The sequence below is a fragment of the Bifidobacterium platyrrhinorum genome (assembly GCF_010667645.1).
In the GTDB taxonomy this organism is placed as follows: domain Bacteria; phylum Actinomycetota; class Actinomycetes; order Actinomycetales; family Bifidobacteriaceae; genus Bifidobacterium; species Bifidobacterium platyrrhinorum.
Genome location: NZ_WHZV01000005.1, coordinates 53,271 through 109,939 on the forward strand (window position 1 = coordinate 53,271; position 56,669 = coordinate 109,939).

Consider the following 56,669-nt stretch of genomic DNA (forward strand, 5'->3'; position numbering starts at 1 on the left):
TAGTGCGAAATAATCGGAAATAACCGTAAATAATCGGAAATACTGGGTTGAATTTGCCCTGATTAGGACAGATGAAGCACGGTATGAAGCGCCGTGCGACGCTAAGAGAGACAGTCAGACAAGCGCGTCGAACGACGCGGGCCCCGTTGACCGGTCACGCCACCTCCGCATACTCGCCGGCATAGAGTGCCGCCGCCTCGTCGGGCGTGTTCGCGTAGAATCCGCCCATGGCGTCAACAGTCTCCCACGTGGTCATCGTGTCGCCTACGGCGTCCGCCCATTCATGGAGTTGCTCCAGTTCGCACAGGTACACGTCACCATCCCAGAACATGCGGAGTTCCTCGTTCACAAACGACTGCAACTCGTTTTCGGACCACTTGTCAGACGCGATGACGAACGTCGCCCAACACCCTTGATACGGGCCGTTGTACTCGGCGACAACGGACGCCATGCCCTTACGCGCGTAATGCTTGCGCACAGCGCACACCGCATCATCCACCGCATCCTCTTGACTGTAGGTCAAGGCCGCGTAACGCACATCACACACGCTCGAGTCGCATGTGTCCCAAGTGCTGGTGTCCAGGAAGCCGGCGTCGATCGTCACGCACTCGATATCCCCCGCGTACCGTTGTACAGGATTGTCGAACTGCAATGCGTCCAAGTCTTGATACACGTTCACACGCGTACGCTCGTTAAAATCGACAGTGCAAAGAATGTCACGCATGATACACCCTCCAGTGGTGTGAAAAGTTGAATGATTGAATGTGCCCGAATGGGCGGTGAAGCGCGGTATTAGTAGCGCCGCGCGACGCTAAGAGATTCAAACCAGTACGGTGTCGGCGTACTGTTCCGCTTCTGCCAAAGTCGTGCAGTATCTGCCGTACCCGGCTTCTACCCACATGCCGAACTCACGCCGGTAGAACGTGGCGTTGAATGGGTAGGCCGCGGGACCATCGTCATAGACGGTGACGCACTTTCGGCCGTCCGCGCTCAGTCGCGTGAAAACCTCGTTTTTGGACATGATTGACCTCACTTTCCTTGTGAGGCGTGCTATGATTAGCAACGCCTCAATAGCTGAACACTGTTTGTTGGCACGCGGTCGCAAGGGCCTAATCTTGCGGCCGCATTTCTTTTAGTCGGGGTATCCGTCCGTAAGGTCGGACGGGTGACACCCGAGGGCGCGGGATAACCGCAAAGCGTTGTCGAGCGTCATCTGATGGACGTCGTAGACGCCGCATTCATAGCCGCTCAATGTCGTGCGCGCTATCCCGGTCATTTTGGCTAGCTTGGCTTGCGTCAAGCCGGCGCGCTGCCGGAGTTGTTTCAATCCCAATGGCTTACCTCCCAGTGTGTTCGGCTATACCATTATGACAGATTAATCTATCAACGCCATGCGCAAAACACCACCGTGAGATGCACGTGGGAGATTGATTAACTCGTTGGTTGATAGAATAACCTATCAATTTCGGGTAAGCAAATCGGCGTGTCGCAATTAGGCCACGGCACGCCGATAGAAGACAGTCAGGCCGAAGCAAACTCACGGACCAGCGCATGACGCATAACCGTATCCACGGACACGCCACGCTGCTTCGCCACGGAATCCAACATAGCCGACATATCCGCACTAAGCGAAAACGTTCGACTCACGGGATCAGCCGGCGAAACATCGAACACAGGGCCGGAAAACACACGGCCCGGCGTCCCGCCGCAATCCCCGTTATCCGCAGCTTCGGCCCACTCGTCCAACATTGCATCAGTGACCACGCGGCCACCCTTAGCAACAAAAGACATAACAACCTCCAATCAAAACATGTGCAACTCGCGCAACACCTTCGGGGTCGCACGCATGGCATGAAACACATACCATCTGTCCGACTCGTCCAATACTGCGACCATTTCCAGCAAACGGCCGTTCTCGTCGTATCCCACCGCCACATATTTCAGCGGGTCGGTACCTTCGCGCGTCATGAACCGGACAACATTCCGCCACGCCACGCGTACCGAATAATCGGAAACATCGGGGTGCCTGTCATGAACGCGGGAATCTACCACGATATCGCCAATCGGCACAACCACCTCCTAAAACTCGATATTATCGAGCGTATCCCGTCTACCTTGGAACACGCCCCGAGTCCCTTACCCTCGCCATAAAGACGGTGAATAAGGGTAGCCACGATAATGGGGCGCATGGCCGCGCCACTCGGATAGGGCTCACACCTGACTATCGTCAGTGTTTTCTTTTGGGCCATTGCCCTCAATGAGAAGCCGCGCCACATTATTGGCGAGCCTTGCATGTCCGCCGGCACGGAGCATTTCTAATGCCGTGTCGAGCTTCATATTTCCAGCCGGACGTTTGCCTACCTCATACTCAGATAGCCGTTGCTGACTCACACCGGCCTTTTCCGCGAACTGAGGTTGTTTAAGTCCCTTATCTTCTCGCAATTCCCTGATTCCCATTGACCCACCTCACTTATACCGGTGGGTTCGATTCTATCAATCGCAGGCGGCGTTTCTGATGCCATCGCGCCGCGTTCTCTCAGCGGCCACCGCACTACTCGCGGGAAACTCATCCCGCTTCACTGTCCTCACGTCACGCTCTCACCGTGACAATGCCGGTACCTTTATCGACCATGTGTGACGCGCGTTCATCCCGCCCGGTCGCTTGGAGACCTTGGGATTACTAGCCGCGCTGGACGGACCGACGTTCGGCAACACTGTTTAGTTATCAAGCGTTCATGTCACGCGCCTACCTCGCTCGCACCATGCGAGTCCGGTCGGTGGGACTAGTGCGCGACTGGGAACTTGCACCCCAGCTGGGCCACTGTGGCCGCGCCGTCAGGCCGCGAGCTCGTGCCATATCTCGCACGCCATGTTCTCATACCAGTCGGGGTACTCGACGTCGCCGTACTCTCCGACGATGTGCATGGGTATGTCGAGCATGTCGGCCGCGAGGTTGAGCGTCGCATCTCGCGTCGGGATGAAGCCGAGGTAGTCAAGCCGGTTGATTGCCCTGACCATCGTCGTCCTGATTTGGTCTCTGTCTGCCGTGGTGGTCATCTGTCTGTCCTCTCTGTGGTTCGTTGTTTTGTTGATGGCTTCATCATATGCACATCAGAAGTGATGTGCAAGTCAAGACAATGAGACACCATTCAATCCCTTGCAATCACTAGCATTCATCGGCGTGTCGCACCTACGACAAACCGCGCACATACTGTATCTATATAAACACGAGACCGTTGTATATACAACAATCCCATCCCGCAACAATAGAACAAACGTACAGCCAGGAATGCACACCACACGAACAAACGTACGAACACACCAAACCTGAGCCACCACGACTCAACCTCACAAGGTTGAGCCACGACACGTCAAGATTGACAGACACGCGGCCATACACGTATCCTCGCGCGCCCGCACGCATACGCACGCCCATACGCACGCCTACGCGGCCGCACGCCGGCATAGACGCACGCGGCCGCGCTCACGACTGACCACCCCCGTGGGAGAGGGTCCCCCGGTAGAGCTGTGGGGGCCGCTGAGCCAATGGTTCTCGCCGTGAATGCGTTCCCGGTTGGTGAGTGGACGAAACGTTACATGGCTCTGCAACGTGACAGGCCACCCAAGGCGTGTTAGGATAACCTTTGGTTAATAATGCAAGTTGAGGGTCGGTTCGGATGCCGGCCCTTTTCTTGTATCTGAAGGCTTGCCGCGTCCTTGACAATCAAGAAAACCAATCAACTCGAATTCCTTGGATGCTTGTTTTCCTGGCTGACATTGAGAAAGCAAACCGATTGGGCGCGGCGTTTGGATGATTGGCCGAGTGGCTTATGGCACTCCCCTGCTAAGGGAGTAACGGCAGTGTCGTTCGCAGGTTCGAATCCTGCATCATCCGCGTAATGGTCAGGTAGGCCGGTCAAGGCTGTGACTGTCGAACGGGGTTTGACCGCCCGTGGTTCGGCGTCGTGCAGAATCTCCGCACGGCACAAGGTGCTGGCTCCCCGCTTTGGTGTGGGTAGACGCCGGTTGAGGAGTGCCCTATCGGGTCGGGGATGCTGGAATGCGTCCCCATGGCGGTATGCACGTGGAGTGCGCGCGGCCTGTAAAGCCGCTGCCTATGGCACTGGGGGTTCGATTCTCTCTGCCGCCACAATCGCAATGTAGTTCAAGTATCCGGCTGAGTACTGAGGCTGAACACCTAGGCGGCTGCGGTAGCGGAGAACGTCGGGTCGCTCCCGGAAATCGTCGTGTATAGATCGCGCGACGCATTGCGAGACTTTGGAGAGGCCAGCCGATGGGTGGCGGCGACTGTTTCGAAAACAGTTTGCGCGTATGCGCGTGCGGGTTCGACTCCCACTCTCTCCGCTACATGCCCGTAGTTCAGTCCAGTAGAACGCCGGTCTCCAAAACCGGGGGTCGCCGGAGCGAAGCCGGCCGGGTATGCGCATCATTAGCTCAATGGTTAGAGCAGGGGCCTTTTAAGCCTTGGGTTGCGGGTTCGAATCCCTCATGGTGCACGACCGCTGCAGCGCGGTGTTTGGCGGTGTGCTGCATTGCATCGCCGTATGCCGGATGGAGACTTCATACTCCGGGCCGGTGTGATAACTGAATAGGGCGTGGCCGGCCGGCGCGCCCGTCTGGCATTGTAGCTCAGTCGGTAAGAGCGGGCGCCTCGTAAGCGTCAGGTCGTGGGTTCGAGTCCCACCATTGCCTCTAGGCGTCGTCCTGATCGCAGGTTCTTCCTATCACTGCGACCCTTCTCCTGCTGCGCAACGGGCGACGCCGCCCCCTTATATATAAGGAGTCGATATGGCCTGGTCGAACTCGACTCGCAAGCAGCGGTTCAACCAGCATTGGGAGCGGACGCGCAAGCTGATCCTGGAACGGGACCATTACCAATGCCAACGGTGGATCACCGACTGGCGGACCGGTATCAAGCGTAAGTGTCTGTATCCGGCGAACGAGGTCGACCATATCCACCGTGCCAAAAACGGTATGCCGGATGACGACAGGCCGGAGAATCTTGAAGCGCTCTGTTCCTTCCATCACAAGCAGAAGACGGCGCGTGAGAGCGGCGAGGCTCGTGTCGAGAAGCGACGGCGCCGGGAGGTGGAGTCATGGTATTCCCACCCGGCTTATCGGACTCCTGTCTGATTCCCGGCTGTGGCGAGCCGGTGCATGCGAAGGGCTTGTGCCGGTCCCATTACGACAAGCAACGGTATTCGGGCCGTCCGGTCCGTGACCGTATGAGCCGGGCCTGTCTGGCGTGTGGCGTGTTCTTCGAAACGGAGCGCAAGGACAAGCTGTTCTGTTCGACGAAGTGCCGGGTGCGTTGGTGTCGGAAACGCAAGCATAGCGAGTTTCCGATGGAGAAGAAGCCGACGCCGTTGAAGCGCAGCAGGTATCGGATGGACAGGCCCCGCAAGCCGAGGTCGAATGTTCCGACGGAATGGTTCACGTTGGATGACGTGTGGGCGAAAAGCCCGAACTCGTGCATCCTGTGCGGCGAACCGTTGGACCGGTCGTTGAAGCCTTGGGATGCGATGGCCGGAGTGCCGGATTGGATAGTGCCGCCCAAGGATGGCGGCGAATTGACGTTAAGCAATCGAATCATCGTTCACCGCGCGTGCTGGAGCCGAAAAGCCTCGCACTCGTGATGATGCCCGAAACGGGCGGAAGGCGAGCGTGGATCATGGCCGGACAGGGGCGTAAGGCAAGCAAGTCCCAGATTCCCGTGCTTCGCGCGGATGGGAAGATTCGCGGGCGCGAGTTGGGTGATCCCGGTTTCCTTCTCGGCAAGGACCGGGACGGCGCCGACAAGCAGTGGAATCCTCGCGTGCTGCTCATGTGGGACAACCTGCGGCGCAGCCCGCAGGCCCAGCGTATGGGAACCGATCTCGACTGGGATTACGCCGAACTGATGATGGTCGCCCTGAACATCTTCTTCGAGACGCACCGGTGGGAGATGCTGTCGGAGGTTCGCCAGTGGATGGCGAAGATCGGCTACTCGCCCGCCGACCGTAACGCGTTGAAGTTCGACGCGCCCGCCCCCGACGATCTGGCCGTGGGCCAGCCGGGTTCCTCTTCCGGCAACGGCATGGACATGGAGGAGTATTGGGCGCAGGCTGACGCGGTGATGGGCGGTGCGTGATGCACGACATCATCCCACGTTTGAAGCCGGATGAACTGCGTCGCTCCCTTGGCTGGATTGCCTGCTGGTGGATACAGAACTTCTGCGTGGTCGGTTCCGAACCGGCGTATGACTTGCCGTATGAGTTCAGCCCGGAGTACATGGAATTCACGTTCTACTGTTATGCACTCGACAAGTATGGGCGCAGACGGTTCAACCATGTGTTCCTGAGTCGTCCGAAAAGCTCGAACAAGTCGGGTCTGGCGGGCCTGTATTCACTGTTCGAGTCGTTGGGCCCGTGCAGGTTCCTTGGTTGGGCGAAGGGCGGGGAGACATACACTTTCCTCGGCCGCACGTACACGTATCGTCCGGGGGAACCGATGGGCCGTCCCATCCGTGGCCCTAACATCCTGTGCTTGGCGAACGCCGAGGAGCAGACCGACAACATCTATTCGGTCATCAAGAACAATTGCGAGATGGGCCCCCTGTCGGCCTTGCGCGGCTACGGGCTGGACGTGGGCGAGACGCGTATCCTCCTTCCGGAGGGCGGCTCGATCAAACCGGGCACCGCCGGCGCGGCGTCCAAGGACGGCGGCAAGCAGACGTTCGTGCCGATGGATGAGTCCCATCTGACGGTGCTGCCCGCCGGCAAGGCCATGTATCACACGGTGAAGCGCAATCTCGCGAAGCGTATGGGCGATGCGGAGCCGTGGCTGTTCGAGACGACGACCATGTACCGGCCTGGTGAGAACAGCATCGCGGAGGAGACGTACCGCACCGCCCATGATATTCAGGAAGGCAGGTTGAAGCATGACCAGCATCTCCTGTTCGACCACCGGTATTCCGATCTCCCCATCGAGGACATAGCCAAGCCCGACAAGCTGAGGAAGGCGCTGTACGAATCGTATGGTTCCGCGGCGAAAAGCCCCGACGGGCGGGATTACATCTTCCTGCCCGATCATCGCATGGTGCCAGTCGATATACATGGGCGCAGCGAGGAGGGGTACACGCTCATGTCGCCCGGCGTGGAGCCGGGGCCGTCCCGTAAGGGGTGGGTGGATGTGCGTGGCCCGATTGCGGACATCCTCGACCCGTCGTCCGACGTGGGCGATTCTGTCCGCTACTATCTGAACTCGCTGACCAGCGTATCCGACGCATGGATAGCTGAGCCGTTGATCCAGAACCATCTCGCCGGCGTCAACCTGTTCGCGGGTCTGCCGGAAGGCACCGACTTGGACGAAGCGGCGGTATGGCGAGAGGTCATCAGCGAGGACGACGCGATCACCCTAGGTTTCGACGGTTCCCTATCCGACGACGCGACCGCCTTGGTGGGCTGTCGCGTCAGGGACGGCCTGTTGTTCCTCATCAGGTTGGAGCAGAAGCCGGAAGGCCCCGAAGCCGCCGGTTGGCGTGTGGACGTGGATGCGTTCGACCGTGCCGCGCGAAGCATGCTGGACGATTACAACGTGGTCGGGTTCTTCGCCGACCCGCCGTATTGGCGTGACGTCATCATCGGCTGGGAGCGTGACTACGCACACCTCGACCTCGTGGGCAATCCGATGGACCCGATGATGGTGAACACGAACCAGCGCAACCAGATGATGCCCGCCTATGTGGACGTGCATACCGCGTTCTCGAAGGAGTGGGAACCGACATCGGATGACGACGAGCCGGTCATCGGCGACATTGCCCTGTTGGCCGACCCGCGTTTCGTGGCCCATTGGCGGAACGCACGCCGTAAGAACTTCCGGCAGACGAACCCGGACGGTTCCCCGCAATACATGGTCTACAAGGAAACCAAGAACGGTCCGTTGAAGATCGATGCGTGCATCGCCGGCGTGCTCGCCTACATGGCGCGCATGCGCTACCTGTCCCAGCGTCCGCATGACATGCGATTGCGTACGCACGTTACCCGAGTCGAATACTAGAGAAGGTTGGTGAGACATGGCCGCTGAGCTTGAATCGCTTATCCCGGACGATACGGAGCCGGGCGGCGACGGCGTGGTATTGACCCGTCTCGCCAACCGTCTGGTGAACCGCATCCCCATGCTGTGCACGTTGAAAACGTTCTACGACGGCAAGGAGACGGTGCCGACGAAGGCCGTGCCCCGCAACATGGACGTGACCAGCAGCGCCATCTACCGCAGGTTCGTGGACATCTGCCCCATGAACCTCGCGAGCACGATCGCAAACGCGGTCATCACGTCGCAGAAGCCGACCGGTTTCCGACTGGTGTCGGACAAGACGATGCGCTCCACGGACGCGGACGACATGTGGCAGTCCAGCGGTATGAACCTCAAAAGCCTGAACATGCTTAGGGATGCTGCCATCTACGGCGCCGCCTACGCGCAGGTGTTCAAGGTGCCGAACCCGTCCTATGTGGTGCGGCTCAGCCCGTGGAATACCGTCGTGTCGGACGATAAGAGCGCTGCCATCGTCTACGGTTTCGACATGGACAACCTACAGGAACGTATCACCCTGTATCGCCTTGTCCGAAATGACAACGGGGACGTGACCGACGTGTATTCGAGGACGGCGGTACGCGAGGCCAAAACGCGAACCTTATACTCCGATTCAACCGATGACGAGGAATCCGTCTATGCGACAGCCAATGACGACACCCAGAAACGTCCGGCCTTGCAGCCGCAATTCCAATGGCTCAGCGCGGCTGACTCGGAGCCGTATGACTTCGCGGTCAAGTGCGGATGCCTGCCCATCGTCCAGTTGAAGACACCGACCGGACGGGGGTGGTTCGAACCGCACATCCGCACGCTGAGCGCCATCGACCAGCAACGGTTCCAGCGCTTCTGCATCCAGGAGATGCAGGCGTTCAAACAGCGTTGGGTGAGCGGCGACCTGCCCGAGTACTACACGAAGCAGGACCCGGCCGTGAAGGCGGGCCGTGCGCGCGCAGGCGACAAGATCGACTACTCGACCATGTTCGAATTGGGCCCCGCAGCCTTGTGGCTCATGCCGAAGGACGCGAAGATGGGCGAAAGCTCCGTCACCGATATCACCCCCATCGTGAGCGCTGCGAACACCGACATCAAGCAGTTGGCCGGCGCGTCCGGCACGCCGCTGTCGATTCTCAGCCCGGATGTGTCCGGCAGCGCCGAGGGTGCAAAACTTACCACCCGCATGCTGCGTCTGAAGGTGCAGGACATGAACGCACGCGCCAATGACGCGTTCGTATTGCTGCTCAGGATGGCGCTGACTGCGTCCGGTGAAAACGGCGACGCGTATCAGGAACGATTCGAGACGATGTGGGAGCCGGTCGAGACCCCGTCCGACTTGGAACAGGCTCAGGCAGCCAGTTACGTGAAGGGCCTGCTGCCGGTGAAGACCATCATGCGCCGGTTCCTGAACATGAGTGAAATGGACATCGCCGAAGCCATGCAGGATTTGCAGGACACGGCGTTCGCGACCGCGCTCAGCCAGGAGAACACGCTGGTCAACGGCAAGACGTCCCAACAGTCCGCACCCACGTTGGACACGGCTTTCGGCGCCACGCTCGACACCAGCCTCGCATCGGATGGCGGGACGTTCGACATGTCCGCCGATACCGGCGAAACGCTGGATTCCGATAACGGGGCCATGTGATGGCGACCGCAAGCCAGACGTTGAGCGTGCTGGAGCAACAGCGCGAAGCACTGGTGGACGCGTACATCCAACGCGCATGGAACATGTGGCGGTCGCTCGACCCCGCCGACTGGTGGAACGACGCGATCACACAGGGAGTCGGCGCGTGGATAACGCAGAACCAGATGGCGTTCGTCAAGGCCATGCGCCGGCTGGGCATCAGCTACGCGGACATCATGCTGCGCATGGTCGGCGCCACGCCTGACGGCCAAGTGCCCGAATACGTGGTCACGCGCGACAACACCGACCCGTGGGCGGTGAGCGTGCGACCCTCGGACGCATACCGGCAGATGGCGGTACGCGATCCGACCATCCGGCCCGAAGCATGGGACAACCTCGACAAGGAGGTGCAGATGGCGGTCGACACATGGCTGAAAGCGGCCATGACGCGACTGTCCACCAATGCGAACGCGGACGGCCAGATCGCGATGAACGACGCGGCCACCCGCCGGTTCCGTGGTTCCGGCATCAGGAAATACCGGAGGGTCATCCATCCGGAGATGTCCAAGACCGGCACCTGCGGATTGTGCGCCGTGGCGGCCACGAACGTGTTCGGCACGGCGGACCTGCTGCCCATGCACGACAACTGCCGGTGCACCGTCGCCCCCATCACGGCCGGCAACGACCCCGGACTACTGCTCAACCGCGAGGACCTGGACAGCATCTACAAGGCGGCGAACAACTCCACGAGCGCCGCCGACCTGAAACAGCTTCGCGTGCAGGTGATGAACCACAGCGAGCTCGGCCCCATCCTCACCCAGAAGGAATGGCGGCAGAAGTACGACGACGGCACGCCCGCACCCGAATGGCATCGACCCGACCTGAACATGACCCGCAACGCCTACACGCGCATGTACATGCGCGCCAAGGAATTCCAGAAGCATTATCAAAGCGTCATGGATTCAGGCGAGGCGGAACAGTTCAGCTTCGAGGGCCGCTCCTACATTTTCCGCCCCTCGGGGCATTTGAAACAGGCCATGGCGTATCAGACGGCGTGGCTCAACTATCTGCGGTCGAGCCTAGGGCTTGCCGCCTGACGAAAGGAAGGCCACATGGCCGACAACGAGGAAACCCAGACCACGCCGGACACCGAAACGGGGCCGCAGGTCAAGCCCGAAACGGGCGCGGACGAATCCGCGAACGTTCAGGCCGAACCGCAGACCGATTCGGATGAGGTCGCCAAGTGGAAGGCGATGAGCCGCAAGAACCAGAAGCAGTCGGAGGCGAACCTCCACCAGCTTCAGCAGGTACAGGCGGAACTCGCCCAGATGAAGACCGACAACGCGCGCCTGACCGCGAAGAACACGCATCCGCAGATCACGGACGACGTGCTCGCGCTCTGCTCCGAAACGGAGCCCGACAAGATTGCCGCATGGGCGGAACAGTACGCGAAGCTCAACCCGGTCAACGCCGGCGAAGTCAAGCCGAAGCCTGCGCGGAACGACCCCGAAGCCCTCAAGACCTCACTGCTTGCGGAGAACCCGCAGGGCGTGACCAATCCGAAGCCCAAGCGCGGCGATGCGTACAAGCGTTCCCAGGAACGCCAGAAGTCCCGCCGCCGCAACCATAAGACCAACTGAAAGGAGCCGATATGGCTGTCCCCATTGAAATGGTGCATGGCACCGGCATCACCACCGTCGAGGAGAACAACGAGTGGCGTTTCGGCGAACAGGAGGGCGGCGTGGTCTCGGTCACGCTCGTCCCCGAACTGTTCAACGTCGCCGACGAGACCCTGAAGGGCAAGTACCTGACCGGTCTCGGGCCAAACGCCACGACCATCTACATCCGTTCCGGCATCCCGCTCGCCCTCATCACCAGCGGCGAGAACACGGGCGGCTACGGCCCGTATGACCCGGACGCGACCGACGGCCGCCAGACCGCCATCGCCGGCCTGCTGGAGTCCACCATCGCCGTGAACATCACCTACTCCGGTTGGGATGTGGACGACGTGTACGTGGGCATGCGCTACCGCGGCGACATCGTCAAGAGCAAGCTGCCGGTCGTCCCCGCCGACGACGCGGTGTGGGGCGGCGAATTCTACGACGTGGAGGAAGACAAGGTCACGGCCCTGTCCGGCATGAAGGCCTCCGCCACGCCGACCACGCCGACCATCGCCGACGGTTCCGTCACCAGTGCGAAGCTCGCCGCCGGCGCGGTCAACACCGCCGCCCTTGGCGACGGTCAGGTGACGGGCGCCAAGCTCGCCGCGAAGACCGTCACGAAGGACAAGATCGCCGACGGCGTGATCCCGACCGTGCCGGCCGCGCCCACGTGGGCCAACCTGTCCGGCAAGCCCGCCGCCGCAGCCGCAATCCCGGACCCCACCGCCGACACCGACGTGATGGCGAAGCAGAAGCTCATCCTCGCCGCGCTGCGCGCATGGGGCATCATCGCCGCCAAGTGACGGCTCACCAACCGCTTCGAAAGCCCGCCTGACCGGCGGGCTTTCCCATATCTGAAAGGATTCATCCAATGGCTTTGGACAAAGACATCTTCCCGCCGAGCGAAGCCACCGAGGTCGCCCAGTCGGGATTCGACTACGTGAACGGCCTGACCCCGTTCTCCAAGGTGTTCCCGATGAAGTCGAACGACGGCGAGTGGGTCGCGTCGTGGACTCCGAACCTGCCGACCCTCGCGACGAAGGCCATGCAGCGCCGTGCCCTCGACGCGGAGATCGGCCACACGTCGATGAAGTCGCAGACCGCCGAACAGCATACGGGCCTGATCGCCCTGTCCGGTAAGGACCACATCACCGAACGTGATATGGCCAAGCACGCGAACGACAAGCAGTTCATCCACGACACCGCGGAACTGAAGACCGAGCATCTGGGCCAGACCGCCGGCGTGACCCTTGAACTCGAACGCATCAACGCGATGATGAACGCGAAGATCACCGTCAAGGAGAACGGTCTGAACGTGACCTACTCGTTCGAACGTCCCGCCAAGCAGCACGATCAGGTGCCGGGCGTCCTCTGGTCCGATGCGAAGGCCGACCCGGTCGCCGACGTTCAGGCGTGGATCGAGACGATGCGCAAGAACAAGGGCCGTGTCCCGCACGCCGTACTCACCACGTCGAAGGTCATCGACGCGCTGCGCACCAACGAGAGCTTCCGTACCGAGATTTCCGGCATGGACATCGAACACTCCAAGGCGCGCCTGTCGCGCGACGAGGTGCTGTCCGTTCTCGCCACGCAGCTCGGCCTGACCGAGGTGCGCATGATCGACCTCATGTACGAGGACCTGGAACTGGACGGCGGTTTCAAGATGGACGTGGACACGACCACGCTCATCCCGGACAAGACGTTCATCATGTTCCCCTCCTACAACGACGCCACGCTCGGCTTCACCGCCGACGGCCCGACCGCCGAAGCGCAGAACTCCGAGTTCGAAATCAACAAGACCGTCAACGAGGGCCTTATCGGCGCGCTCATCTCCCATCAGGCGCCGTCCAACTACGACATCTGGGTCAACGGCACCGCGCTGCCGATCCTGCAGGACGCGGTCAGCACGTTCAAGGCGAACGTCCTGTAAGGAGCACGCATGGCGACCGTTGCGAGCATCGACTGGCTGAAATGGATGCAGGTGAACCTGCTCGACCAGCCCGGCCTCGCCGACGCGTATCCGAACGAGTGGATTCTGTCCCGCTGTCGGGTGGCCGCCGAAATGGCGGTCACCGAGTCCAGCAACACGGAACCCCGTTTGCAGTCAGGCGACCTGAGCGAGGAGACGTTCGCCTACGTGGTGTGCAGCATGGTCATCCGGGTCATGCGCTGGAGCCGGTTCAAGACCGAATCGAACGGCAACTACTCGTACACGGAGCATGACCCCCAATCGAACCCGCCCGGCTACGACGCCAGTCCGAACCTGTACGTGAGCAAACGCGAAAAGCAGTTGCTCGACGGGTACGCGGACGGGCGCGGCCCGATAGGCACAGTCGGTCTGGGCGTCCAACGCATCTACGGACTGTGAACGGAGGTGGCTCATGGCCGGAATGGACTTGAGGCACCTGTACGACGACACGGACGTGGACGCGTTGGGCGGAGGCCACCTGTACGACGATGCGGACGTGGAGCCGCGCATCACGGACGACCTGCTGCACCGGGACATGATCGTGGTCCAGCCGATGCGCCTGTCCGAAACCCCGTACGGTTCCGGCACGGTCCCGGACGGGGACGCGTCCTACGCGTACTGTTCGTTCGAACCGCGCATCAACAAGAACTCGACGTTCTCGAAGAACTGGGCGCAGGACACCACGCCGCAATCCTACGGCGGATTGCGCGAGGACGCGTTGGCGATCGTTTTGGCGCCGGAATGGCATGGGGACATCCACACGCAGTTCTGGCATGGCGACGACTGTTACGAGGTCGACGGCCCGCCCATGGAGATGAAGCATTCGTCCAAGCAGGCGTACCACTGGAACATCACGGCCCGTTGCATCGGCCACGCGTCGGATGCGGGCGTGAAGCCGCCCGTTCCTCCCGAAGGGAGCCGCACATGGGGTACGTGAAACTGAAAAGCCCGAAACGGTTGAACACGGACATCGCGATCCTGTTCGGCGCGAAAGCCACCGAACCGATCGGGTTGAAGGTCGAGGCGAAAGCCAAGGGATTGGCGGACGCGAAAGCGAAACACTCGTCCGTGGCCGACCGCATCGACATCAGCCATCACGCGCACGGTTCGCATACGGCCGTGGTCATGTCCGTCAAGGGACGCGACAAGTCGCAGATCGCCTCGCACTTGGAGTTCGGCTATTTCAACCGGTGGCTGGAACACAAGTACGGCATCAAAAGCCCGTTGGCGTGGATGCCCGGACTGCACATCATGTCGGAGGCGAAGTATGTCTGAACCGGTCATCCATGACCTCGCGGTACGCGACCAGTTGGACGCGATGGGGTTGACCCGCCTGTACCTCGACAACATCCAATGGAAGACGCGCGACTTCAATCCGGTCATCCAACCCGAGGTCACGCCCGTCACGGATTCGCTTCTCTTGACCCGTGACGTGATCCTCTACCATTGCGGTCCGCCCACGCAACCCGACTGGAACCTGAAGGCGTGGATATGGCGGTACACGCTGCACCTGACCGTGTTGGGACGCGACCCGGAACGCGTGTTCCGCTTGTGCGCGTACCTGAACCGTTGCATCGCCATGTGGCCCCACCTGCCCGGCACCGACCTGGGCAAGATCGGCCGACTGGTCGACAATCCCGGTTTCGAATCCGGTTCGACCGGAGATATGACCAGTTCGAAGAGCGTGGTCGCATGGCATTCCACGAAGCTCATCCAGGCGGCCTCTCCCCGCTGACTCCCCTTATATCCAACACAACACATCGGAAACCCCGTCGGCCGTCCGGCCGCGGGGTTTTCGCATATCTGAAAGGAACCATCATGGCACTCGGATTCCATGACGAAAGCGTGATGACCGCCGTGCGCGGCGCGGTGTTCGTCGGCAATCCCAACCAGCTCATCGACAAGGCCCTGCTGCCGAACATCACCGTGGACTCGGAATCGTTCGGCACCGGCGCCGCCCTGTTCGAGAATCTTGGCCACATGAGCGAGGACAACCTGCCGGAGTCGAACCTCGACGGCGGTGACGCGACCGTTCTCGGCACGTGGGCGAACCCGTCGTTCCGTACCCGCTACGACCAGACCACCGGCACGTTCACCCTGCACGCGGTGCAGTCCGACCGCGACCTGTTCAAGCTCGTGTACAACGGCGTGGACGATGCGGCCAGCGGCGGCGTGGACTTCAGCATCACGAAGAAGGCCACCAACAAGAGCCTGTTCCTCCTTTGGGCCGACACGGACACCAACGAGCGTGCGGGCATGCTCCTGCCGAACGTGGACATCACGTTCGACGCGCTGCCGACCCTGAACCAGGATTCGTTCAACCAGATCGACATCAGCGTGACGGTGAAGACGTCCAGCGCCCTGAACAAGAACGCGGACGGCAGCGCGAACTACGTGCGCAAGTACTTCCAGGACGCATTCAAGACCGCCGCCTGACCCCCCTGATTCTTCCCGGCCCGCGTGTCCTCCTATCCGCGCGGGCCGGGACCTCTCTTCCCCGATAGGAGACATTCGATTCTTTTTCAGATAGGAGACACCATCATGGCCGAAACCAAGACCAACGAGACCGAGGAGCAGCGCCTGCCGGAAACGTGGGCGGAACTGAAACGCGAACCGTGGTTCAAGGACGTGCCGCAGCTCGCCAAGCCGTCGAAGCTGACCGTCGGCCAGTCCGCGGCGTTCGCCGTCACCCAGCAGCGCCTCGTCGAACGCGACAGGAAGCTGCGCGACATGGGCATGTTCAAACCCGCTGACAAGCGCGAGGACACGTGGGACGAGGCCGAGGCGACCGTACTCATCGCGGAGATCATCGAATACTCGAACGTGTTCTACCGGAGCATCGCGAAGAAGCCGGACGAATGGGACACGTGGACCGAGGGCCGTGACTTTATGAACCTGTACGCGGTGTTCACCCAGCTCACCATGTTCTACACGAACGCACTGGGAAAATCCAGCGACTCGAAAACGCCCTCCACGAGTGCCGAGTAGAGCTCCAATCCGACTTCCAACACTATTACGGCATCCCGTTCCCCGACCTGCCGACCATCCTCGAACACCATGACCCCGCATTCCTATGCGCATTGATGGACGGATTGGAAGGCTATGACGGGAGCCTGTACCGGGCATGGATGACCACGCATCATCCGCTCCCCCACGTCAAGGGCGACGACAAGCAGATGCGGCTGTCGCCTGTCACATACGGCCAATTGCAGATGCTCGCCCTCAACCAGGCGAACACGCTTGAGGCGATCCGCGTCATGCTCGCCCGACTCATGGGCGACAAGCGCACGAAACCGCATCTCATCCACCCGCCTTCGGACGGCAAGGAAACAACCAAACCCGCCGCCCCCACAAGGGCCGGCACGCTCCAGGGCGTGAACGCGTTCATCACGGCGTTCTGACACACGACCCCCGCCACCAATGGCGGGGGTTTCTCATTCTCCGGGAGGCCCACCATGGCATTGTATTCCGCCGGCGAGGTCGGCGTCGACGTCGTCCCCGACACCAGTGGGTTCTGGGCCATCCTCAACGCGGAACTCCACTCCCGCCATCCCGAAGTGCACGTGGACGTGGACACGCGGGACGTGGGCAAGGCGCAGGCCCAGCTCAACCATCTCGACGGGCAGACGCTCACCAGCACCATCAAGGTCGACGGCGACTATTCCGGCTTGCACAAGTACGTACAGCAGATGGATGCCGCCGAAAAGCAGATGCGGCGCTTCCAGCAGCAGTCCCAGTCTGCCGCGAAGTTCGACGCCCGACCGTTCCTCGTCGGGTTGAAGAGCATGCAGGACGGTTGGGGCGCCGCCAACAAGCGGATGCGCGACGAGTGGGCGAAGACCCATGACTCGCTCGACATCAAAGCCCCGTCGAACAGGGTCGAAGCCCAGCTTGAAGCCATCGGATATAAGTATGCGGCCCTCGGTGAGAAGAACACCGCCTATCAGAAGACGTTAGACGATCTGACCTCGAAGCAATCAGAGCTGTGGGCAAAGACCCGTGCCGACATGGAACGGTTCGCGGCCGAACAGAAGAAACTGACCGACGAGCAGGTCGCCAATGAGAAACGTCTGGCCGAAGCCGTCACCCGCACCAACAAGCAGCGTGGCGCGTGGGCTTCTCAGGCGACGCAGGCCCAGAAGCGTCTCGCCGAAGCCGAAAAGGAACTGGCCGCCGCCCAGGCGAAGGGCGACAAGGACGCGGCGAAAGCCGCCGAAGAGCGTATCGCCACCGAGAAGGCGAGACTTCGTCAGTATGAGAAGAGCACGGACGCTGCCGTCAAATCGTTGCAGAAGGTGCAGCGTGAGACCCAGAAAACCTCTGCCGCGATAGACAAGAGCCTGGCGAAAATCCAGAAGAGCATGGATTCGACGGCGAAGAACGCTGAGAAGGCGTTGAAGCCGTTGAACGCGGGCGTGGAGAAAGCGGTCTCCGGCAATCTCGATCTGTTCAGGAAGGCTGGCGCGGAGTTCGTCAAGGAGATTCACGCGACCGCCGAACAGACGCGCATGGCGTTCGACCATTCCGGCCCGCTCACGTTCCTCCATAATCTCCAATCCGCGTCCAATGATGCGGCCAAGGAGCTGAAGCAGCTACGCGAATCCGAATCGGAGACCGCACGCACGCAGTCCATGCTCGCCGAGGCGTTCGATGATACGACCAACGCGATGCGCGGCAACGCGAAAGCCCGCACCGCAATGGGGAAAGCGTTCAGCAAATCCTCGTTGCGCGACAACGCGGCTCAGACCGCCGAGCTCACGAAACGCCTCGACGAACAGAACGGTGAACTTGATTCGCTGATCGACCATTTCAAGAAGGCCAAGAAATACGGGCTCGGCTTGAGTGACGAGTTCGGCGACATGGGCAAGCGAATCAACGCGGCACGCGACCATATCGCCGGATTGCGCAAACTCGCGGAACAATCCCCCATCAGGGCGAAGTTCTCCCTCGACACGCTCGGCTGGGATAAAACCTACGCAAAGGTTCTCTACGACGCCAAATCCCTTGCGCGTGAGCTTGACCGCGAATATGAGCTGAAAATCCGCATCGACAGCTGGAAGGACGACGCGGAACGACTGGAGAAGCGTCTCGACCAGTTGAAGCACCAGCGGCTTGATGTGCCGGTCGATTTCGAGATGGACGAGAAGCGCATCATCGAGCGGATGCGCGAGGTCGCCGCTGAAATCAAGGCGAACCCCGAGCGCGCCGTCGAACTGGAAGCGAACCTCGAGCTCGACATGAAGCGGGCCGAGGAGAAGCTGAAGAAGTTCCGGGAGAAGAACGACGAGCTCAAGATGGACCTCGATCTTGAGACCGCGTTGGCCCGCGCCCACCTCGCGTACTTCACGCGTCCGCGCACGGTGGACATCTTCGCGAACTTCAAGGGCACCGACATGGGCAAGATCCTCGCCGGCATGTTCTCTGGTTCGACCGGTTTGAAGGGCGTGGAGAACCAGTTCCAGCGTCTCGTGAACCTCATGGATTCGTTGGACACGAAGGTCCCGAAGTTCGCCCTGTGGGGCAGCGCGCTCATGGCGGTGGGTGCCGGCGCCACGAACCTGGCCGGTTCCATCGGCGGCGTGGGCAAGAGCCTCGTCAGCCTGTCGAAGGCCGCGTACGCGGCCCCCGCCGCGTTGGGCACGGTGGCCGCCGGATTCTACGGAATCTACGCGGCCGCGCAGGTCGCGGGCGACCGGTTCAAACTCGCGAACACCGCATTGAAGGACCTCCAGTCCACGGTCGGCAACGCGTTCTGGGATGAGGCCACGGATGCGATCACCCGCATGTCGAACACGTTGGGCGGCGATTTCGTCCGCAATCTCGCGGAAGTGTCCGCCGAGGAAGGCCGCATGGCCGCCGGCATGGCCGACATCATCACCCGGGCGAACGAGGCGGGCCGCATCAACGCGATGCTCGACCACGCGACCGACGCGGTACGCAACCTGCGGCCCGGCGTCGAAGCGGTCGTGGACTCGTTCACCTCGCTGGGCAGGGTCGGCGGACAGTACGTGCCCCAGTTGACGAACTGGATCAGCCAGAACCTGACCCATTTCGCCATGTGGGCCGCGGAGGTCGAATCCGACAACGCGCGCGTGGAATCCGCCATGCAGGGCGTGAAGGAACAGGCCGGGTATCTCGGCTCGTCCATCGGCTCCCTGAAGGGCATCTTCAGCGGCGTGTTCGGCACGCTCGCCCAATACGAGAACGGCATCCAAGGATTCAGCGAAGCGTTGGAGGCCGCCGACAAGGCCGTGAACAGCGTCCGGTTCCAGGATTCGCTGACCGCGTGGATCGACGGCGCCCAGCGCGCGCAAAGCATCGTACGCAACTCGTTCTCCAGCATCGGCGAGGACGCGTATTCGCTTCGCAACGAGGTGTACAACGCGTTCGTGGGCGCGGGGCGTGTGGTCGGTTCCACGATGGAGAACATCAGCCAACTGCTTGCATCGAGCGGTGCGGGTATCCGTGATTTCACGGACGGCATCGCGTCCGGCTGGTCCCGGGCGATGGACGCCATCGGTGACAGTGGCCCAGTGTTCTCGGAACTGCTGTCGATGGTCGGCTCGCTGGCGGACACGTTCGGAGGCACGTTCGCCGCGTCGTTGAAGGCGGCAAGCCCGATGCTGCGCGTCATCGCTTCCGCCACGTCCTCGATCTCGGAGGCGTTCAACAGTCTGCCGGAACCGGTGAAGGCCGCTGCTGGCCTGTGGGTCACGTTCGGCCGTGCGGGAAAGACCGCGATCACGAGTCTGAAGACCGGCATGCTGCAGAACATCCAGCAGACGCTGCAGTACAAGTCGACAATGCAGCAGTTGGGCGTGACCACGAAGCAGACTGCCATAGGGTTCCGCGAACTCGTCGCGGCGATGGACAGTCTGCGTCGCGGGCAGGTGTCCGGCGCGCTGAGCGGCAGCATCACAGGTGTGAGACAGTTGGGCGACAGCGCCGAGGAGGCGACCGCCAAGGTGGAGGGCGTGGCGGCTGCGGGTCGTGAGGTGGAATCATCCACCACGGTCATCACGTCAAGTTCCCGCAAAGCCGCATCCGGCCTGAGCGAGGCTGGCGAGGCCGCGTCCAAGAACGCGGGCCGTCTGTCCGCCGTGGGCGGCGCGTTCAAGTCGGCCGGCTCGCTGGCGAAAAGCGCAGGCGGGCTGATAGTGGATGCATTCGGCGGACCGGCCGGATTGGCCGTCACCGCCGGCATGGCGCTCGTCACCACCGCGATCAGCGACTACAGCCTCAAGGCCCAATCCGCCGAAACCGCTTCGCAGAACGTGGCTGACGCGATGAAGAACATCGCCACGTCCGCGCAGGACACGGCGAGCTCGCTGGGCGTCGTAGGCAAGGCCATCAAGGAAAACCTTGAGGATCCGAACTTCGGCGAGGACGGGCTTCAGGGGTGGATGGCGTCCCATACGGGCGGGGCTCTCTACGGCCAGTTCAAGGATGCCGCATCCGCGGCGTCGAAACTGGGGCTCAGCCTGGACGACATGGCGAAATCCGTGGCCGGCGGCAAAAACCAGTACGCGGCACTTACCAAGAAACTGCAACAGTACCGGAAGGAGGCCTTAAAGAACCGCGACGAGACCGGCAAATCCATCAAAATCGACAAGGAGAAGATGGATGCGGTCAACAAGGTCGCGGACGCCGCCAAGAAAGCCAACGATCAGGCCTTGGAGGAAGCCAAGACCACGGCGAAGAACAACGGGTATACGGAAGCGTACGTGCAGAAACTGTACGACATGGGCGAAGGCTACGACCAGATCGCGGCCAAAACCCAGTCGGCAACGCAGAAGGCCGAAAACTACGCGACCAGCCTGAAACTCGCCGCCCAGAACCAGCAGAATCATTCCAACGCGTTGATCGCCGCACGTTCCGCCGGCTCCCTCTACCAGAAGACGCTGGACGGCATGGGCGACACCATCAAGCAGGTGAACGCGCTTGCGGCGCAGGGCCAACAGGTGTGGGACGATCAGGCGAACGATTTCAACCTGACGACCGAAGCCGGCCGGTTGGCGTCGGACGCGCTGGGCACGTTGGCAACGAACGCGAAAAGCTACGTGAACGCGATGATCGAATCCGGCGACTCGCTGGATGACGTGAACGCGAAGAACGACAAGATGCGCGAATCGTTCTACAACACGGCATTGCAGATGACCGGCAACGCCGATGCGGCGAAAGCGCTGACCGACCAGTACATGATGACCCCATCCGAAGTGGAGACCACGTTCAAGGCCCACTTCGAGAACGCGAAACTGGAACTGCTCCAGTATCTCGCACTCATCCGGGACACGTTCCCGGACGGCAAGGGCGACGCCATCTACAACGCGATCGTGAACGCGATCACCAGTGGCGCGGTCACGGACATCACCGGCCTGCAGCAGCTCGTGCAGAAATACACGACCGGCAACTATCAGGCCGTGGTCACCGCCGACGGCACACAAGCCCTGTTGCAGATGTCGACCATCAACCAGTTGGGCATCGAATTCGACGGCGAGAACTACAAGACCACGCTGAGCGCGGAGGACCTTGCGTCCCCGCGCATCGACGAGGTCGTGGCCGCATTGTCCGCAAGCGGATTGGATGGCAAGACCATTCAGATGATCCTGCAAGCGCAAGGCGACGCGAAACTCACCATCGACCAGACGCAGGACTCGTTGACCAAGCTCGGCGCGTCCGCCGATGACATCAACATCATCATCAACGGTCAGGATCATTCCAAGGCCGAGGTGGACGCCGCCATCGAGAACGTGTCCAAGCTGACCGGGTTGAGCAAGGACACGATCAGGTTCATGATCGAGGCGACCGATGGCGCGTCCAAACCGATGGAGGACATCCAAAGGAAGAAGGTACCGCTGGCGAAGGGCGCGTCATTCGACATCACCGCGAACGACGACGAGGCCAGTGTGACGCTCGCATCCTACAAGGAAAAGGACGGTCAGACCATCGCCGAGTCGAAGGTGGCGATCACCGGAGACGACCAGGTGACGCCTGTCGCGGACTCCGCGAAGCAGGCGATATGGCTGATCCCGACCCAGTGGGGCACCCTGTTGGCCGCGTCCGGCGATACCGCCGATGTCGCCAACGCCGCGAACACGGCCGTGGTGGCGATTCCTCAGGAGTGGCTGTCTTCGATGTTCGGATATGACGGCACATCCGCGCCGGCGAAAAACGCGGACGGTTCCGTTAGGAACATTCCTCCGCAGTGGGACTCCCAGTTGCGCGGATTGGATAATACGTCCGCTCCGGCCAAGAACGCCGCCACCGCGGTCAAGAGCGTCCCGGAATCCCGGGAGTCCCGCATCGCCGCCAAGGTGAGTGGGCTTGATGCTGTGAAGTCCTTGTCTTCCGCAATCGGCGGTTTGGCTTCCAAGACCATCAGCATCGTGACCAACTTCATCACGCACGGCTCGCCGTCGTCGGGCCATCTTGCCACCGGCGGTCGAATCCTCGGCCCGGGCACGGCTACGTCCGATTCGATTCCGGCGTGGTTGTCGAACGGTGAGATGGTGCTCAGGGCCAGTTCGGTTCGCAAGCTGGATGCGAAGTACGGTCGTTCGTTCCTGAACGCGTTGAACGCGTACGGCGACGTGGACAGGGCCTTGCGCCCGTCCGCGTTCGCGTTGAACGCGCGTCGTCGCAATCAGGCGTACGCGACCGGCGGCAGGGTCAAGGCCGGCGACATGTCCTGGAACATCGAGTTGAATCCGGTCGTCAAGGTCGAACTGCCCGATGATTCCAAGGGCACGCAGATCACGAACAATGTGAGCATCGACGGGGTGCGTGCTTCGGACCGTCAGATCGTGGACGCGGTGCAGACCGTGATCCAGGTGGCGGGGCGTACGCGCAACATGCGCGTCAGGTGAAAAGGTTGCGGGAGCCGGCCTCATGGGGTCGGCTCCCTCTGATTTCCGGGAGGTTTCATGGCTGACGGTTATGGCAATGTGGTCGGTTACTGGCGGTGCCATGTGGCCGCATGGGTCACCTCGTCCGACGACACGTCGGACGTGATCCACGTGGAGGCGCGATGGCAGTCCATCGCCGCACACTGGAACTATTCCGGCTGGGTCGCCGCGACCGTGTGGATCAACGGCCAACAGGTCAACCACACGAACAACTCCGGCAACCGGTACATCGACAACAGCGAGACCACCGTCCTGACCGGCGACCTGCGCGTCGCCAAGACCGAAGGCGCCCGCAACATCACCTGCTCCGCATCCATCGCATGGAACGGTTCCATACATCCCGGCACGTCGAACGCGAACGTGGGCGTGCCGGTCGCCGGCATCAACTACAAAACCCCGAACCCGCCGAAGAACGTCACCTGGACACGCGTGGACGATACGGCCACGAACCTCACCTGGCAGGCCGCGTACGACAACAACGCGCTCAAACCGTGGAAACAGGTCATCATCGACCGCATCATGTACACGGACGGCGCCACGACCGGCGCAAGCTGGGGCAACGTGGCGACCCTGAACTGGAACGCGGTCAACTACAAGGCCACCGGCCAGAAGACGAACACGCGCATCGGCTACGCCCTGTACGCACGCAACCAGAAGGGCGACTCCAGCCACGTCAACCTCCTGTACCTGTACACCACGCCCGCCGCGCCGAAAAGCCTGACGGCCGTCAAGACCGAGACGGGCGTCACCCTGTCCTGCGACGCGTCCAACACGTACCCGTACCGGCTGGAACTGCAACGCAAAAGCAACCTCGACACGGACTGGACCAGCGTCACGGACGACTGGCAGCCGGGCGCCACATGGCCCGCCACCACCGTCGACAGCGAACCGCCCGCAGGCACGGTCACCTACCGCGCACGCGTCATCCGCCCCGCCTACTCGGACGACACGACCAAGACCATCCTGACCGGCGAATGGACCGAATCCAACACCGTCACCACCATCACCCCGCCACTGGCACCCACCATCCTCACCCCCACGGCCGATGGCGTATACCCGGCCGGAACCTCGGTCGCGTTCGCGTGGAAGCCGAACCATCCCGACGGTTCCGCCCAATCCGCAGCCCAGGTCCAATACCGGTCGACGAGCGAAAGCACAGCCCATACGGCCGACGTGTCCTCGCAGACCACAGTGCAGCAAACCATCAGTGGCACCGGCACGTATGTGATGCGCGTGCGCACGAAGGGTCTGCACGAGGATTGGGGCGCATGGTCGGATTGGGTGACGTTCACCGTGGCGTACGCGCCGAGCGTGGTCGTCACCTCCCCATCCGGGGACATCACGGCCAGCCCGTTCACCGTCGCATGGTCCGTGGCGGACGAGACCGGCGTCTCACAGCAGCGTGTCACGATCCTCTCGGAGGGCGTGGAGAAGTATTCCACGCTCGTGGACCCGTCGGAACGCAGCCTCGTCGTGAACGCGTCGAAATACCTGCCGTCGAACAACGCCCGCCTGACCATCACGGTCGCGGTGCGCGGCGGCTCCTCGCTGACGGCGAGCACGAGCGTGCTGCGCGAGGTGAAATACACTCCCCCGGCCGACCCGATGGTGGTCGTGGAAGCCGACGACGCGTACGCGGCGCACATCACCATCAGCTTCGGCACCCCCACGGGAAGCCAGCCGGAGACCCTGTACGCGAGCGTGCACCGCATCCTGCCGGACGGTTCGGAACTGTTGATGGCCGACCGGCTGACCGACAACCAGCAGGCCGTGGATGTGCTGCCCCCGTTGAACCTCGACTACCAGTACCGGGTCGTCGCCTACGCCGCGTCCGGCGCCGTCGCGACCGTATTGCACACCGCGAACATCCAAGCCGATTTCGGCATTCTGAACTTCGGTTCGGACGCGGGCCAGTACCTGAGGTTCGGATACGACATGACCGTGTCCCATACGAGGTCGCATCAGACCAGCGAATTCCATTTCGCGAGGGGCGACGGCGCCGACGCGTTCCCCAGCAGCTACGAGCTGAACCAGACCGACGGGTCCATGAACGTGACGGGCATGTGGGAGTGGGATCAGGAATGGTATCTCAAATGCCTCGAACTGGCCGAGGAGTACGCGTACGCATGGTACCGGGAGCCTTCCGGTCTCAGGGCGTACGTGAAGGCGGAACAGTCCGTGAGCGTTGACGTGAAGGAACGCAAGGACATCCAGTATTCCGCGGATTTGACGCGCCTGACATGGGAGGAGCCCGTGCGATGACGGATTGGACGAAACCTTTCAAGGTGTCGTACCGGGTGATGCGTGTCAGCCGTTCGACCGGCAACGAGACGAGCCGGTTGGATTGGGTCGTGTCCGGCGGCAGCATCGAACGCAATCAGGACACCGACATCTGCGAATCCGGTTCCCTGACCGTGGAGGGCGTGACCGACCTCGGTACCGACCGGGTGCGCATCTGGGCCGACTGCCAATGGCACGACGGTTCCATGACAAGCGTCGCGTTGGGCACGTTCCTGCCCAACATCCCGACCCGCAGCGTGAACGGCGAGGAATCCTCGTCGCAGCTCGACCTGTACGGGCTGCTGCAGGAGGCCGCGGACGACATGTTCGAAACACCCATCAAGATCGGCAAGGGACGGAAGGCCGTGGACGCGGCGGCGGACATCCTCAAGGGCTGCAACCTCGAGGTCGCCGCCTACGACCCCGGCTCCTACACCATGTCGGAGGACTGGTCGTTCGGCCTGCGTTCCGACAAGGACAAGGACAAGGGGTCGACCAAACTGGACGCGGTCAACGACCTGTTGGATTTGGCCGGCTATTCGAACGCGCGCACCGACGAGATGGGCCGCGTCGTGTTGCAGAAGTACGTGGAACCCTCGAAGCGAAGTCCGAAATGGACGTTCCGCGAGGGCGCGAACGCCACGTTCCTGACCACGATGACCGACGAACGGGACCTGCGCGAGGTCGCGAACGTGGTGAAGGTCACCTACTACAACACTGACAAGGAGTATTCGTCGTCCGCGGTGGACGACGATCCGAACAGCGAGTTCTCCACCGTGAACCGCGGCCGGAGGGTCGCGCACGCGTACGAGTACTCCAGCATTCCGGACGAGGTCAAGACCGACGAGCAGGGGCGCAAGCTCGCCTCCGACAAGGCGTTGGAACTGTTGCGCACCGAACAGTCCGTGATCCACCGGGTCACGTTCACGCACGTGTACGCGCCGTTGAACCTGACCGACGTGGTCGACCTGGAATACCCGACCGGCAAGGTGTCCGGAAGGTTCGCGATCCGCACGCAACGCGTCACGTTGGACGCGGGCATTCCCATCGAATGCGAGGCGCGCACGTTCCAACGGCCCGGCGAACCCACGACCGTGTCCGAACCGGTCGCCTACAAGGAGGTCGTATGAACGCCGACCTGATGCGCGCCGGCTCCACGCTGGCCGAGATGATGCCCAAAAGCCGTGGCGCGGAAAGCGCCATCGTCCGGGTCGGCACCGTCAGCGCGGTCCATGGGGCGGGCGGCTATCTGACCGTCGACGTGGACATGAGCGGCGGCACCCTGACCGGCATCCAGGCCACGAGGGATTGCGCGAACGCGCATGTCGGGGACCGGTGCGTGGTCGAAACGTACGCGCACGTGAGCATCGCCACCGGCATCCTCGCCCGCCCCGGCGCCGGCGACCCCCTGTTCTCATGGTCGAGCACGTGGAGCGGCACCCCCGGCAACGAACCGTCCGACGGTTTCGCGGAGAAAACCCAATCCCTGACCGTGGGCGGTCTGATCATGTGCGAGGTCGCGGCCGCGGTCAACGGCACCGGCGAATACGGCATGGCGTTCGAATTCCGCGACGCGGACGGCAAGATCGCCGCCTACTGGAACGCCACCAGCCCGCAGAAGAACGGCGGCACCCTGCGATGGGTGACCACCGGCACCGTGCTCCTCCCCTACGACACGTACACGGTGAGACTGCTCACCTACCACTGGGGCAGCATGACCATCATCGGCACCGACTCGTCCGGCAACAGCCGCAAATGGCGCGACAGCGTATGGGGTACGGACGGCGTACCCCGCTACGCGCGCCTCTACCACCTCTAAGGAGAACCCATGCCTCCATTCCAGGAATTGTTCACCAGCACCGAGTTCTGGACCGCCGTGATCCTCGCTCTCTTGGGCGGCGGCGGTATCGGCGGCATCGTCGGCGCCTGGGCGAACAAGGACAAGACCGAAGCGGACATCGACAACATCGCCGCCGAAGCCGCCCGGAAAATACAGGAAACGTTGGGCGCGACGGTCGAATCGTTGCGCACCCAAGTGGACTATCAGGAACAACAGATCGAACACTTGGAAAAGGTCCAGCGCAAGTATTTCACGGCCGTAGGGTACACGCGTCGCCTGTTCCACTGGTTGCAGGATTTCTGCGAACTGGCTGAACCGGAGTTTCTCGCGCGTCATCCGAAACCGAATCTTCCGGACGAGCTTCGCCCGGACATCGCCCCCGAAACCATTGGTAAGGAGTAAACCATGACGAATGTCAAATTCAGTGTGAAGAAGCCCGACGGGACCGCGGTCGAAGGCAAGCTCACGTTCACGCCGGTCCGCCGCTATTTCAACACGGCGAAGGACCTGATCCTCCCGTATCCGCGTTCCGTCGACCTGGACGATAAGGGCGCGGCCACGGTGGACCTTGCGGCCACGAACGCCCTGTTCGTGTGGGGTGTGACGGTCAGCCCGTCGGACGACGCGAACCTCGCGTGGACCCGGTACGTGGAAGTGCCGGAAAGCACCACGGAGGTCGCCTACGCGGACCTTGTGGAAGTGGATGCGAACACGCTGCTGCCCTCGTCGATGAACGGCGTGCAGCCGGTGAAGATGCGTCCCCCGGTCGACTCCCTGGCCGCGGCCGAGGAGGAGAGCGCACGCTACCCGGATTACCTGGTCTGGTACCCGGAGGGCGCGACCGAAAGCAAGGCACGTGAAATGGTCACGTCCATCGAACAGTTGCAGGCCCAGGCCGCGACCAGTGCGGCCATGGTCACTGCCACGAAGGCGCAGGTCGCGTCCGATGCGAGCATCGTGTCCGACGCGGCCGTGACCGCCGGCATGGTCAGCGAGCACGTGACCGCCACGAAGACCGAGATCGACGTGAAGAGCACGGAGGCCACGGCCGCTATCGACAAGGCCGTGCAGAGCGTGCAGGATCGCGCCCAGTCCGCGCAGAACGACATCACCGCCGTGGAGGACGAGACCAAGCCGGACACCGATACGCATGACGGCGGCGCCACCGGCACGCAGACCGGTGACGGCGAGACCATCCCGTCGACGTCCGATGTTGACGGCGAACCGGCTGAGGAGTGACCTATGGCTGTGTTCCTGAACGGCCAGCGCATGGCCAAACCATTAATGAACGGGGTGACATGGAACGCGCTCTACAACGGGCGCAAACTCTGGGCCACCCCCGCGGACACGGTCACCAAAATCGAGATTCTCTCGACGGATGGCAAGCCGGCACCCACCACGTTGCCGGTCGATGGCACGGTCGCCTTGGCTGCGCGCGCCACGTACGCGGACGGCCACCAATCCGACCTGCTGACCGACCGGGGTGTGACGTGGGCGAGCCTGGACACGAGCGTGGCGACCATGTCGGGCAACACCGTCACGTGGAAGCACGGCGGCACGGCGTTGATCACGGCACGGGTGGCGGGGTTCACGTCCGCCGCCCTGTCGATTGCGGCCGCGTACGCGCCGGAATCCGTCAGCGTATCGGATGACGCGGGCAAGCCCGTGGGCTCGGTGACCCTTCGCGCGGGCGAATCCATGAATTTGCAGGTGAAAATCCTGCCCATGGAAGCGTCGCAGGAGTTCACCGCCGCCAGCGGGGACGGGACGGTGGCCGTGGTGGGCGACGCGAAACCGACCGGCATCACGGTGTCGCCGGAGCCGGTGACATTGCGCGTGGGCGAAACCACGACCCTCGACGTGAACATCCTGCCCGCGTACGCGCCACAGGAATTCACCGCGGACATCGAGGACAAGACCATCGCAACCATCAACAGCAAGGAGTAATCATGAGTGAATCTTTTAGGGGGGGGGGTGGCCGTAACCGGCCTCGTCCCGGGTGAGACGAGTCTGAAGCTCACGGCCGATAATGGTGTCGCGAAATCGGTGCCCGTCATCGTGCGGGAGAACCTGCTCAAGGACTGGCCGACAGCCACGTTCACCGCGGCCTCCGACAGCACGGGAATCCTGCCGTCGTACACGATCGCCGGCAACGTCATGACCATCACTGGCAAGACCGGTGCCGCCGACCAGCGGGTCACCGCGCGCGTGAACCTGCCAGCCGGATTCGGCAGCAAGGTCACGGTCGGATTGGATTACACGGGGCCCGAGCTGACGGCGGACTCGACGCTCACACCCAACCTGATGACGGTCATCTCCGTAGGCGACCAGTACAAGCCCGTCGCCACGCTCCCGCTGCCCGAAAAGGTCACGCCCGGCCACTACCGGCTCGACGCGGTCCTGCTGACCGGAGCCACGCAGGTCGAAATGCGCATCGGCGTGTTCACCACCACGCCGTTCACCGTGACACGCCTGGCCATCATGAAGACCAGCGAATACATCGAATAAGCAAGCCCCATACGGGGCTTTCATCATAAGGAGGCCCCAATATGGGCGAAGCATTCAGGGGGGGGGGCTAGCGTCCGCGCCCTCAAGGAGGGCGACACCCTCGTCACCATCACCGCGGGCGCGCTGACGAAGACCATCCCGGTCAGCGTGTGGGGGAACAAATGGGCGTTGCCCGCCCTGCCCGCCACGGTCAACGGCATCGAATTCACCGACATGGGCGACGGGCGCGTGCATGCGAAGGGCACGTCGACCGGGTGGGCGACCGTCCGCACCACCATGGCCCTGCCGGCCGGCGAGTACACGCTCGAACACACGCATGGCAGCGGCGACAGTCTGTTTTGCGAACTCAAATCCACTGACGGCGCGGTCGACCTGTTCAGCCATTCCAGCGCGAACAGGGCGACGATCCCGGCGGGCGACTATCAGATGATCGTCAGCGTCCCGCCCTCCAAGACCGTCGACCAGACCATCACCCCCATCCTCAGGAAACTCAACTAAAGCCCCGATTGGGGCTTTCTTCATAAGGAGGCCCCAATATGGGCGCGTTATCAATCACCGGCAAAACCATCGGCTCCACCAGCCTCAACCTCAAAACCGGCGCCATCACCAAAACCATCCCCGTCACCGTGAAATCCACAAACCTCCTGTCGTACGGGCCCGCCGAAGCCAACAATCTCAAGGCCACGGTCGCCGCGGACGGGTCGCTCGATTTGACCTCGACCGGGGACATGGAAGTCGGCAAGGGCGTCCAGTGGGAGCTCGACATGAGCATGCTCATCGGCAGGACCGTGACACTGTCCTACGAAGGCAGCGTCCCGTCGGCCATGATCGCGTCCGTCCGCAAGGCGGACACGACCGGCGGCGCGGGCGTCTACCAAGGCAAGAACAACCAGTCGTTCACCGTGGACGCGAGCATGAAGACCCTGATCTTGCGCGTCTACAAAGGAGGCAGCGCCGCCGGCCCCGTATCCGGCAACCTCAGGATCACACTCAACGAGGGTGCGACCGCATTGCCGTGGATGCGGCCCGATAACACCGGCCTCGCGGGGGGGGGATTTGAGTTAGCGAACCTGTGGCCCGTATTCCAGGCCGGGGCGAGCAACGGCGTGACCCTCACACCCGACACCAACGGCTCGTACACGCTCACGGGCACCCCCTCGGCATGGACCGCGTGGACCCAACCCATCACCCTCACCCCGGGCGTGTACCTCATGCTCCCCGGCGTCACGGGCACGGGCGCCACCGCGGCCGTCTACAACGGCGACCCGGGCACAAGCCAACCGGTCACGGGCCGGTTCGAGGTCACCGAGACCGGTGAATGGACCGCGCGCATCTACACCGAAGAGCCCGGCAGCACGGTCGACGCGACCCTCCACCCGCGCCTCATCCGATCCTGACCATATCCAACCCATGAAGGAGAAAACCATGTCCGAAACATTTAGGGGGGGGGGTCGCGGTTTCCGCGCTCACTCCCGGCACCACCCACCTGACCATCACCACGGGCGGTGTCGTTAAGACCATCCCCGTCACCATCTACCCGGCCGGCGTGTTCCCCATCCTCGATTCCATGCTGCCGAAGACCATAAACGGCGTCGTCTACACGACGGGCCCCACGCCGGGAAGCATCCACGCCACGGGCACGGTGACGGACTGGGGCGGGGTCAACCAGACCATCCAGTTGGAGGCCGGCGAATACTCGTTCGCCGGCACCAGCTCCGGCGACGTGAAGAACCTGTACGCGCAGGCCATACTGCCGGACGGCACGACCGTGAACACCAGCAACGGGGATCAGGTCTCCTTCACGCTCACCGAGCCCGCGACGGTCACGCTCAGCGTGGTCGCCCGCAACGGCACCACCGTCGACGCGGACATCACACCCATCCTCACCAAAACCAAGTAAAGGAGCACCCATGCGACGGTTCGTGCTCTACCTGCTGGCGGGCATGACCGCCGTCGTATGCGGTCTCCTCGCCGGGTTTCTCGTCATGTTCGTTCTCAGCGCCGCGACTCCCCTATTGGACTTGCTCGCGCTCTTCTATCTGATCGCCGCCTGACAGGCGGTAATCCAACCGAATTCAAGCCCCACGGCCTCTTGCAGGCGTGGGGCTTTTTCATACCCGAAAGGACCTTGATATGGCTGATTTCGTCAATCTCCAGCCCGACGAATACAAGCTCCTCAACACGCATTACAGCGCTGGACGCGAGGGTCGCACGATCAACAAGATCGTCGTGCACCACAACGCCGGCAACCTGAGCATCCAGGGTTGCTGGAACGTGTGGCAGACCCGTCAGGCGTCCGCCCACTATCAGGTGGACGCCAACGGTCGCATCGGCCAGCTCGTCAACGATTGGGATACCGCATGGCATGCGGGCGACTGGGAGGCGAACCTCACGTCCATCGCTATCGAACATGCGGACATCAACAGCAGTCCGTGGGCGGTTTCGGATGCGACGCTCGAATCGGGCGCGCATCTCGTGGCCGCGCTCTGCCGCTACTACGGGCTTGGTCGTCCGACGTGGATGGTGAACGTGTTCCCTCATTCCGCGTTTTCGTCCACGTCGTGCCCCGCGTCGCTCGCCGGCTCGCAGAACGCCGCCTACATGAAGCGCGCTCAGGAATGGTATGACGCGATGGCATCCGGCACGCAGCCGGGGCCGGCGCCGTCCGGCACCGCCCAGGGTGGCGGCGAACAGCATGAGAGCGAGGACAACGGCACCCCGGCCCGTACGCTCACCACGCACGTGCACTATGCTCTCCGTGTCCTGAACGGCGACTGGTGGCCCGACGTGACCGACTTCGGCAAGAACGCGGACGGTTACGCGGGCGCGCCCATGACCCAGCATGATCTCCTCGTCGCATGGGTCGACAAAGGGCAGCTCCGCTATCGTACGCACAACCTCAACGGCGATTGGAACGACTGGGTGTCGAAGGCCGACAAGAACGATACGGTCAACGGTTGCGCCGGCATCCCCGGCGTGCCGATCGACGGCGTGCAGATGTATTACACGACGCCGGACGGTATGACCATGTCGCAGGTGTACTACCGTTCCCAGACCGCCGACCGTGAGGGTTGGCTGCCGGTCTGCTGCGACGACGGCTCCACGTACGACGCGTACGACGGTTGGGCCGGTATCCTCGGCGAACCCCTCGACCGTCTCCAGCTCGCCATTTCCGACGGCAACCCGTTCGCCTGACCCCTTATCCAGTAGAAAGGAAACCCTTATGGCAGTAAACGACGGACATCTCGACAAGGACGATATCCTCAGCGGCAGTGAGGCGGAGGGCCTGACCCTGTGGGGCAAGGCCGCCATCATCCGCGCCATCAAGACCGCCGCCCAGAGCGCGGTGGCCGCGATCGGCACCACCGCCGCCACCATCGGCAACGTGGATTGGCGTATCATCGGCGGCACCGCCGCCCTCGCCGCCGTCCTCAGCCTGCTCACATCAGTGGCCGGTGTGCCCGAGGCGGAGAACGGTGAGAACGTCGCCGTCATCGCCAAAGGCAAGCACGCCGCCTGACCGTTAACCGAACCGCCCTGACGCTAGGCATCGTCCTAGGTCAGGGCGGTTTCGTCGTATCCGGACGTGATATCATGCATCATAGGCCCCACCACAAGTGGGGATGACCCGGTGAGCGGGCACGATTTCGTGGCGTTCCCCACTCTGGTGGGGATGACCCCATGGAAAAGTACGGTTACGTAGAGCTCTCCACCAATGTGGGGATGACCCCGTGAAGGGGCGTGATTACGTGGCGTTCCCCACCCGGTGGGGCTTCTTAGAGAATCGGAATCGGTTCGCGTTTCCACTCAGCATGGGGCACGGCCGTGATTCCTCGATCAACGTAAACCCAAACATTCTCGGGCCCACGACTCCACTTCCGCGTTCTCCTTGGCATCACCAAGCAACAGAAGCCACACGGCCGGCTGTTCCCTGCGGACATCGGCGGGGATAAGCAGCTTGATAAGGCCTTGCTTCTGAAGGAACTTGGCCGTCTGGCTCAGCCGGTTAAGGGCCGTGGTCTTACGGGCCGTCCTCATGGCTTCGAGGTTGCCGCCTTCCGCAAGTATCTTTGCGGCCTTCTCGCCCCCGGCAAGGGTGATGCCGAAGTCATCGGCCATGTGTTCCCAGCCAAGTGAATAGCACCGGCAGGCGAGTTTCCTTCGACGCAGCTCGTCGGTGGGAGGCCAATCATAAGCGTGGCTTGCCATGTATACGAGCATGTTGAGTGCGGTTGTATGGAGAGCGACCTGGCCTCCTCGGGGTTTAAGCAGCCGCCCTTCATGCCCAAGTCCCCACACCGCTTTGATGTTCTTGTACCCCATCCCGTCCATGTCTTTCCTCCATGTCTCGCGATACCATCGGGGACATGGAATTGCCTAGCTGGTTTTCCATCACGCCTCGGGATGCGCCAACATCGCCGAGGCATTTTCTGTTATCGATTAAACAATACCACACGCTACCAATTAAGCAATAACGAACATTATCGATTCAATCCGCTGGACGCTATGGGTTAACTCATAAGATTACATGTATATACAAGTTAGATACAGGTTTTATACAAGACGACAAGGCCGAATTCACCCACGAAGACACCAAAGCCCCTGCGACACGCCGGGCATGCCATTCGTCAACGCGATGACGGTTTGTTGACGAATGTTTCCGAATGGACTTTTGTTCGAATATGCCTCCGGGAAAAAGAAAGCCCGCCACCCCTTGCAAAACAAGGGACGACGGGCAGTCATCGAACTAATGTTCGATTCAGGTCAGCATACCTTCCACATCCAGTTGTGCGGATCCTCGATCTCGCCGAGCTGGATGCCGAGCAGCTCGTTGCGCAGGTCGACGGTCAGCTTGCCGGATTCGCCGTCGGCGACGGTCACGTCGAACTTCTCGGACTTGAAACGGCCGATCGGGGTGATGATGGCGGCGGTGCCGCAGGCGAACACCTCGGTGACCTCGCCGGACTTGATGTCCTCGAGCAACTGGTCGAGGGCGATCATGGTCTCGACCACGTCGATGCCGCGGTCCTGCATGAGCTGGATCAGGGAGCGGCGGGTCACGCCCGGCAGGATGTTGCCGGTCAGGGACGGGGTCTCCACGTGGCCGTCCTTGTGCACGACCATCATGTTCATGCCGCCGAGCTCCTCGAGGTAGGTCTTGGTGGCGGCGTCGACGAAGCAGACCTGCTGGCAGCCGTTCTCGATGCCCTTGTACTCGCCGAGCAGGGAGGCGGCGTAGTTGCCGCCGCACTTGGCGAAGCCGGTGCCGCCGGGGCCGGTGCGGAACCACTTGTCCTCGACCCAGATGCTCACGGGCTTGACGCCGCCCGGGAAGTACGGGCCGGACGGGGAGGCGATCACGCAGTAGTCCACCTCCTGCGGGGCGCGCACGCCGAGGAACGGCTCGGAGGCGAACATGAACGGACGCATGTACAGCGTGTACTCGCGGCGGGACGGGACCCAGTTCACATCACGCTTGACGAGCGCGGCGACGGATCCGATGAAATCGTCGATCGGCAGCTCGGGCAGGTACAGGCGCTTCGCGGAGTTCTGGAAACGCTCGGCGTTCGCATCCGGACGGAACAGCCAGGTGGAGCCGTCGGCGTGACGGTACGCCTTGAGGCCTTCGAAGCATTCCTGCGCGTAGTGCAGCACGGACGCGCCCGGGTCCATCTTGAGCGGCGCGTACGGCTCGATGCGACGGTCGCCCCAGCCTTCGCCCTTGGTCCACGTCATGTGGGCCATGTTGTCGGAGAAGACCTGACCGAACGCCGGCTTGTCGATGAGCTCGTTGCGCTTGGCATCGGATGCGGGGTTGTCGTTCGGCAGGATGGTGAACGGCTCGACCAGCTTGTCGAGTCCCGCCGGATCGTGATGGGTGTTCTCAGTCATGTTCACTTCTTTTGTTCATGCGGCCATCGCAATGGCCATTCGAAGGGATTGCCGCGCGCTTGTGGCGCCCGGTGCTGTTAGGTACTCTCGCACATCCCGATGCCCGGGATGCGCGACGGTTCACATTATGAAAAACCGTCGGTGCGGGTCCGGCACGGCCACAGTCCCGTGCCCGGAAAAGGAAGGACCCGCGAATGTTCGCGGGTCCTCACGATGGTCATGTCGTCTCGCCGGCCTCACGCCGGCGGCGATCACTTGGCGTCGGCGGCCGGGGCGGCGGCAGCGTCGGCGGCCGGGGCGGCGGCAGCGGCCTCCGGGGCGGCGGTGGACTCTGAGGCGTCCTCCGGGACCTCGACGGTGACGACGGACTCCTCCGGATCCTCGACGTCCAGCTCGACGCCCTCCGGCAGGACGACGTCCTTGGCGAACACCTTGGTGCCGTCGGTCAGGCCCTCGACGCTCACGACGATGCGCTCCGGCAGGTTGGCGACATCGGCGCGGACCTTGAGCTCCTGGATGTCGACGAACGCCACGGCGGCGCCCTTCGGGGTGCCCTCGACGAAGACCGGCACCTCGACGTCGATCTTCTCGCCGGCTTTGACCTCGTAGAAGTCGATGTGCTCGATGATGCGCTTGACCGGGTTCTTCTGCACGTCCTTGACGACGGCCATGGCCTTCTCGTCGCCGAAGCTCAGCTCGAACAGGGCGTTGGTGTGGCGCAGGGAGAGGGTGGTCTCCTTCATCGGCAGGGCGATGAACTTCGGCTCGGCGCCGCCGGCGTAGATGGTGGCGGGGATGAGCTTGGCGACGCGCATGCGGCGGGCCGCGCCCTTGCCGAACTCGTTGCGGACGTTGCCGGTGAGGCTGATCTTGGTAGCCATTGCGATGCTCCTTGGTTGTGTTACTTGTCGTTTCTGTCCTGTTTGACGCCACGACGCGCCGCAGAACATCCCAAGGAGGGAACATTCACGCCGAGTCGATAACGGAGGAACGGACCTTGCGGGCCGTTCCTCCCTCGCCAAAGCAACAGCAACCAAGTATAGCGGGGCGCGGGACAACCGCGACGATGGGCCACTACAATCGGACACAGGACCTGTTTTGTCGAGGAGTAGGGGGTCTGCGATGAGGCGAATCACCAGGAACGCGCTGATCGGCGCCATGGCCGGAACGGTCATGCTCGGCGCCGGGCTGATGGCCGTGGGGGAACTGATGTTCCGCCTGTCATTGGACACCAGGTACGCGCATTGGATGGAACGGCTGATGGCCCGTGACGGCGTGACCGCCGCCTATCTGGAGACGCCGCACGCCGACGCCGACGAGGAGGCCGAGGCCGCGCGCTGGTTCGACAGAACGCGGCAGCCGGTGCGGATGCGCGGCGAGGACGGGACGGACCTGCGGGGATGGTTGTTCGATCCGGATTGCGCCTCCCCCGCCCCGCATCTCTACGCGATCAGCCTGCATGGCTATTCCGGCGGCCCCAAGGACATGGCGAAATACGCGCACCGGTTCGCGCGCATGGGCTTCACCGTGCTGGTACCGGCCCAACGGGCCCACGAACCGAGCGGCGGGCGCTACATCGGCATGGGATGGCTGGAACGCGGCGACCTGCTGGGGTGGATATCGCTGATCGTCGCCAGCGACCCGGACGCGCGCATCCTGCTGCACGGCGTCTCGATGGGCGCCGCGACGGTGATGATGACGACCGGGGACCCCTCATTGCCCCGAAACGTGGAGGCCGCCATCGAGGATTGCGGCTACACATCCGTATGGGACCAGTTCCTGTTCAACGCGAAGGGCATGTACCACCTGCCGTACCGCTGGATGGGGGGCCCCGTGGTGCGGTGCATGAGCGCCTCCTGCAGGCGCGCCGCGGGATACGGCTTCAGGGAGGCGACCTGTCTGCCCTCGCTGCGGCGCACGATCATCCCGATGATGTTCATCCACGGCGACGCCGACACGTTCGTCGACCCCGCGTTCCTGGACCGCAACGTCGCGGCCTGCGCGAGCATCGACCGCGAGGTGCTCGTCGTCCCCGGCGCGACCCACGCGATGGCGGCCAGCACCGATCCCGTCCTGTACTGGCGGCGCGTCACCGCGTTCGTGCAACGCGTGTTCGACCTGTGACGCAGGGCGGGCCGCGCCCCTTTCCGGCCGCGCGCCCGCCCCGTCGGACCGGGATACGCGAATGGCCCCCTCGAAAGAGGGGGCCATGTTCGGTTGGCGGAGACGCCGCGTTACGCGAGGAGTTCCTTCACGGAGGCGATGACGGCCTGCAGGCTCTTCTTCGCGTCGCCGAACAGCATCTGCGTGTTGTCCTCGAAGTAGAGCTCGTTCTGGATGCCGGCGTAGCCCATGCCGCGGCCGCGCTTCATGACGACAACGTTCTGAGCCTTGTCGACGTCGAGGATCGGCATGCCGGAGACCGGGGTGCCGGGGCGACGGGCCGCCGGGTTGGTCACGTCGTTGGCGCCGACGACGAGGGCCACGTTGGCCTGCGGGAACTGCGGGTTGATCTCGTCGAGGTCGACGAGCTCCTCGTAGGGCACGTTGGCCTCGGCGAGCAGCACGTTCATATGGCCGGGCATACGGCCGGCGACCGGGTGGATCGCGTAGGAGACCTCGACGCCATGGCCCTTGAGCAGTTCGCCGAGGTCGGCGAGCTCGCGCTGGGCCTGCGCCTGGGCGAGGCCGAAGCCGGGCACGAAGATGACCTTCTCGGCGTAGACGAGCTGGACGGCCAGATCGTCCGGCGTGGTCTCCTTCATCGTTCCCTCCGGACCGTCGCCGGCGGCGGCCGCGCCGGAACCGCCGCCGAAGCCGCCGGCCAGGACGGACAGCAGCGGACGGTTCATGGCCTGCGCCATGAGGATGGACAGGGTGACGCCGGCGGAGCCGACGAGCGCGCCGGCCACGATGAGGGCCACGTTGTCGATGGCGAGGCCGGACATGGCCACGGCGGTGCCGGTGCACGCGTTGAGCACGGAGATGACGACGGGCATGTCGGCGCCGCCGATCGGGATGACGAACACGAGGCCGTAGCACAGGGCGAACACGGTGGTCAGGATCGACCACAGGAGACGCTGGCCGGGCTGGACGCACAGCATGACGAGCGACAGCACGGACAGCACGGCGAACACGATGTTCCACACGCCCTTGCCGGGCAGGGCCAGCTTCTTGACCCACCGGATGCCCTGCAGCTTGCCGGCGGCGATGAGCGAGCCGGTGAACGTGACCGAGCCGATGAGGATGCCCAGGCCCGCGGTGACAAGCACGACGAGGTCCGGGGCGCCCTCCTTGGTGAGGATGTCGTTGAGCGCCACGAGGGCGGCCGCGCCGCCGCCGACCGTGTTGAACACGGAGACGAGCTGCGGCATGTCGGTCATCTTGACCTTCTTGGCGGAGACGACGCCGGCGACCGCGCCGATCGCGATACCGACGACGAGCACGACGACCGCCGTAGAGCTGACGAAGCCCTTGGCGAACAACACGACGAACGCCATGAGCACGGCGACGACCATGCCGAACGCGGAGATCTGGTTGCCCTTGCGCGCGGTCTTCGGCGAGTTCATGAAATGCAGGCCGACCACGAACATGACGGCGGAGAACAGATAGACGAACCAGGCGACGATGTCGATGGTTCCGACGGTTGCGGAGGCCATTTACTTCTCCTCCCCCTTCTTCTTGTTGGACTTGAACATCTCGAGCATGCGGTCGGTGACGACGTAGCCGCCGACCACGTTCATCGTGCCGAGCACCGCCGCGAGGAAGATGAACGCGTAGGCGAGCGGCGAGTTCGCCTCGGCGGCGACGATGACGACGCCGACGATGACGATGCCGTGGATGGAGTTCGCGCCGGACATGAGCGGGGTGTGCAGGGTGGCGGGCACCTTGCCGATCACCTCGATGCCGATGAGCAGCGCCAATACGAACAGTGTGATGGAAACGACGAGCGTGGGCATTCTTCCCTCCCCTTCCTTACTTCTCCTGGTTTTCGGACGCGGCCGGCGCTTCGGCGCGGCCGGCGACGACGAGCGCGTCGTCCAGCTCCTCGCCGGGGACCTGCGTGAGGCGGCCGTCGCGCACGAAGTGGGCGAGCACGTCGGCCACGTTGCGCGCGAGCAGGTTGGACGCGGTGGTGGCCACGCCGGAGGCCAGGTACGGCGCGCCGATGATGGTGACGCCCCCCTCGGTGACCGTGGTGCCGACCGTGGACCCCTCGACGTTGCCGCCCAGATCGGACGCGGCGCAGTCGACGATCACGGCGCCGCGGTGCAGGCCGGCGACGCCGGCCCGGGTGAGCAGCACCGGGGGCTTGCGGCCCGGGACCTTGGCGGTGGTGATGACGATGTCGAACCCGGAGGCCTTCTCGTCGACGGCGGCCTGCTGGGCCGCCTGCTCCTCGGCGGTCAACGCGCGCGCGTAGCCGCCTTCGCCCTGGCCCGCGGAGAAGTCGAGGCCGAGGTCGAGGAACTTGGCGCCGAGGGATTCGACCTCGCCCTTCGAGGCGGGGCGCACGTCGTACGCGGTGACGACCGCGCCGAGTCGGCGCAGCGTGCCGATGGCCTGCAGACCGGCGATGCCCGCGCCGAGCACGAGCGCCTTGGCCGGACGGATCGTGCCGGCCGCGGTGGTCATCATCGGCAGGAACGAGCCGTAGGCGTCGGCGGCGAGGATCGCGGCCTTGTAGCCCATCACGGAGTTCTGCGAGGTCATCTCGTCCATCGACTGGGCGCTGGACAGCTGACGGGGCAGCCGTTCGATGGCGACGCCCACCACCCCGGCGTTGCCGAGCGAGGCGACGTAGTCGGCGTCGGTGAACGAGCCGAGCATGCCGATCACCCACTGCCCCGCCCTGAGTTTGGAGACGGTCCCGGCGGACGGGCGGTCGACGAAACCGAGCGCGTCGGACCTGGCGATCACCTCGTCGCGGGAGGCGACGGTCGCGCCGGCGTTGGCGTAGTCCGCGTCCGTGTAGTGCGCCGCGGCTCCGGCGCCGCTTTCGATGAGGCAGGAGACCCCGCCCCTGCCGAGTCTGGTGACGATGTCCGGAGTGAGCGCGACGCGGGATTCCGTATCCGACGTCTCGTTCAGCACGCCGAAAGCCACCGTGGCTTCCTTGAATTCAGCCATGAGAGCCCTTTCTGACATTGGCCGTATCGAGTCATACGCGGCCCCAGTGTAGCCGAATCCGCGCGCCGCGCCCGGGGAACACTCGCATGATGGCGCGCAGGATGCGTCCCGCGGCCTCCCGCATGACGGCCGCGGGACGGACCGTCACGTCCTCCGGACGCCGCCGCGACGGGTCCGCAGGCCGTCTGCCGTATACGTTTCCCTACGCCACCGTAAGGTGACGTGTCGCGTCCGGGGCGCTAGACTGGCTGTTTTGAGACAGGACATCGCAGGAATTGGGCAAGGAGCATCACGTGTCCGTTTTTTCCACGTTGAAGCAGCAAACCACGAACATCACGCGCAAGGCGTTGCGCCTCGGCACCGATTTCGTGCATCCGGTCGGTGACGACGCGGGCAACGAACCCGACTACGCCGGCGAGGACATCGCCCGCGAGGAGTCCATCGAGCTGCCCCACACCGACGTGTGGGGGCCGGACCGTCCGACGGTCACCGAGATCGACCCGGCTTCGGGGCTGCTGACCACCACCACGCAGGGAAATCCCCCGCTGGACATGGGCATGTCGATCTACGACATCTACGCCGACCGCGCCGAACGCATGGGCGACGACCCGCTGTACACGTACAAGGAGGACGGCGAGTGGGTCACGAAGACCGCGAACGAGTTCCTCGCCGAGGTGCGCGAGATCGCCAAGGGCCTGCTGCACTACGGCCTGAAGAAGGGCGACGGCGTGGCGTTCATGTGCCGCACCTCCTATGAGTGGGATCTGACCGACGCGGCCGTCATGGCCTGCGGCGGCGTGCTGGCCACCATCTACGACACGGATTCCGCCGAGCAGATCCGCAACATCGTCAACAACTCCGACGCCCGCTTGCTCATCGTGCAGGACACCGCCATGCGCGACAAGGCCGACGGCGCCGTCGAGGAATGCCCGTCACTGGAGCACATCGTCTGCATCGAGACCGGCGGCCTGGACGAGATCAAGGCGTACGGCAAGTCCGTGTCCGACGAGGAGCTGGACGAGCGCATCGACTCGGTGCGGAAGACCGACCTGTGCTCGATCGTGTACACGTCCGGTTCCACCGCCGCGCCGAAGGGCGTGGAGATGACGCACGAGCACTACTGCCAGACGGCGTTGAACCTGCCCGATTACATGCCGGACCTGCTGCATGACAAGAAGAACACGATCCTGCTGTTCCTGCCCCAGGCGCATTCGTTCGCGCGCGCCATCAACTACATCGTCGTCGCCTCGAACGTCCATATCTACATCGCGACCGGCATCAGGACGCTGATCTCCGACCTGCAGGTCGCCAAGCCGTCCATCATGATCGTCGTGCCCCGCGTGCTGGAGAAGGTGTACAACGCCGCCTCCCAGAAGGCCGGACACGGCGCAAAGGGCATGGTGTTCGCCTCCGCGGTCGTCGCCGCGCAGGACTACATGAAGGAGATCTCCGAAAAGGGCCATGCGGGCGCCCTGGCGCGCACCAAGCGCGCCGCGTTCGACCCGGTGGTCTACAAGTCGCTGCGCGAGGTGCTGGGAGGCCGCGCCAAGTGGATCGTCGCGGGCGGCGCCCCGCTCGACCCGGAGCTGATGGCGTTCTTCCGCGGCGCCGGCGTGCCCGTGTACGAGGGCTACGGCCTGACCGAGACGACCGCCCCGTGCGCGTTCAACGTGCTGGGCGTCCCGTTCCACGCCGGTTCGGTCGGCATCGCGTTCCCCGGCTTCTCGCTGCGCATCGCCGAGGACGGCGAGATCCAGGTCAAGGGCCGCGCCGTGTTCCCCCGCTACCACAAGAACGAGGAGGCCACCGAGACCTCCTTCACCGAGGACGGCTGGTACGCGACCGGCGACCTGGGCCGCATCGACAACGACGGATTCCTGTACATCACCGGCCGCAAGAAGGACCTCATCATCACGGCCGGCGGCAAGAACGTGGCGCCCGGACCGATCGAGGAGGTCATCCAGCGTTGCGAGATCGTCTCGCAGGCGCTGGTGCTGGGCGACAAGCGTCCGTTCATCTCCGCGCTCATCACCCTGGACGAGGAGTCGCTGCGCCCGTGGCTGGCCGCGAAGGGTCTGGACGAGCATATGACGATGGAGGAGGCCGCGAACAACGCCGCGGTGCGCGCCGAGGTGCAGAAGTGGGTCGACCAGGCCAACGAGGGCGTCTCCCGCGCCGAGTCGGTCCGCAAGTTCATCATCCTGCCCGAGGAGTTCACGCAGGAGAACGGCCTGATGACCGCGTCGATGAAGGTCATCCGCCCGAAGGTCATCAAGCGCTACGCGACGCTGCTCGCCACGCAGATGTACACGAAGAAGACCGCGCCGCGCCAGTGAGGCGAAGTGGCGGTCCGCCACTTTCCGATGCCGTATGCCTGGGACGCCCGGTTCCGGATTCACTTCTTGCCGGCGTAGATCACGTTGTCGATGAGGTCGCGGTAGCGCTTGGTGATCGCCTCGCGCCGGGCCTTCATCGAAGCGGTGACGAGGCCGCTTTCCTCGGTGAAGTCGTCCGGCACGATCTCGAACTTGCGTATGGATTCGGCGCGGGAGACGAGTTCGTCCGCCTGGTTGACGGCGCGCTCCACCTCGGCGTGCACGATCGGGTTGCGCGCGGCCTCGGCCAGATCGGCGCACGGCGCCGCCCCCTGGGCTTCGAGCCACGTGTTCGTCTCCGCCAGATCGAGGGCGACGATCGCGGCGACGAACGGCTTGCGATCGCCGACGACGACGCACTGGTTGACGACCGGCGAGGTCATCACCGACGCCTCGAGTTCGCCCGGGGAGACGTTCTTGCCGCCGGCCGTGATGATGAGGTCCTTCTTACGGCCGGTGACGGTGACGAACCCGTCGTCGTCGAGCGAGCCGAGGTCGCCGGTGTGCAGCCATCCGTCCCTGATCTGCTCCCGGGTGATCTCGGGATGGTTGTGGTAGCCGACGCACACCGCGGGGCTCTTGATGCACAGTTCGCCGTCGTCGTCGATGCCCACGGCCGTGCCCTGCATCGGCAGGCCGATGGTGCCGATCCGGTATCCGGAGGTCGGGTTCACCGTGGCGGGCGCGCACGTTTCGGTCATGCCGTAGCCCTCGAGCAATGGCAGGCCGATGCCGTTGAAGAAGTGGGCGATGGACTTGTCGAGCGGCGCGCCGCCCGAGACCGCGTATTCGACGTGTCCGCCGAACACGTCGAGAATCGACCGGTAGACCAGCTTCGTATAGAACGCGTGCTTCAGGTTCAGCGGGAACGGGATCGGCTCGCCGGACTGCTGCGCCTTGGACCATGCGCGCGCGGCGGCGGTCGCGCCGGCGAAGACGCGCCCCTTGAACCCGGCGCCGGCCTTCTGCGAGGCCGCGTTGTAGATCTTCTCGAAGATGCGCGGCACGGCCAGGATGAACGTCGGCTTGAACGCGGCGAAATCGGCGAGGATGGTCTTCAGGTTCCCGGACAGGCCGAGCGTGACGTTGCCGGCGAAGCAGAAGAACTGCATGTACCGGGCGAACACGTGCGCCAACGGCAGGAACAGCCACAGCCTCGCGTATTCGGGCATGGCGATGGCCGGCATCGACCGGATGCCGGAATAGGTGATGAAGATGAAATTGCCGTGGCTCAGTTCGATGCCCTTCGGCGTGCCGGTGGAGCCGGACGTGTACACGATGGTGGCCAGATCGTCGCCGTGGATCGCCCGTTCGCGCTCACGGAACTCGGCGTCGGTGACGCCCTTGCCGTATTCCTCGAGCGTGTCGAGCGCGCCGAAGTCGATGACGTACACGTCGCCCAGATCGGGGCATTGCGAACGCACCGATTCGACCTTGTCCCTCTGCATGTCGTTTTCGGCGAACGCCATCCGCACCTGCGAATCATTGAAGATCATGCTCACCTGGGCGGGCGAGTTCGTCTCGTACACGGGCACGGTGAGCGCGCCGATCGACATGATGGCCATGTCGAGCGCCGTCCACTCCCATCGGGTCTTGGAGATCACGGACACGGCGTCTCCCGGCATGATGCCGCGGGCGATGAGCCCTTTGGCGAGCGCGATGACCTTGTCGCGGAACGCGGCGGCGGTGAACGACCGCCACTCCCCCGTGCCCGGCTCCTTGTATTCGATGAGCGGCTCGTCCGGCGTGCGCGCGGCGCGTTCGTCGAGGATCGAGAACAGGTTCCGATCGGTGTCGATCGGCCGTTCCAACGGCCGCAGGTATTCCTTCTTCATGATCCTCCCCCGATCATGCATATGCTTGTCGCCACCGATTGTAGCCCGCCGGCCGCGATGGGCGTCCGTGCGTTCCGGACATCCGGTCGGACGCCGGTTCGGGGCCCGACCGGATGTCATTGCGCCGGTTTGAGCGCGATGCGCCTGCGCGACGCCATCGCCTCCGGGTCGAGGTAGTCGTCCTTCCCTCGCCGCACGCCCCAGTGCAGGCACGCGCCGTCGCAGTGGTCGCTTCGCCCGCCCACCTCGCCGAACCGCCGTCCGCGGGAGACCTGCGCCCCGACGGCCAGATCGGTGATCGCGGGTTCGAAGGTGATCGTGAGCCCCTTATGCCGGATGCTCACCACCTGTTTGCCGGCCACCTCCCCCGCGAACGAGACGACGCCGTCGCCGGGGGCGAGCAGCGCGTCCCGTTCGCCGGCCGCCAGGTCCATGCCCCGGTGCCCGGACATCCAGGGACGTTCGGGCGCGTCGAACGCACGGACCGTCTCGACCCGGGACAGCGGCCATGCCAGCGTGGCGCGGCATGCTCCGGCGGCGTCTTGCGGATCCGTGCCGCGCCGGTCCGTCGCGGCCGATGCGGCCGACGCGGGTGATGCGGGCATCGCCGCCGATGACGCGTATGGAGCGGGTATACCCGCCGTTACCGTCTGCACGATTGTCAGCATGGCCGCCATCGCCGCCGAGCGGAGGCGCGGACGTCGGTTCCTTCGTGTTGCTCCGTCATGTCCGTTCATCGGTGGCTCCTTCGCCGTCGCGTCCGTCCCGGCGCATCCGTCGGGCTTCCCCTCCCACGATGACGGGGATGCGACGCCTTTGTCCATTCGTACGGATGATGTGTACAGAGGTCGCGGAAATCTTCACAAAACGAAAAACCCCGCTCCATGGCGGGTTTCCGGATGGAGCGGACAACGGGACTCGAACCCGCGGTCTCAACCTTGGCAAGGTTGCGCTTTACCAACTAAGCTATGTCCGCGTAGGATTCCCGCCGTGAGAAGCGGGATTCCAGTGGGCGATGTAGGAATCGAACCTACGACCCCTTCGGTGTGAACGAAGTGCGCTAGCCGCTGCGCCAATCGCCCGAAATCAATCGGTGTTCAGTTATCGGCCGAATCGCTTCGACCATGGTGGGCGATACAAGATTCGAACTTGTGACCCCTTCCGTGTCAGGGAAGTGCGCTACCTCTGCGCCAACCGCCCGGGCCTGCATTACAGTCAATCGAATCGCTTCGATCCGCTGAGAGGTGGGTACGAGAGTCGAACTCGTCTATACGGCTTTGCAGGCCGCTGCCTAACCGCTTGGCTAACCCACCGTAAGGTCGTCAACTCGTCGGACCTTAGAGCGGACAACGGGACTCGAACCCGCGGTCTCAACCTTGGCAAGGTTGCGCTTTACCAACTAAGCTATGTCCGCATGCGGTCGTGGGGATTGCTCCCCGCCGAAGCACGAGTCACTACTATATCCATGTCGCCTCGTTTTGCAAAGCACGGCGTGTCGCACCACCGCCCACCGGGCACGCCCGTGGCGAAAACCGCATGAAACCAGGGGATCGAACGCTCCCGCATGGTTATTCTGGAACCATGAGCGAGGAACGAGATCAGCGGGAGTGCGTACTGCTCGCCGCCTTCGAGGGATGGAACGACGCCTGCCAGGCCGCGACGAACGTGGTACGGCATCTAGTGTCCCGTTACGAGTCGCGCGAGATACGCCATATCAGCTGCGACGGGTACTACGACTACCAGGTGTCGCGCCCCATGCTGTGCCGTGTGACGGGACGCCCCCGCATCATCTGGCCGCAGACCACGTTCTACGAGATCACGCTCCCCACCGGCAGGCGCCTGTATGCGCAGATCGCCCCCGAACCGAATTACCGTTGGCGCGAATACTGCCGGCAGAGCCTGCATATCGCCGACGAGCTCGACGTGGACCGCATCGTCACGCTCGGCTCCATGTTCGCCGACTGCCCGCACACCCGCCCGCTGCCGGTCGACGTCTCCCATGATCTCGACGAGGCGGGCCGCAGCTGCGACTGCGGCGCGAACGACGACGAGGGAGGGTACAGCGGCCCCGTGGGCATCCCCACCGTGCTCGACGACATGGCCCGTGAGCAGTCGTTCGCCACCACGTCGCTATGGGCGTCGATCCCCCAGTACTCAGGCAACGACGACTGCCCGCAGGCCACGCTGAACCTGCTTCGGCGGCTGGGGCGCGAACTGGGTCTCGGATTCGACGAGGGCGATCTCGAGGCGCGCGCGAACGAGTGGAACGCGAAGGTCACGATGCTGCTGCGGTGCAGCGACCAGCTGGCCGACTACGTGCACCATCTCGAACGGGAATGGGACCGCGCGCAGGAGGCGCGCAGGGCGGCGTCCGAGAATCCGCGCCAGGCCGAACAGCTCGTGCGCGAGACCGAGGATTTCCTGCGCAACCTGTAGGCGGCGGTTCGCGCCGCCGGCGGTTCGCGCCGCCGGCGGCGTCGCAGGTTCGGTTCCGCAACGCCGCCGGCGCTCCGGTCCGACGTCAGCCCAGCAGGGAACGGCACATGGAACGGTATTCGCTCACATAGCCGCCGCCGAAGAAGACGCAATGGCCGGCGATCGGGTACAGACGCCACAGGGTCATGCGGTCCTCCCAGCCGGCCTTGAGCGGGTGCACGCCCTGGTAGCCGTCGAGGATGTCGCGAAGATAGGTCATGCCGAACAGGCCGAGCATGGCCAGGTCCTCCTCGCGGTGCCCGCCGTGCGCCGCCGGGTCGATGAGCACAGCCTCGCTGTAACCGCGGTCGGCGGTCCACATCACGTTGCCGCTCCACAGGTCCCCGTGCACACGCGCCGGCTTGTCGGAGGCGGCGCGGCCGAGCAGGTCGGGCAACGCGTCGACGACCCGTTCGGTCAGTTCCATGTCCCGCGCGTCGAGTTCGCCGCGACGCATGCCGAGCTCGACCATCGGCAGCAGACGCCCTTCGGCGTAATACGTGACGGGATCGTCCCACGTGCCGGTCGCCATCGGCACCGGGTCCTGCAACGGCCCGAAGTAGCAGGTGCCCTCGTAGCCGGCAGGCGCGGAACCGAAGTGGGGGGCTCCCGCATCGTGCATGCGGGCGAGCGCCGCGCCGAAATCATGCGCGGCCTTGACGGTGGGCATCGCGGAATGGACCTTCTCGATGTCGAGGTGGTCGTCCCCCCATCCGATCACCTGCACGACACGGGGGCCTCCCTGCGGCATGGCCTCGCCGAGCCATTGGAGACCGCGCCCCTCGCATTCGAAGAACCCCTTCGGGGCGAAGCCCCTGCTTTTGCGATACGTATCCATGCGACGCTCCTTGGATGACATGGGTGCCTGCGGCCCCTACGGCCGGATGCCGTCCGGGCCCTGATCGCTTCCTCATTGTGTGCATTGTGCAAGACATCGCCCGGCCCGCGGGGAAAATGAGCACGGACTTAGCCCCCCTTGAGTACAGTGGGCATCGCAATTGACGAATGTCGAATGTCGCTTTCACCCGATGTCATCTATGAGGTTAGAGGGGTTATGAATTTCTTCCAGGCGATCTTCCTTGGTCTCGTGCAGGCGTTGACCGAATATCTGCCGGTGTCGTCCAGCGCGCACATCCGCATCATCGGCGACCTGATGATCGGCTCCGATCCGGGCGCCGCGTTCACCGCCATCATCCAGATCGGCACCGAGCTCGCCGTGATCCTGTACTACCGCCGCGACATCATCCGCATCCTGGGTTCGTGGTTCGGTTCGCTGTTCGGCAAGGAGGGCAAGGACTGGAGGTCCCGTCTCGGCGCGAAGAACCCGGATACGCAGATGGGCTGGTTCATCATCATCGGCACGATGCCGATCCTCGTCGCCGGCCTGCTGTTCAAGGACGTCATCGAGACCACGCTGCGCAACCTGTGGATCACCGTCACCGTGCTCGCCGTGTTCGGCGTGCTGCTGTGGATCTTCGACGCACGTTCCAAGCAGGTCAAGACGATGAACCAGATGACCGTCAAGGACGCGCTGCTCTTCGGCGTGGGCCAGATGCTGGCCCTCATCCCGGGCGTCTCCCGTTCCGGCGGCACCATCACGTTCGGCCGTGCGATGGGCTACACCCGCGAGGACGCCGTGCGCGTGAGCTTCCTCATGGCCATTCCGGCCGTGTTCGGCGCGGGCATCCTCGAGGCGGTGTCCGCGGTGAAGGACGTGAGCGCCTGCGAGGCCACGAAGGCGGCCGACGCCTGCGCCGCGATCGGCGGCGCCGCATGGCCGGGCTGGGGGCCGACCATCGCCGCGACGATCGTGGCGTTCTTCGTGGGCTACATCGTGATCATCGGCTTCCTGAAGTTCGTGAGCATGTTCTCCTACAAGGCGTTCGCCGTCTACCGCATCGGCCTGGCCGTGGTGGTGGCGGTCCTGCTCATCGCCGGTGTGCTGCCGGCCATCGACCCGTCCATGGCCGGATGACCCGTGTGGCCCGCGCAAGAGGGGTACGGGCCACACGCGCAAGCCGCACATATATGACGATCCCCCGCATACGGACCGACCGTATGCGGGGGATCGTCATATATGCACAGCCATGCGGCGCTGCCGTCAGGGCTCAGCTCAACGCGTCCTTCAATTTGCTGAAGAAGCCCTTCTTTCCGGCCTGGCCGGTGGCGGGACGGGAGCTCTGCGCCACGTGGGTGGCGTCGCCGTCATGCGCGGCGGCGAACTTCTCGATGAGGGATCGCTCCTCGTCGTCAAGCCTGGTGGGGATCTCGACGGCGATGTGCGCGATGAGGTCGCCACGCTCCCCCTGTTCGCGCATACGGGTCACGCCCAGCCCCTTGAGCGTGACCGTGTCCTCGGGCTGGCACCCGGCGGGCACGGTCACGGTCTGCCTGCCGTCGAACGTGTCGATCTCGAGGTCGTGACCGAGCACGGCCCAGCTCATCGGCACGCGCACCCAGCAATGCAGGTCGTCGCCGTCGCGGGTGAACTGCTTGTTCGACCGGATGCGGATGTCCACGTACAGGTCGCCGGCCGCGCCGCCGCCCTCGCCGACCTCGCCCTGGTTGGCGAGACGGATGCGCGAATCGTCGCGGATGCCCGCCGGCACCTTGACGCCCACGTTGCGGGTGACGCGCACGCGGCCGTGGCCCATGCACGAAGGGCAGGGCTTGGAGATGATGTCGCCGTGGCCCTCGCAGCGCTCGCACGGCGCGGAGGTCATCATCTGACCGAGCATCGTGCGCACGACCTTCTGGCGGAAGCCGCTGCCGTGGCAGTCCGGGCAGGCGGTCGGCTTCGAGCCGTCGGCGGAGCCGGAACCGGAGCAGTCGGGGCACAGGCCGAACGTGGTGATGCGCACCTGTTCGGTGCCGCCGAACACGGCGGTCTTCAGGTCGATGGTCATGCTGGCGAGCGCGTCGCGGCCGGGCTGGGTGCGCGGGGTGGGGCCCTGGGACCCGCCGCCGAACGCGCCGCCGAAGAAGGTGCTGAACACGTCGCCCATGTCCCCCATGCCGCCGAAGCCGCCGGCGCCGAATCCGGCCGAGGCGTTGGGGTCGTTCGGGTCGACGCCGGAATCGTACATACGGCGCTTGTCCGGGTCGCTCAGCACCTCGTAGGCGTTGTTGACCTCCTTGAACTTGTCCTCGAATTCGGGTCCGGCGATGTCGGGATGGTACTTGCGGCTCATCCTGCGGTACGCCTTCTTGATCTCGTCCTCGCTCGCGGTGCGTTCGACTCCAAGCACCTCGTAGTAGTCTGCCACGGTTCGTTCGGTCCTTTATTTCGGTTGGTTGCTAGCGGGTTATTGTGCCATAAGGCGGGGTCAGCGCGTCTGCGGCGCGGGCGGTGCGCCGGCGTCCGGACCGCGGCCGTCGGCGGACGGGCCGCCCGGTTCCCCGCGGCCGTCCGGGGACGGCTCCCCGTGCGCGAGGAATGCGGTGAGGTAACGGGCCACGGCCCGCACGGCGGAGATCGTGTTCGCGTAGTCCATGTGGGTGGGGCCTATCGACCCGACGAAGGCGACCGGTTCGCCGGCCGCGTCGGTCACCGTCGCGGCGGCGGTCGTCTCTTCCCCGGTTCCGTCGTCACGGGCCGTTCCCACGGGTCCCGAATCGGGTTCGACGTGGTCCGCGTCGGGTTCCGCATGGCCGTATCCGCTGGTCACGACGGCGGCGTGCAGCAGTCCCGGCGTATGGGTCTCCGATCCGATGGCGACGCCGACGCCGTCCCCGCGCGCCGGCTCCTCGCTCAGCGCGCTCATCAGCCTCATGAGCACGACCTGCTCCTCGAGCGCGTCGAACAACGGTGCGAGGTCGGCCATCGTGCGCTGGTGGGCGAGGCTCGACGCCCCGGACATGTACAGTTCGGTGGCCCGCTCGTCGTCGGACATCACGGCGAACGCCTGCGCAAGGCCGTCGGTCAGCGCGCCGAGGCCACGGAACCGCGGGTCCGAGCCGAGGGCCCGCACCTGCTGCGAGGCCTTCGCGAGGGACAGCCCGGAGCAGTCGGCGTTCAACGCGTCGGTAAGGCGCGACGTCTCCTCGACGGAGGGCATCGACGCGACCGGCAGCGTGTGCTGCGCGACGCGTCCGGTGTCGGTGATGACGACGGCGAGCAACGTCGTCATCGACACCGGCACCAGCTCGACGTGGCGCAACGTAGATTTGGCCAGGGACGGCGATGCGACCACGGCCACCTGGCCGGTGATCCGCGCGAGCAGGCGCGCGGCGCGCTGCAGCGTGTCCTGCAGGCTCGCCGACCCGGACAGGAAGCTGTCGATGCCGCGGCGTTGCGCTGCGGACAGCGGCACGACGGTGGCGAGCCGGTCGACGAAGTACCGATACCCCTTTTCCGTGGGCACGCGGCCGGCGGAGGTGTGCGGCTGGATGAGGTACCCCTCCTCCTCGAGCGCCGCCATGTCGTTGCGTACGGTGGCCGAACTCACCCCCAGGTCATGCTGCCTGGTCAATGCGGTCGACCCCACCGGTTCCTGGGAGCGGATGTAGTCCTCCACGACGGCGCGCAGGACCACCATGCGTCTTGTCTGCGGCATGCGCACCTCCTTCGTTACGTACCCGACGGGTACATTTCACGCACAGTTCATGTCGGGGACCGACGCCCTCCATGCGCACGTCACCAAGGCGACGGCGAGGGGCCGGAAGGCCCTCTCGCGCGCACCTCCGGGACGCACGCGACGCGCATAATCGGCCCGAATATGCGGTATCCATTGTATTAGCACTCCGCAACACCGAGTGCTAACGCGTTCGTCGTCAGCATAGCGCCACATATTGTGAACGCTAACAGAACAGAAGTTACCAAAACACGCCAAAATCACACCGCTACGTCGCGAAATGACGCTAGCATGGAAACCGCAATGTGAGGGCGACAGCGCCCGGCACAAGCCGGATACGCGGCCCGACCAAGCGGAAGGAAAGACATCCATGACCGAATTCAAGGAGACCGAGCTGGACGAGCGCGCCATCAAGATGGCCAAGGTCCTGTCGGCCGACGCGGTTGAGAACGCCGGTTCCGGCCACCCCGGTTCCCCCGTTTCCCTGGCGCCCGTCGCCTACACCCTGTACCAGCACTTCATCAAGCACGATCCGAACGATCCCAACTGGGAGGGCCGCGACCGCTTCATTCTTTCCGGCGGCCACGCCTCCCTCACCCAGTACGTCCAGCTGTACTTCTCCGGCTACGGCGTGACCCTCGATGACCTCAAGCACTTCCGCGGCGGCGCGGACACCCGCACCCCGGGCCACCCGGAGTACGGCCTGACCCCGGGCATCGAGATGACCACCGGCCCGCTCGGCCAGGGCTTCGCCTCCGCCATCGGCTTCGCCTACGGCGAGCGCTTCCAGCGCGGCCTGCTCGATCCGAACACCCCGAAGGAAGACTCCCCGTTCTACCACAAGATCTGGGCCATCTGCGGCGAAGGCGACATCGAGGAGGGCATCTCCGGCGAGGCCGCCGCCCTGGCCGCCAACCAGAAGCTCGGCAACCTGACCGTGATCTTCGACGCCAACCGCATCCAGATCGAGGGCGACACCAACCTGGTGCTGGCCGAGGACGTGCTCAAGCGCTTCCAGTCCTACGGCTGGTACACCGACGAGTTCAGCTTCATCCAGCCCGACGGCTCCTACAAGGAGGACGTCGAGGGCCTGGCCGAGGTCATCGCCAAGGCCGAGGCCGCCGCCCCGGACCAGCCGAAGCTCATCAAGGTCCACTCCCTGATCGCCTGGCCGACCCCGGGCAAGACCAACGATCCGTCCTCCCATGGCTCCAAGCTGGGCGCCGAGGCCGTCGCCGGCCTCAAGAAGCTGCTCGGCTACGACCCGGAGGAGAGCTTCCACGTCGACGAGGAGGCCCTCGCCCACGCCCGCAAGGTCGCCGAGCGCGGCCTCGAGGCCCACAAGGAATGGGACGAGAAGTTCGACGCCTGGCGCAAGGCCAACCCGGACAAGGCCGCCCTGTACGACCGTCTGAAGGCCGGCGAGCTGCCGGAGGGCTTCGACAAGGCCATCGACGACCTCGAGGCCACCTTCGAGGTCGGCAAGTCCGTCGCCACCCGCGGCGCCTCGGGCTCCGTCCTCAACGCCATCGCGGCCGTCATGCCGGAACTGTGGGGCGGCTCCGCCGACCTCGGCGGTTCCAACAAGACCGACCTCAAGGGCGCCGCCACCTTCGCGCCCGAGGAGTGCGCCACCAAGCAGTGGCCGGTCTGCAACGAGTTCGGCCGCCAGCTGCACTTCGGCGTGCGCGAGTTCGCCATGGGCTGCATCACCAACGGCATCCTGCTCGGCTCCCACACCCGCCCGTTCGGCGGCACGTTCTTCATGTTCTCCGACTACGAGCGCTCCGCCGTCCGCCTGGCCGCGCTGATGGAGATCCCGAACCTGTACGTGTGGACGCACGACTCCGTCGCCGTCGGCGAGGATGGCCCGACCCACCAGCCGATCGAGCACCTGGCCTCCTTCCGCGCCATGCCGCAGCTCGAGGTCGTCCGCCCGGCCGACGCCTTCGAGACCGCCGAGGCCTACCGCTACTTCTTCGAGAAGAAGAACACGCTGCCGGCCGCCATGGTGCTGTCCCGCCAGGGCCTGCCGGTGCTCGCCGAGACCGCCGCCAAGGCCAAGGACGGCGTGCGCAAGGGCGCCTACGTCCTGGTCGACACCGAGGGCACCCCGGACGTCATCCTGCTGGCCACCGGTTCCGAGGTCCAGCTGGCCGTCTCCGCCGCCAAGACCCTGGCCGGCGAGGGCGTCAAGGCCCGCGTGGTCTCCGTCCCGTCGCTCGAGTGGTTCGAGGAGCAGGACGCCGAGTACAAGGAGGCCGTGCTGCCGGCCGCCGTCAAGGCCCGCGTCTCCGTCGAGGCCGGCGTTGCCATGCCGTGGTACAAGTACCTCGGCTCCTACGGCAAGCCCGTCTCCATCGAGCAGTTCGGCCTGCAGGGCTCCGGCTCCCAGAACCTCATCGACCTCGGCATCACCGCCGAGCACGTGGTGGAGGCCGCCAAGGCGTCCATCGCGGAGGTCGAGGCCGCCAAGTGATCCGTCGGGTGCCGCCGCACGCTCCAAGGGCGGCGGCACCCCTCCCCCCATCACAAACCAGGTTTTATTCCATACGGAATATTTAGGAAGGAAAACAATGACTGAAGCAACTCAGCGTACGTCCGACAACGGCGTCTCCATCTGGCTGGACGACCTGTCCCGCTCCCGCATCGAGTCCGGCTCCCTGCAGGACCTCATCGCCAACAAGAACGTCGTCGGCGTGACCACCAACCCGTCCATCTTCCAGAAGGCCCTGAGCCAGGTCGGCCCGTACGACGAGCAGCTCAAGGAGCTCGGCAAGGTCGACGTCGAGACCGCCATCCGCGAGCTCACCACCACCGATGTGCGCAACGCCACCGACATCTTCCGCGAGATCGCCGAGAAGACCGACTTCGTCGACGGCCGCGTGTCCATCGAGGTCGACCCGCGTCTGGCCCACGAGACCGAGGCCACCGAGAAGCAGGCCGTCGAGCTGTGGGAGAAGGTCAACCGTCCGAACGCGATGATCAAGATCCCGGCGACCCTCGAGGGCCTGCCGGCCATCACCGCCACCCTGGCCAAGGGCATCTCCGTGAACGTCACCCTGATCTTCTCGCTCGAGCGCTACGAGCAGGTCATCGACGCCTACATCGAGGGCATCGCCCAGGCCGCCGCCAACGGCCACGACCTCAAGCACATCGGCTCCGTCGCCTCCTTCTTCGTCTCCCGCGTGGACACCGCGGTCGACAAGAAGCTCGAGGAGATCGGCACCGACGAGGCCAAGGCCCTCGAGGGCAAGGCCGCCGTCGCCAACGCTCGCCTCGCCTACGAGCTCTTCGAGAAGAAGTTCGCCGAGGATCCGCGCTGGGCCGATCTGGCCGCCAAGGGCGCCAAGGTCCAGCGTCCGCTCTGGGCCTCCACCGGCACCAAGAACCCGGCCTACTCCGACTGCAAGTACGTCGATGAGCTCGTCGCGAAGCACATCGTCAACACCATGCCGGAGAAGACCCTGAACGCCCTGGCCGACCACGGCAACGGCGCCCCGTCCATCGAGGGCACCTACGAGGAGTCCCACGCCATCATCGACAAGCTCGCCGATCTCGGCATCGACTTCAAGGCCGTCACCGACAAGCTCGAGGCCGACGGCGTCGCCGCCTTCATCAAGTCCTGGGATTCGGTCATCGCCGACGTGCAGTCCGGCATCGACCGCGTCAACGGCTGAGACAGGCGCATCGTGCGGACTCCCACGTGTCCGCATAACGGCTGAATAGCTGGAATCGAAAGGCTCCCGACCGCAAGGTCGGGAGCCTTTTGGCTATGGTGGGAGACGTTCCGTCCGCGACCCGGTATGCGCCAGGGCACGGGCCGACGGCCGGACGGGGAAAAGGAGAATCATGCATCTGACCGCACGCCAACGCCTGGTGATGACCTTCACGTTCTTTTCGATGTTCTTCGGGGCGGGGAACCTGATCTTCCCGCCGTTCGTGGGAGCGCAGGCCGGAACGGCCGCCATGCCCGCATCCGTCGGGTTCATCGTCTCGGCGGTGGGACTGCCCATCCTCGGCGTGCTGTCGGTCACGTTCTCCGGCGGGTTCGACGCCCTCGCGGGCCGGGTCTCCCCCGGGTTCGCACTGCTGCTGGGACTGGCCATCATCCTCACCATCGGTCCGTGCTTCGCGATCCCGCGCACGGCGACCACGTCGTTCGAGATGATGGTCGCGCCGTTCACGCCGGACGGGTCGAGATGGATCGCCCAACTCGTCTATTCGCTCGTGTTCTTCGTGCTCGCGTTCCTGTTCGCGCAGCATCCCGAGAAACTGTCCAAGGTGCTGGGAAGGTTCATGGGACCGCTGCTGCTCGTGCTCATCGCGGTGATTTTCGTCGCCTGCCTCGTGCACGGCGTCGGCACGCCGGGCTCCCCGTCGGGGGACTACTCGTCGAACCAGATGGCAAGGGGGTTCCTCGACGGCTACCAGACGATGGACCTGCTGGCAGCCCTCTATTTCGGCATCGTGATCTCCGCGAACATCCGGGCGCAGCGGATCGATGACGAACGCC

54 protein-coding genes and 11 tRNA genes (1 of these 65 only partly in view) are annotated in these 56,669 nt (G+C 64.0%); 43 read left to right on the forward strand and 22 right to left on the reverse strand.

What is annotated here, in order from left to right; genetic code table 11:
• Positions 1-154: 154 nt before the first annotated feature.
• The 6 genes from GFD21_RS06705 to GFD21_RS06730 all read right to left on the reverse strand — a co-directional run bounded on the left by GFD21_RS06705 (position 155) and on the right by GFD21_RS06730 (position 3,057).
• Complete coding sequence (locus GFD21_RS06705; RefSeq protein ID WP_163197179.1) at positions 155-724, reverse strand: hypothetical protein; 570 nt, start codon at positions 722-724, stop codon at positions 155-157.
• Between the two features lie 96 nt (positions 725-820).
• Positions 821-1,021 (reverse strand): hypothetical protein, encoded by a 201-nt coding sequence (locus GFD21_RS06710; RefSeq protein ID WP_163197181.1) that lies wholly within the window; start codon positions 1,019-1,021, stop codon positions 821-823.
• Positions 1,022-1,132: 111 nt separating this feature from the next.
• On the reverse strand, positions 1,133-1,333 hold the full coding sequence (locus GFD21_RS11455; protein WP_163197182.1) for a helix-turn-helix domain-containing protein: 201 nt from the start codon (positions 1,331-1,333) through the stop codon (positions 1,133-1,135).
• A gap of 470 nt (positions 1,334-1,803) precedes the next feature.
• Positions 1,804-2,070, reverse strand: a complete 267-nt coding sequence (locus GFD21_RS06720; RefSeq protein ID WP_163197184.1) for a hypothetical protein — start codon at positions 2,068-2,070, stop codon at positions 1,804-1,806.
• A 141-nt stretch (positions 2,071-2,211) separates the two neighbouring features.
• The gene (locus tag GFD21_RS06725) at positions 2,212-2,457 is read right to left on the reverse strand and encodes a helix-turn-helix domain-containing protein (protein WP_163197186.1); all 246 of its coding nucleotides are present in this window, start codon (positions 2,455-2,457) and stop codon (positions 2,212-2,214) included.
• Between the two features lie 378 nt (positions 2,458-2,835).
• Positions 2,836-3,057: a hypothetical protein gene (locus GFD21_RS06730; RefSeq protein WP_163197188.1), complete on the reverse strand. Its 222-nt coding sequence runs from the start codon at positions 3,055-3,057 to the stop codon at positions 2,836-2,838.
• 752 nt (positions 3,058-3,809) lie between these two features.
• Between GFD21_RS06730 and GFD21_RS06735 the strand changes: the two genes are divergently transcribed.
• From GFD21_RS06735 to GFD21_RS06910, 36 genes are all read left to right on the forward strand, one after another.
• Positions 3,810-3,895, forward strand: a tRNA-Ser gene (locus tag GFD21_RS06735).
• A 177-nt stretch (positions 3,896-4,072) separates the two neighbouring features.
• A tRNA-Tyr gene (locus GFD21_RS06740) sits at positions 4,073-4,150 on the forward strand.
• 130 nt (positions 4,151-4,280) lie between these two features.
• Positions 4,281-4,365 (forward strand) — tRNA-Ser (locus GFD21_RS06745).
• A 4-nt stretch (positions 4,366-4,369) separates the two neighbouring features.
• Positions 4,370-4,443, forward strand: a tRNA-Trp gene (locus GFD21_RS06750).
• A gap of 1 nt (position 4,444) precedes the next feature.
• Positions 4,445-4,517: transfer RNA gene (locus GFD21_RS06755), tRNA-Lys, on the forward strand.
• Positions 4,518-4,639: 122 nt separating this feature from the next.
• A tRNA-Thr gene (locus GFD21_RS06760) sits at positions 4,640-4,713 on the forward strand.
• A 96-nt stretch (positions 4,714-4,809) separates the two neighbouring features.
• On the forward strand, positions 4,810-5,154 hold the full coding sequence (locus GFD21_RS06765) for an HNH endonuclease (protein ID WP_163197190.1): 345 nt from the start codon (positions 4,810-4,812) through the stop codon (positions 5,152-5,154).
• A 119-nt stretch (positions 5,155-5,273) separates the two neighbouring features.
• Positions 5,274-5,657 carry a hypothetical protein gene (locus tag GFD21_RS06770; protein ID WP_163197192.1) on the forward strand — a complete coding sequence of 128 codons (384 nt, stop codon included), beginning with the start codon at positions 5,274-5,276 and terminating at the stop codon, positions 5,655-5,657.
• A gap of 35 nt (positions 5,658-5,692) precedes the next feature.
• On the forward strand, positions 5,693-6,151 hold the full coding sequence (locus tag GFD21_RS06775) for a phage terminase small subunit (RefSeq protein WP_163197194.1): 459 nt from the start codon (positions 5,693-5,695) through the stop codon (positions 6,149-6,151).
• Positions 6,151-8,058, forward strand: coding sequence for a hypothetical protein (locus GFD21_RS06780; protein WP_163197310.1), 1,908 nt, complete (start codon positions 6,151-6,153; stop codon positions 8,056-8,058). Before GFD21_RS06775 ends, GFD21_RS06780 begins: the two co-directional genes overlap by 1 nt.
• Positions 8,059-8,074: 16 nt before the next feature.
• Complete coding sequence (locus GFD21_RS06785; protein WP_191996882.1) at positions 8,075-9,730, forward strand: hypothetical protein; 1,656 nt, start codon at positions 8,075-8,077, stop codon at positions 9,728-9,730.
• Positions 9,730-10,806: a hypothetical protein gene (locus GFD21_RS06790; protein ID WP_163197195.1), complete on the forward strand. Its 1,077-nt coding sequence runs from the start codon at positions 9,730-9,732 to the stop codon at positions 10,804-10,806. Before GFD21_RS06785 ends, GFD21_RS06790 begins: the two co-directional genes overlap by 1 nt.
• Before the next feature lie 15 nt (positions 10,807-10,821).
• Entirely contained in the window at positions 10,822-11,349 is a 528-nt protein-coding gene (locus tag GFD21_RS06795; protein WP_163197197.1) for a hypothetical protein, read from the forward strand.
• Positions 11,350-11,360: 11 nt separating this feature from the next.
• Positions 11,361-12,173 (forward strand): hypothetical protein, encoded by an 813-nt coding sequence (locus tag GFD21_RS10980; RefSeq protein WP_191996883.1) that lies wholly within the window; start codon positions 11,361-11,363, stop codon positions 12,171-12,173.
• 68 nt (positions 12,174-12,241) lie between these two features.
• Positions 12,242-13,300, forward strand: coding sequence for a major capsid protein (locus GFD21_RS06805; protein WP_163197199.1), 1,059 nt, complete (start codon positions 12,242-12,244; stop codon positions 13,298-13,300).
• 9 nt (positions 13,301-13,309) lie between these two features.
• Positions 13,310-13,738: a hypothetical protein gene (locus GFD21_RS06810; RefSeq protein ID WP_163197201.1), complete on the forward strand. Its 429-nt coding sequence runs from the start codon at positions 13,310-13,312 to the stop codon at positions 13,736-13,738.
• A gap of 13 nt (positions 13,739-13,751) precedes the next feature.
• Positions 13,752-14,276, forward strand: coding sequence for a hypothetical protein (locus tag GFD21_RS06815; protein ID WP_163197203.1), 525 nt, complete (start codon positions 13,752-13,754; stop codon positions 14,274-14,276).
• Positions 14,264-14,614 carry a hypothetical protein gene (locus GFD21_RS06820; RefSeq protein WP_163197205.1) on the forward strand — a complete coding sequence of 117 codons (351 nt, stop codon included), beginning with the start codon at positions 14,264-14,266 and terminating at the stop codon, positions 14,612-14,614. The genes GFD21_RS06815 and GFD21_RS06820 overlap by 13 nt, the downstream gene beginning before the upstream one ends.
• A complete protein-coding gene (locus GFD21_RS06825) occupies positions 14,607-15,074 on the forward strand; it encodes a hypothetical protein (RefSeq protein WP_163197207.1) in 468 nt (155 codons plus the stop codon). Before GFD21_RS06820 ends, GFD21_RS06825 begins: the two co-directional genes overlap by 8 nt.
• 83 nt (positions 15,075-15,157) lie before the next feature.
• Positions 15,158-15,775, forward strand: a complete 618-nt coding sequence (locus tag GFD21_RS06830; RefSeq protein WP_163197209.1) for a phage tail tube protein — start codon at positions 15,158-15,160, stop codon at positions 15,773-15,775.
• 105 nt (positions 15,776-15,880) lie between these two features.
• A complete protein-coding gene (locus tag GFD21_RS06835; protein WP_163197211.1) occupies positions 15,881-16,327 on the forward strand; it encodes a hypothetical protein in 447 nt (148 codons plus the stop codon).
• Between the two features lie 95 nt (positions 16,328-16,422).
• Entirely contained in the window at positions 16,423-16,740 is a 318-nt protein-coding gene (locus tag GFD21_RS06840) for a hypothetical protein (RefSeq protein WP_163197213.1), read from the forward strand.
• Between the two features lie 54 nt (positions 16,741-16,794).
• Positions 16,795-23,205: a hypothetical protein gene (locus tag GFD21_RS06845; protein ID WP_163197215.1), complete on the forward strand. Its 6,411-nt coding sequence runs from the start codon at positions 16,795-16,797 to the stop codon at positions 23,203-23,205.
• 57 nt (positions 23,206-23,262) lie between these two features.
• On the forward strand, positions 23,263-25,506 hold the full coding sequence (locus GFD21_RS06850; protein ID WP_163197217.1) for a fibronectin type III domain-containing protein: 2,244 nt from the start codon (positions 23,263-23,265) through the stop codon (positions 25,504-25,506).
• Positions 25,503-26,654 carry a hypothetical protein gene (locus GFD21_RS06855; protein WP_163197219.1) on the forward strand — a complete coding sequence of 384 codons (1,152 nt, stop codon included), beginning with the start codon at positions 25,503-25,505 and terminating at the stop codon, positions 26,652-26,654. The genes GFD21_RS06850 and GFD21_RS06855 overlap by 4 nt, the downstream gene beginning before the upstream one ends.
• Positions 26,651-27,343: a hypothetical protein gene (locus GFD21_RS06860; protein WP_163197221.1), complete on the forward strand. Its 693-nt coding sequence runs from the start codon at positions 26,651-26,653 to the stop codon at positions 27,341-27,343. Before GFD21_RS06855 ends, GFD21_RS06860 begins: the two co-directional genes overlap by 4 nt.
• A 9-nt stretch (positions 27,344-27,352) precedes the next feature.
• Positions 27,353-27,766 (forward strand): PRTRC system protein E, encoded by a 414-nt coding sequence (locus GFD21_RS06865; RefSeq protein ID WP_163197223.1) that lies wholly within the window; start codon positions 27,353-27,355, stop codon positions 27,764-27,766.
• A gap of 3 nt (positions 27,767-27,769) precedes the next feature.
• Positions 27,770-28,603 carry a hypothetical protein gene (locus GFD21_RS06870; protein ID WP_163197225.1) on the forward strand — a complete coding sequence of 278 codons (834 nt, stop codon included), beginning with the start codon at positions 27,770-27,772 and terminating at the stop codon, positions 28,601-28,603.
• 3 nt (positions 28,604-28,606) lie between these two features.
• The gene (locus GFD21_RS06875; RefSeq protein WP_163197227.1) at positions 28,607-29,311 is read left to right on the forward strand and encodes an Ig-like domain-containing protein; all 705 of its coding nucleotides are present in this window, start codon (positions 28,607-28,609) and stop codon (positions 29,309-29,311) included.
• Positions 29,312-29,338: 27 nt separating this feature from the next.
• Positions 29,339-29,872 (forward strand): hypothetical protein, encoded by a 534-nt coding sequence (locus tag GFD21_RS06880; protein WP_163197229.1) that lies wholly within the window; start codon positions 29,339-29,341, stop codon positions 29,870-29,872.
• A 147-nt stretch (positions 29,873-30,019) separates the two neighbouring features.
• Entirely contained in the window at positions 30,020-30,370 is a 351-nt protein-coding gene (locus GFD21_RS06885; protein ID WP_318643740.1) for a hypothetical protein, read from the forward strand.
• A gap of 38 nt (positions 30,371-30,408) precedes the next feature.
• A complete protein-coding gene (locus GFD21_RS06890; protein WP_163197231.1) occupies positions 30,409-31,269 on the forward strand; it encodes a hypothetical protein in 861 nt (286 codons plus the stop codon).
• A 170-nt stretch (positions 31,270-31,439) separates the two neighbouring features.
• Entirely contained in the window at positions 31,440-31,772 is a 333-nt protein-coding gene (locus tag GFD21_RS06895) for a hypothetical protein (RefSeq protein ID WP_163197233.1), read from the forward strand.
• Between the two features lie 10 nt (positions 31,773-31,782).
• Positions 31,783-31,926, forward strand: coding sequence for a hypothetical protein (locus GFD21_RS06900; protein ID WP_163197235.1), 144 nt, complete (start codon positions 31,783-31,785; stop codon positions 31,924-31,926).
• A 79-nt stretch (positions 31,927-32,005) separates the two neighbouring features.
• Complete coding sequence (locus GFD21_RS11120) at positions 32,006-33,067, forward strand: peptidoglycan recognition protein family protein (RefSeq protein WP_225431713.1); 1,062 nt, start codon at positions 32,006-32,008, stop codon at positions 33,065-33,067.
• A 28-nt stretch (positions 33,068-33,095) separates the two neighbouring features.
• A complete protein-coding gene (locus GFD21_RS06910; RefSeq protein ID WP_163197236.1) occupies positions 33,096-33,392 on the forward strand; it encodes a holin in 297 nt (98 codons plus the stop codon).
• 317 nt (positions 33,393-33,709) lie between these two features.
• Here the strand turns inward: GFD21_RS06910 and GFD21_RS06915 are convergent, their stop codons facing one another.
• The 3 genes from GFD21_RS06915 to GFD21_RS06925 all read right to left on the reverse strand — a co-directional run bounded on the left by GFD21_RS06915 (position 33,710) and on the right by GFD21_RS06925 (position 36,645).
• Positions 33,710-34,204, reverse strand: coding sequence for a hypothetical protein (locus GFD21_RS06915; RefSeq protein WP_163197238.1), 495 nt, complete (start codon positions 34,202-34,204; stop codon positions 33,710-33,712).
• 432 nt (positions 34,205-34,636) lie between these two features.
• On the reverse strand, positions 34,637-35,764 hold the full coding sequence (locus GFD21_RS06920) for a branched-chain amino acid aminotransferase (RefSeq protein WP_163197240.1): 1,128 nt from the start codon (positions 35,762-35,764) through the stop codon (positions 34,637-34,639).
• Positions 35,765-36,015: 251 nt separating this feature from the next.
• Complete coding sequence (locus tag GFD21_RS06925; protein ID WP_163197242.1) at positions 36,016-36,645, reverse strand: 50S ribosomal protein L25/general stress protein Ctc; 630 nt, start codon at positions 36,643-36,645, stop codon at positions 36,016-36,018.
• Between the two features lie 241 nt (positions 36,646-36,886).
• On the opposite strand from GFD21_RS06925, the gene GFD21_RS06930 reads away from it, so the two are divergent.
• Positions 36,887-37,888: an alpha/beta hydrolase gene (locus GFD21_RS06930; RefSeq protein ID WP_163197244.1), complete on the forward strand. Its 1,002-nt coding sequence runs from the start codon at positions 36,887-36,889 to the stop codon at positions 37,886-37,888.
• Positions 37,889-37,998: 110 nt separating this feature from the next.
• On the opposite strand, the gene GFD21_RS06935 is transcribed toward GFD21_RS06930, so the two are convergent.
• From GFD21_RS06935 to GFD21_RS06945, 3 genes are read right to left on the reverse strand one after another with little or no spacing between them, the layout of a single operon-like run.
• Entirely contained in the window at positions 37,999-39,423 is a 1,425-nt protein-coding gene (locus GFD21_RS06935) for an NAD(P)(+) transhydrogenase (Re/Si-specific) subunit beta (RefSeq protein ID WP_163197246.1), read from the reverse strand.
• On the reverse strand, positions 39,424-39,723 hold the full coding sequence (locus tag GFD21_RS06940) for an NAD(P) transhydrogenase subunit alpha (RefSeq protein WP_043163752.1): 300 nt from the start codon (positions 39,721-39,723) through the stop codon (positions 39,424-39,426).
• A 16-nt stretch (positions 39,724-39,739) separates the two neighbouring features.
• Entirely contained in the window at positions 39,740-40,894 is a 1,155-nt protein-coding gene (locus tag GFD21_RS06945) for an NAD(P) transhydrogenase subunit alpha (protein ID WP_163197248.1), read from the reverse strand.
• Between the two features lie 293 nt (positions 40,895-41,187).
• On the opposite strand from GFD21_RS06945, the gene GFD21_RS06950 reads away from it, so the two are divergent.
• Positions 41,188-43,230, forward strand: coding sequence for an AMP-dependent synthetase/ligase (locus GFD21_RS06950; RefSeq protein WP_163197250.1), 2,043 nt, complete (start codon positions 41,188-41,190; stop codon positions 43,228-43,230).
• Positions 43,231-43,289: 59 nt separating this feature from the next.
• Here GFD21_RS06950 and GFD21_RS06955 read toward each other — a convergent pair whose 3' ends face one another.
• The 7 genes from GFD21_RS06955 to GFD21_RS06985 form a co-directional block, all read right to left on the reverse strand.
• Positions 43,290-45,104 carry an AMP-dependent synthetase/ligase gene (locus GFD21_RS06955; RefSeq protein ID WP_163197251.1) on the reverse strand — a complete coding sequence of 605 codons (1,815 nt, stop codon included), beginning with the start codon at positions 45,102-45,104 and terminating at the stop codon, positions 43,290-43,292.
• Positions 45,105-45,220: 116 nt separating this feature from the next.
• Positions 45,221-45,556, reverse strand: a complete 336-nt coding sequence (locus GFD21_RS06960; protein WP_163197254.1) for a M23 family metallopeptidase — start codon at positions 45,554-45,556, stop codon at positions 45,221-45,223.
• A gap of 448 nt (positions 45,557-46,004) precedes the next feature.
• Positions 46,005-46,080: transfer RNA gene (locus GFD21_RS06965), tRNA-Gly, on the reverse strand.
• A 33-nt stretch (positions 46,081-46,113) separates the two neighbouring features.
• Positions 46,114-46,186, reverse strand: a tRNA-Val gene (locus GFD21_RS06970).
• A gap of 43 nt (positions 46,187-46,229) precedes the next feature.
• Positions 46,230-46,304 (reverse strand) — tRNA-Val (locus GFD21_RS06975).
• A 42-nt stretch (positions 46,305-46,346) separates the two neighbouring features.
• Positions 46,347-46,417: transfer RNA gene (locus GFD21_RS06980), tRNA-Cys, on the reverse strand.
• Positions 46,418-46,445: 28 nt separating this feature from the next.
• Positions 46,446-46,518 (reverse strand) — tRNA-Gly (locus tag GFD21_RS06985).
• Between the two features lie 167 nt (positions 46,519-46,685).
• Between GFD21_RS06985 and GFD21_RS06990 the strand changes: the two genes are divergently transcribed.
• Positions 46,686-47,540 carry a PAC2 family protein gene (locus GFD21_RS06990; RefSeq protein ID WP_163197256.1) on the forward strand — a complete coding sequence of 285 codons (855 nt, stop codon included), beginning with the start codon at positions 46,686-46,688 and terminating at the stop codon, positions 47,538-47,540.
• 85 nt (positions 47,541-47,625) lie between these two features.
• On the opposite strand, the gene GFD21_RS06995 is transcribed toward GFD21_RS06990, so the two are convergent.
• Complete coding sequence (locus tag GFD21_RS06995) at positions 47,626-48,417, reverse strand: fructosamine kinase family protein (RefSeq protein WP_163197258.1); 792 nt, start codon at positions 48,415-48,417, stop codon at positions 47,626-47,628.
• Between the two features lie 216 nt (positions 48,418-48,633).
• Here GFD21_RS06995 and GFD21_RS07000 point away from each other — a divergent pair, with 216 nt between their 5' ends.
• Positions 48,634-49,554 carry an undecaprenyl-diphosphate phosphatase gene (locus tag GFD21_RS07000; RefSeq protein ID WP_163197260.1) on the forward strand — a complete coding sequence of 307 codons (921 nt, stop codon included), beginning with the start codon at positions 48,634-48,636 and terminating at the stop codon, positions 49,552-49,554.
• Positions 49,555-49,687: 133 nt separating this feature from the next.
• Here the strand turns inward: GFD21_RS07000 and dnaJ are convergent, their stop codons facing one another.
• Positions 49,688-50,845 carry a molecular chaperone DnaJ gene (gene dnaJ, locus GFD21_RS07005; protein WP_163197261.1) on the reverse strand — a complete coding sequence of 386 codons (1,158 nt, stop codon included), beginning with the start codon at positions 50,843-50,845 and terminating at the stop codon, positions 49,688-49,690.
• A 60-nt stretch (positions 50,846-50,905) separates the two neighbouring features.
• On the reverse strand, positions 50,906-52,135 hold the full coding sequence (hrcA, locus tag GFD21_RS07010) for a heat-inducible transcriptional repressor HrcA (RefSeq protein ID WP_163197262.1): 1,230 nt from the start codon (positions 52,133-52,135) through the stop codon (positions 50,906-50,908).
• A gap of 388 nt (positions 52,136-52,523) precedes the next feature.
• Here hrcA and tkt point away from each other — a divergent pair, with 388 nt between their 5' ends.
• The 3 genes from tkt to brnQ form a co-directional block, all read left to right on the forward strand.
• Entirely contained in the window at positions 52,524-54,632 is a 2,109-nt protein-coding gene (gene tkt / locus GFD21_RS07015; RefSeq protein ID WP_163197263.1) for a transketolase, read from the forward strand.
• A 97-nt stretch (positions 54,633-54,729) separates the two neighbouring features.
• Complete coding sequence (gene tal, locus GFD21_RS07020) at positions 54,730-55,833, forward strand: transaldolase (RefSeq protein WP_163197264.1); 1,104 nt, start codon at positions 54,730-54,732, stop codon at positions 55,831-55,833.
• A 169-nt stretch (positions 55,834-56,002) separates the two neighbouring features.
• Positions 56,003-56,669, forward strand: the start of a protein-coding gene (brnQ, locus tag GFD21_RS07025; RefSeq protein WP_318643741.1) for a branched-chain amino acid transport system II carrier protein. The gene runs 674 nt beyond the window's last position; 667 of the gene's 1,341 nt are visible here — the first part of the coding sequence; its start codon is at positions 56,003-56,005; its stop codon lies off the right edge, out of view.

What these genes read in the sequence shown, in the direction of transcription:
- GFD21_RS06775 (WP_163197194.1), top strand. Translation starts at nt 5,693, where the DNA reads ATGGCCGGACAGGGGCGTAAGGCAAGCAAGTCCCAGATTCCCGTGCTT.
- GFD21_RS07000 (WP_163197260.1), top strand. Translation starts at nt 48,634, where the DNA reads ATGAATTTCTTCCAGGCGATCTTCCTTGGTCTCGTGCAGGCGTTGACC.
- GFD21_RS06890 (WP_163197231.1), top strand. Translation starts at nt 30,409, where the DNA reads ATGGGCGCGTTATCAATCACCGGCAAAACCATCGGCTCCACCAGCCTC.
- GFD21_RS06815 (WP_163197203.1), top strand. Translation starts at nt 13,752, where the DNA reads ATGGCCGGAATGGACTTGAGGCACCTGTACGACGACACGGACGTGGAC.
- tal (WP_163197264.1), top strand. Translation starts at nt 54,730, where the DNA reads ATGACTGAAGCAACTCAGCGTACGTCCGACAACGGCGTCTCCATCTGG.
- GFD21_RS06945 (WP_163197248.1), bottom strand. Translation starts at nt 40,894, where the DNA reads ATGGCTGAATTCAAGGAAGCCACGGTGGCTTTCGGCGTGCTGAACGAG.
- GFD21_RS06960 (WP_163197254.1), bottom strand. Translation starts at nt 45,556, where the DNA reads ATGTCCGGGCACCGGGGCATGGACCTGGCGGCCGGCGAACGGGACGCG.
- GFD21_RS06845 (WP_163197215.1), top strand. Translation starts at nt 16,795, where the DNA reads ATGGCATTGTATTCCGCCGGCGAGGTCGGCGTCGACGTCGTCCCCGAC.
- GFD21_RS06705 (WP_163197179.1), bottom strand. Translation starts at nt 724, where the DNA reads ATGCGTGACATTCTTTGCACTGTCGATTTTAACGAGCGTACGCGTGTG.
- GFD21_RS06855 (WP_163197219.1), top strand. Translation starts at nt 25,503, where the DNA reads ATGACGGATTGGACGAAACCTTTCAAGGTGTCGTACCGGGTGATGCGT.
- GFD21_RS06795 (WP_163197197.1), top strand. Translation starts at nt 10,822, where the DNA reads ATGGCCGACAACGAGGAAACCCAGACCACGCCGGACACCGAAACGGGG.
- GFD21_RS06805 (WP_163197199.1), top strand. Translation starts at nt 12,242, where the DNA reads ATGGCTTTGGACAAAGACATCTTCCCGCCGAGCGAAGCCACCGAGGTC.
- GFD21_RS06835 (WP_163197211.1), top strand. Translation starts at nt 15,881, where the DNA reads ATGGCCGAAACCAAGACCAACGAGACCGAGGAGCAGCGCCTGCCGGAA.
- GFD21_RS06730 (WP_163197188.1), bottom strand. Translation starts at nt 3,057, where the DNA reads ATGACCACCACGGCAGACAGAGACCAAATCAGGACGACGATGGTCAGG.
- GFD21_RS06865 (WP_163197223.1), top strand. Translation starts at nt 27,353, where the DNA reads ATGCCTCCATTCCAGGAATTGTTCACCAGCACCGAGTTCTGGACCGCC.
- GFD21_RS06920 (WP_163197240.1), bottom strand. Translation starts at nt 35,764, where the DNA reads ATGACTGAGAACACCCATCACGATCCGGCGGGACTCGACAAGCTGGTC.
- GFD21_RS06860 (WP_163197221.1), top strand. Translation starts at nt 26,651, where the DNA reads ATGAACGCCGACCTGATGCGCGCCGGCTCCACGCTGGCCGAGATGATG.
- GFD21_RS06830 (WP_163197209.1), top strand. Translation starts at nt 15,158, where the DNA reads ATGGCACTCGGATTCCATGACGAAAGCGTGATGACCGCCGTGCGCGGC.
- GFD21_RS06930 (WP_163197244.1), top strand. Translation starts at nt 36,887, where the DNA reads ATGAGGCGAATCACCAGGAACGCGCTGATCGGCGCCATGGCCGGAACG.
- GFD21_RS06870 (WP_163197225.1), top strand. Translation starts at nt 27,770, where the DNA reads ATGACGAATGTCAAATTCAGTGTGAAGAAGCCCGACGGGACCGCGGTC.
- GFD21_RS06925 (WP_163197242.1), bottom strand. Translation starts at nt 36,645, where the DNA reads ATGGCTACCAAGATCAGCCTCACCGGCAACGTCCGCAACGAGTTCGGC.
- GFD21_RS06765 (WP_163197190.1), top strand. Translation starts at nt 4,810, where the DNA reads ATGGCCTGGTCGAACTCGACTCGCAAGCAGCGGTTCAACCAGCATTGG.
- GFD21_RS06955 (WP_163197251.1), bottom strand. Translation starts at nt 45,104, where the DNA reads ATGAAGAAGGAATACCTGCGGCCGTTGGAACGGCCGATCGACACCGAT.
- GFD21_RS06785 (WP_191996882.1), top strand. Translation starts at nt 8,075, where the DNA reads ATGGCCGCTGAGCTTGAATCGCTTATCCCGGACGATACGGAGCCGGGC.
- GFD21_RS11120 (WP_225431713.1), top strand. Translation starts at nt 32,006, where the DNA reads ATGGCTGATTTCGTCAATCTCCAGCCCGACGAATACAAGCTCCTCAAC.
- GFD21_RS06875 (WP_163197227.1), top strand. Translation starts at nt 28,607, where the DNA reads ATGGCTGTGTTCCTGAACGGCCAGCGCATGGCCAAACCATTAATGAAC.
- GFD21_RS06810 (WP_163197201.1), top strand. Translation starts at nt 13,310, where the DNA reads ATGGCGACCGTTGCGAGCATCGACTGGCTGAAATGGATGCAGGTGAAC.
- GFD21_RS06725 (WP_163197186.1), bottom strand. Translation starts at nt 2,457, where the DNA reads ATGGGAATCAGGGAATTGCGAGAAGATAAGGGACTTAAACAACCTCAG.
- GFD21_RS06895 (WP_163197233.1), top strand. Translation starts at nt 31,440, where the DNA reads ATGCTGCCGAAGACCATAAACGGCGTCGTCTACACGACGGGCCCCACG.
- GFD21_RS06850 (WP_163197217.1), top strand. Translation starts at nt 23,263, where the DNA reads ATGGCTGACGGTTATGGCAATGTGGTCGGTTACTGGCGGTGCCATGTG.
- tkt (WP_163197263.1), top strand. Translation starts at nt 52,524, where the DNA reads ATGACCGAATTCAAGGAGACCGAGCTGGACGAGCGCGCCATCAAGATG.
- GFD21_RS06780 (WP_163197310.1), top strand. Translation starts at nt 6,151, where the DNA reads ATGCACGACATCATCCCACGTTTGAAGCCGGATGAACTGCGTCGCTCC.
- GFD21_RS06940 (WP_043163752.1), bottom strand. Translation starts at nt 39,723, where the DNA reads ATGCCCACGCTCGTCGTTTCCATCACACTGTTCGTATTGGCGCTGCTC.
- GFD21_RS06710 (WP_163197181.1), bottom strand. Translation starts at nt 1,021, where the DNA reads ATGTCCAAAAACGAGGTTTTCACGCGACTGAGCGCGGACGGCCGAAAG.
- GFD21_RS10980 (WP_191996883.1), top strand. Translation starts at nt 11,361, where the DNA reads ATGGCTGTCCCCATTGAAATGGTGCATGGCACCGGCATCACCACCGTC.
- GFD21_RS06825 (WP_163197207.1), top strand. Translation starts at nt 14,607, where the DNA reads ATGTCTGAACCGGTCATCCATGACCTCGCGGTACGCGACCAGTTGGAC.
- GFD21_RS06820 (WP_163197205.1), top strand. Translation starts at nt 14,264, where the DNA reads ATGGGGTACGTGAAACTGAAAAGCCCGAAACGGTTGAACACGGACATC.
- GFD21_RS06840 (WP_163197213.1), top strand. Translation starts at nt 16,423, where the DNA reads ATGGACGGATTGGAAGGCTATGACGGGAGCCTGTACCGGGCATGGATG.
- GFD21_RS06915 (WP_163197238.1), bottom strand. Translation starts at nt 34,204, where the DNA reads ATGGACGGGATGGGGTACAAGAACATCAAAGCGGTGTGGGGACTTGGG.
- GFD21_RS06910 (WP_163197236.1), top strand. Translation starts at nt 33,096, where the DNA reads ATGGCAGTAAACGACGGACATCTCGACAAGGACGATATCCTCAGCGGC.
- GFD21_RS06995 (WP_163197258.1), bottom strand. Translation starts at nt 48,417, where the DNA reads ATGGATACGTATCGCAAAAGCAGGGGCTTCGCCCCGAAGGGGTTCTTC.
- GFD21_RS06900 (WP_163197235.1), top strand. Translation starts at nt 31,783, where the DNA reads ATGCGACGGTTCGTGCTCTACCTGCTGGCGGGCATGACCGCCGTCGTA.
- GFD21_RS06790 (WP_163197195.1), top strand. Translation starts at nt 9,730, where the DNA reads ATGGCGACCGCAAGCCAGACGTTGAGCGTGCTGGAGCAACAGCGCGAA.
- GFD21_RS06935 (WP_163197246.1), bottom strand. Translation starts at nt 39,423, where the DNA reads ATGGCCTCCGCAACCGTCGGAACCATCGACATCGTCGCCTGGTTCGTC.
- hrcA (WP_163197262.1), bottom strand. Translation starts at nt 52,135, where the DNA reads ATGCCGCAGACAAGACGCATGGTGGTCCTGCGCGCCGTCGTGGAGGAC.
- GFD21_RS06990 (WP_163197256.1), top strand. Translation starts at nt 46,686, where the DNA reads ATGAGCGAGGAACGAGATCAGCGGGAGTGCGTACTGCTCGCCGCCTTC.